The sequence below is a fragment of the Thiohalocapsa sp. genome (assembly GCF_022340605.1).
Taxonomy (GTDB): domain Bacteria; phylum Pseudomonadota; class Gammaproteobacteria; order Chromatiales; family Chromatiaceae; genus Thiohalocapsa.
On the sequence record NZ_JAJDNQ010000112.1, the window covers coordinates 1 to 47084 of the forward strand.

Sequence of the window (47084 nt, forward strand, 5' to 3'; positions counted from 1 at the left end):
TGCAGCAGCTCGGGCTTGCCCGTCTCCGGGTTGCGCCAGCGCGCTTGCAGCCGGCGCGCCTGAAAGTCCGCGAAGTTGGAGCAGGAGGAGATCTCGCGGTAGCGATCCTGGCCCGGCAGCCAGACCTCCAGGTCGTAAGTCTTGACCGCGCTGAAGCCCAGGTCGCCAGTGCACAGGGTGACGACCCGGTACGGCAGTTCCAGGCGCTTCAGGATGCGCTCGGCATGGCCGGTGAGCTGCTCCAGCGCGTCGAAGGACTCCGCCGGGCGCACCGCCTGTACCAGCTCGACCTTTTCGAACTGGTGCTGGCGGATCATGCCGCGGGTGTCCTTGCCATGAGAACCGGCCTCGCTGCGGAAGCAGGGCGTGTGGGCCACCCACTTGCGCGGCATGTCTTCGGCGTCGACGATGACGTCCCGCACCAGGTTGGTCACCGGCACCTCGGCGGTGGGGATGAGATAGAAGTCCCGGCCGCCGTCGCCTTCTTCCGTCTGGCCACTGGGCACCCGGAACAGGTCGGCGGCGAACTTGGGCAACTGCCCGGTGCCAGTGAGGCTGTCGGCGTTGACGAGATACGGCACATAGGTCTCGCTATAGCCGTGCTCGGTGGTGTGCACGTCCAGCATGAACTGGATCAACGCCCGGTGCAGCCGGGCGAGCGGGCCGCTCAAGACCACGAAGCGCGCCGCGGTGAGCTTGGCGGCGGCGTCGAAGTCCATCCAGCCGGCCGGCACGCCCAAGTCCACGTGATCCTTGGGCGCGAAGTCGAACACCGGCGGTTCGCCCCAGCGGCGCTCCTCGCGGTTGGCGCGCTCATCGGCCCCGTCCGGCACGCTCGCATCGGGGATGTTCGGCAGGCCGAGCGCAATCTGCCGCAGCTCGGCTTGCAGCGCATCCAGCTCCGCGTCCAGCGCCTTCAGCCGCTCGCCGAACTGCGCCACCTCCGCCTTCAGCGGCTCGATGTCCTCACCCGCCGCCTTGGCCTTGCCGATGGCCTTGGACCGGGTGTTGCGCAGGTTTTGGAGCTCCTGCACCTCCGTTTGCAGCCCCTTGCGACGGCCCTCCAGCGCCTCGATGCGGGCGATGTCCACCGTGAAGCCGCGACGGGCAAGTTGGGCTGCGACGTGCTCTAGGTCCGAGCGGAGCAGTTTCGGGTCCAGCATGATTCGATCTCGATGATCTTGTGGGAGCGCCGTCCCCGGCGCGATGAGGGGTCGCAGCACCGGCATGCCTAGTCCGCTGCCCGGGCGCCGTGCCCTTTGCACCGCCGGCCAGATCGCGGCGGGGACGCCGCGCCCACGGGATGGCGACTTATTTGGGCTTGCGCCGCCCGTTGCATTCCACGTTGACGCTCCAGGACACCACGTGCCCCGGCTCAACAAAGTCCTTGATGCGCTCGATGGCGGCACGCGCGCGGTCGGGCCGGTCGAAGAACTCCAGCACCAGCGGCAGGTCCGAGGACAGATCCACCAGCCCGGCGCTGTGGACGACGCCCGACGCGCCGAAGCCGGCGACGCCCCGGGTTACAGTGGCGCCGCAGACCTTGAGCTCGTCGTGCAGGCATTTGAGAAGCGGCTTCAGGCCGTGGTCGGACTCGCTCAAGTACACCCGCACCATGGTGGCCCAGAGCAGGGTCTGCTCGGTGGCCCCCACCTCCGCACCCGGCTCGGAGCTTGCCTCGGGGGCTGCGTTGCATTGCGTCTTGCTCATAAGCTCTCTGGGCTCAGATGGCCCTCGCGGCGATGATCCCGGCCCAGCAGGCGGCGATGCACACGACCACGCTGACGCCGACATTCAGCAGCGCCGGCAGCATGTCGCCCTGCTCCACCAGCGTCAAGGTCTCCAGCGAGAAGGTGGAGAAGGTCGTAAAGGAGCCGAGGAAGCCGATCAGGATCGCCGCCCGCAGCTCCGCCGACGCCAGGCTGCGCTCCAGCAGCAGCACGAACAAGAGCCCCATTGCGAAAGAGCCGAACAGATTGACGCTCAGCGTGCCCCAGGGAAAGTCCCGCCCCAGCAGGCGATAGACGCCGTTGGAGACGAAGAAGCGCGTCAGCGCGCCCAGCGCGCCGCCGCCGGCAATGGCGAGGAGTTGCAGCAAAGGGATCGGTCCTGGTGATCAACTAGGGAGACGCCGATGATCGGCCATCTTGGCCATGATCGGCCCGGCGCTCGAAAACGCGGCTCTCGAACGCCTCCATTTTCAATGGCTTGTGCCGCTGAAAATGGCCGGGCGTCCTGCCCCGCACGGGCAACGCCGAGAGATCGGCGCTGCCGCAGACGCGGATTGTAAACGACATGGCCGCAATCGGGCGCAGGCGAGATCCACGGGAACCCTTACGGCAACGGCTTCCAGCGCCCGCGCAACGCGGTCACCGCGCCGTGTACCTGGCAGCACCCCACGACACGTGCGCCCGATCTCGGCACAGCCCGTCGCGGCATAGCCGACGCCTGTCGGCACGACGGAACCTTCGGTGCTTGCGGTTGCTATTTCAGCTTTTTCTTATATACTGGACGGCGTCCGTTCGGCACGCCGCGCTGCGTCCCTAGCGGATCGCCTGCAGAACAAGACCGACCATTGCTGACCCGGAAACCCTCCAGCCCGGCGCGCACTGCCGAGCCGATAACGGCCGCCGCGCCGGCAGGACCCTACTGAAGGTGTGCATCCATGAAGAAGCTGGCACTCTCCGTCTCCGCCGTCGCCCTCGCCGCGGCCGCCGCAACCGCCACCGCCCAGTGGCTGGCACCGGGCTACGGCCCCTATGGTTTTTCCGGCCCGTATGCACCTTATGCAGGGTACGCACCTTGGGGTTCCGGCTATGGCCCTTGGGGCGCTGGTCCGATGAACCCCGGACAATTCGAGGCCATGGCGAATCAGCAGCGTGACTTCGCCGAGCAACAGGGCGAGGCCATCAAGAGCATGATGGACAACCAGCGCGACTGGATGGACCGCATGGCCCCGCCGACGCCGTTCGGCCCCGTCTCCAGCCTGCGTCCCGAGATGCCCGACATGCCGGCCTTCGGTAAGCCCCCCAAGATCGGCGAAGTTCCCGACATGCCGGAGATGCCCGACATGCCGGACCTGCCGGCCGGCGTGAGCATGCCCGACATGCCGGAGATGCCGTCCATGCCTGCCGCCTTCGGCGCCGACCGTGAGGCCCGCCAGGCGGAGATGGGTGCTTGGCGCGAGGCGATGCAGCAGCGCGCCGCGGCCCGCCGCGAGGCGATGCGCCAGATGTCGCAGCACCGCCGTGCCGCGCACCGCGGCTGGGGCTGGCCCGCGATGTACGGTCCGGCGCCAGCCGCCGCGCCGGCTGGGCAGCAGGCCCCCGCGGAGCAGCCGGCCGGTGACGCCTCGACCCAGCCAGCGGCGGAGGCACCGGCCAAGTCGTGACGCGACACCCGTAGCGACCCCGGGCGACGACGCGGTCAATTTGGGCCGCGTTGGCGTCCAGCCCCGCCCGGGCACGGGCGGCCCAAACCCCCGTCCAGCGTACGCTGGCGGGGGTTTGTCATGTCGGGCATCCAGCCGACGGGGCCAAATGGCATGGTCGATTCGCGGCCCGGCCCGTTCGCGGTACGATCGACGCCCGCGGGGGCATGCCAGCAAGCCCACGGCCCCTGCGGCCGACCGAAAGGGTCATATTGGGGGCTGCCATTATTCGCCCCGGCAATCATCAGTATTTGCCAATATTCCAGCCGTGGGTTAGCGTGCGCGCTTGCGCGGCATTGCCAGGTCCGCGTGCCGCATGCCCGGAACCTGTCCGGCACCGCGGCAACGGTCCGCAAGCAGCCGTTGCCGGCGCCGCCAGGCTTAAGCCCAAGCCGAAGCCCAGGCCACCCTGCCCAGCCACGGGTCCAGCCACAGGCCCAGCCCCCAGGATCACAGAATCACGCCCATGGCCAATAAGCCCGACATCGACCCGCAAGAGACTCAGGAGTGGCTCGACGCCCTCGACGCCGTGCTGGAGCAGGAGGGCATCGAGCGCGCCCACTACCTGCTCGAGCGCCTCATCGACAAGGCGCGCCGCTCCGGGGCCTACCTGCCCTTCAGCGCGAACACGGCTTACCTGAACTCCATCCCGGTGCAGCAGCAGGAGCGCTTCCCGGGCGACCGCGCCATGGAGCGGCGCATCCGCTCCTTCGTGCGCTGGAACGCCATGGCCATGGTGGTGCAGGCGAACCGGCTGTCCACGGAGCTCGGCGGGCACATCTCTTCGTTTGCCTCCGGCGCGACCCTGTACGACGTCGGCTTCAATCATTTCTTCCGCGCCGCCAACAAGGACTTCGGCGGCGACCTGGTGTTCATCCAGGGCCACTCGGCACCCGGCATCTATGCCCGCGCCTTCCTGGAAGGCCGGCTCAGCGAGGAGCAGCTCTACGGCTTCCGCCAGGAGGCGGACGGCCATGGCCTGTCGTCCTATCCGCACCCCTGGCTGATGCCGGGCTTCTGGCAGTTCCCGACCGTGTCCATGGGCTTGGGCCCCCTCATGGCCATCTATCAGGCGCGCTTCATGCGCTACCTCACCGACCGCGGCGTGCTGCACACGGAAGGGCGGAAGGTCTGGGCCTTCCTCGGCGATGGCGAGATGGACGAGCCCGAATCCTTGGGTGCCATCTCGCTTGCCGCGCGCGAGCGCCTCGACAACCTGGTCTTCGTCGTCAACTGCAACCTCCAGCGCCTGGACGGCCCGGTGCGCGGCAACGGCAAGATCATCCAGGAGCTGGAGGCCGTGTTCCGTGGCGCCGGCTGGAACGTCATCAAGGTCATCTGGGGCAGTTACTGGGACCCGCTCCTGGCTCGCGACAAGAACGGACTCCTGCTCCAGCGCATGGAGGAGTGCGTGGACGGCGACTACCAGGCCTACAAGGCCAAGGGTGGCGCATACACCCGCGAGCACTTCTTCGGCAAGTACCCGGAGCTCGCGGACATGGTCGCCAACATGACCGACGAGGACATCTGGCGCCTCAACCGCGGCGGCCATGACCCCATCAAGATCTATGCGGCGTATGCCGCCGCCATGCGCGCCCAAGGCCAGCCGACGGTGATCCTGGCCAAGACGGTCAAGGGCTACGGCATGGGCATCGCCGGCGAGGGCATGAACATCACCCACTCGCAGAAGAAGATGGGCGAGACGGCGCTCAAGGCGTTCCGCGACCGCTTCAACATCCCGATCTCCGACGACCAGATTGGCGCGGCGCCCTTCTACAAGCCGCCACCGGACAGCCCGGAAATGCAGTACCTTCAGGAGCGCCGCGAGGCCCTGGGTGGCCCGCTGCCGGCGCGCAAGGGCGACTTCGCGCCGCTGCCGATTCCGGGTCTGGACACCTTCAAGCAGTTGCTGGAGTCCAGCGCCGACCGCGAGATGTCCACCACCATGGCCATGGTGCGGATGCTCTCGATGATCATCCGCGACAAAGCGATCGGCAAGCTGGTGGTGCCCATCGTGCCGGACGAGGCGCGCACCTTCGGCATGGAAGGCATGTTCCGCCAGCTTGGCATCTACTCTCACGTGGGCCAGTTGTACGAGCCGGTGGACTCGGACCAGGTGATGTACTACCGCGAGGAAAAGAACGGCCAGATTCTTCAGGAGGGCATCAACGAGGCCGGCGCCATGTCGTCCTGGATCGCCGCCGCCACGGCCTACGCCAACCACGGCCAGGCGATGATCCCCTTCTACATCTATTACTCCATGTTCGGCTTCCAGCGCGTGGGCGACCTCGCCTGGGCCGCCGGCGACATGCAGGCACGCGGCTTCCTGCTCGGCGGCACCGCCGGGCGCACGACCCTTGCCGGCGAGGGCCTCCAGCACCAGGACGGCCACAGCCACGTGGTGGCGTCCACCATCCCGAACTGCGTCACCTACGACCCGACCTTCGCCTATGAGCTGGCGGTGATCGTGCAGGACGGCATGCGGCGGATGTACCAGGAGCGGGAGAACTGCTTCTACTACATCACCGTCATGAACGAGAACTATCCCCACCCGGCCATGCCCGAGGGCGCCGAGGATGGCATCCGCCGCGGCCTCTACCGCTTCAGCCAGGCCGAGGCCGGCAAGCACCGCGTGCAGCTCCTGGGCAGCGGCACCATCCTGCGGGAGGTCATCGCCGCGGCGGACCTGCTGGCGCGGGACTTCGACGTCGCCGCCGACGTCTGGAGCGTGACCAGCTTCAACGAGCTGCGGCGCGACGGCATCGACGCCGAGCGCTGGAACATGCTGCACCCGGACGAGAGCCCGCGGCTGCCCTTTGTGGCCGAGCAGCTCGGCGAGACCGAGGGCCCCATCGTCGCCGCCACCGACTACATCCGCACCTACGCAGACCAGATCCGCCCCTACCTGCACCGACGCTATGTCACGCTCGGCACCGACGGCTACGGGCGCAGCGACATGCGCAGCCAGTTGCGCAAGTTCTTCGAGGTGAACCGCTGGTACATCGCCATCGCGGTGCTCAAGGCGCTGGCCGACGAGGGCGAGATCAGCCCCGGACGCGTGCGCGAGGCCATCGAGAAGTACCGGATCGATCCGGACAAGCCGAACCCGGTCACTGTTTAACCACGGTGTTGTTTGCGACCGACGCAACCCGCCATTGCAAGAGCTGCACCGAGGAGAACGCACCGTGGCAAGCGTAGAGAACGTCCTGCTGCCGGACATCGGCGACTTCGCCGACGTGGAGATCATCGAGATCCTGGTCGCCCCCGGCGACACCATCGAGCCCGAACAGTCACTGCTGACCCTGGAGAGCGACAAGGCGACCATGGAGATCCCCTCCCCGGTCGCCGGCACCGTCAAGGAGATCAAGGTGGCCGTCGGCGAGAAGATCAGCAAGGAAGCGCTGCTGATGACCGTCGAGACCGACGGCGCGGCCGCTGCCGAGCAAGAGCGAGCCGCGACAGAACCGACTCCAGCACCAACGCCAGCACCGGCCGAGTCGCCACCGGCCGGCACCGCAGCGGCAGCGCCCACCGCACCCGCCGCAGCATCTGCGACGGCACCAGCCGCCGCGGTGGACGTGAGGCTGCCCGACATCGGCGACTTCGCCGACATCCCCGTCATCGAGGTGCTGGTGAACGTCGGCGACCAGGTGGCCGTGGATCAATCGATCCTGACCCTGGAGTCCGACAAGGCCACCATGGAGATCCCCTCGCCCGCCGCTGGCGAGGTGCAATCCGTCGCCGTCACGGTTGGCGATCAGATCAACCGGGGCGACCTGCTGATGACCCTGCTCGGCAGCGCCGCGCCGGTGCCGGGAGCGAGCGAGCCGGACAACTCCGCCGAGGAGGCCGAGTCCGCCCAGGCCCCGGCCGCCACACCAAAGCCCGAGGCCGCGACAGCACCCGGGGCAGCCGGCCCGCTGCCCGGCGAGTCCGAGCGCCGCAAGGCCCCGGTGCTGCCGCGCCCCGAGGACATGCAAGCCATCGCCAGCGGCCGCACCCCGCACGCGAGCCCGGCGGTGCGCCGCTTCGCCCGCGAGCTCGGCGTAGACCTCAACCGGGTCAAGGGCAGCGGCCGCAAGGGCCGCATCGTCAAGGACGACGTCCAGGGCTATGTGAAGCAGACCCTGAGCGCCGGCGCACCTGCCGCACCCGCCGCCGGCCTGCCCTTCCAGTTGCCGGCGGCACCGGAGGTGGACTTCGCCAAGTTCGGCCAGGTGGAGACCCAGCCCCTGCCGCGCATCAAGAAGATCAGCGGTGCGCATCTGCACCGCTGCTGGCTCTCGGTGCCGCACGTCACCCAGTTCGACGAGGCGGACATCACCGAGCTGGAGTCCTTCCGCAAGGATCAGAAGGCGGCCGCCGAAAAGGCCGGCGTGAGGCTCACCTTCATGCCCTTCCTGCTCAAGGCCGTCGCCGGCGCGCTGGCGCAGATGCCCATCCTCAAGGCATCCCTCGGCGCCGGCGGTGAGTCCCTGGTGATGAAGCACTACACCCACATCGGCGTCGCCGTGGACACGCCGAACGGCCTGGTGGTGCCGGTGCTGCGCGACGTGGACAAGAAGGGCCTGTTCGACCTCGCCCGCGAGCTCATGGACGTGAGCGCCAAGGCTCGCGACGGCAAGCTCCTGCCCGGCGACATGCAGGGCGGCGTGTTCAGCATCTCCAGCCTCGGCGGCATCGGCGGCACGGCCTTCACCCCCATCGTCAATGCCCCGGAGGTCGCCATCCTCGGCGTCTCCCGCTCCGAAATGAAGCCCGTCTGGAACGGCAAGGAGTTCACGCCGCGCCTGATGCTGCCGCTGTCGCTGTCGTACGACCATCGCGTCGTCGACGGCGCCGACGGCGTACGCTTCACCACCCTGCTCGCGAGTCTCCTGGGGGATATCCGGCGGCTGTTGCTGTAGCGGGCCATCGCGCGGCCCCGGGTCTGCGGGCAGAGCCGAGGCGGCGATGCTGTTTGCTCAGGCGGGTGCGTTCAATCTGCCACCGAGACTGACCCCAACTCTCCCCGCTCGGCGCGGCGGCTCGGCTCGCCGCGCCGCTCGCGGGCCTTTGCCCGGACCAGCAGCGCGATGTAGATCAGGTCGAAGACGCTGCACAACAGGCCGATGGCCAGGATGAACCTGTTCGGGCCGTCGAAACCCTTTGCGCCGACAACGCCGAACAGGATGGTCGGCGCCAGCGTCCCCACCCACTTATTCACGGCAATCGTCAGGCTTTGTCCCTCGCTGCCGGCGCGCTGAGCAAACATGCCAATGAAGAGCACCGACATGAGGAGATTCTGCAGGAAGGCGGCGTACGCACGGCCAGCCACGAGCCCGAGCTCCACGACGAATCCGTACTGAACGACCGCGGCGGTGGTGAGCCCAAGCAAGGTCCAAAGGATGAACGCGCCGGCGGGCAGGTCCTTCGGAAACCATTTTCGGCCATAGCGCAGATAGGTGTAGAGGATGCCCACGTCGAACAGCGCCCAGACACCGTTGATGACGGTCTGCAGCGCGAGGCCCGCGTGCTGATAACCCAAGGCCGCGTGCAAGAATTCCCAGGCGATGTTTAAGGCGAGCGCCCAAAACGGCATCGCATAGGTGTGCTGCTTGAAGCCCAGGCGAATGCCGTCGATGTAGACCAGGGTCCAGCAGACGCCGCTCAGGACCGTGAGGAAGGTCGGAAAAGAGACTGGCTGCACGAAAATCCCCTTAGGGCGCGACTCAGGAGACGCCCATTATTGGCCAATGCGTGCTCGAAATCAGGTCCAGCATCGACCTCTCCCCGACCTGGCTCGTGCACCGGTGCTCAAGTCCCGAGACCGTCTCAGGTCGTTGTCGTTGTCGTAATCGTGATCTCAACCGTCCAGATATTCGATTACGACCACGACCACGAGGGAGCCCGGTCTCGGAATTTCCGCAGCGAAGCACTCGTGCGACCTTCTGCGCAGACCGCGGCCGGGATCAAGGGCGGCCCGCCAACCCTGGTGCTGCAGATCGCGCCGCGCCGGATTCGAGGCGCCGCCGCGGTGGAGCGTCTGCGAACGCTGATCGAGCTGATCGAGGGCAAGCCCGGGCCGCCCAGCCCCAGTATCCGCGAACGGGTGCGGCACCGATCGCTGACCCAAGACATACCCCGGCGGCGGCACAAGATCGACAATATCGCCGGATACTGATGTTCCACCAACGCTGTACGAGGTGAGAGACGTGACCGCGCGGGCCGTACGAGAGTCCATCCAGGGGCAACCGTTCAACGATGTGCTGAACGAGCTGCATGCACACACCTTCTCCGGGTGCCCCGGGGAGTCAGACCCCTTCACCCTCGGGGAGTTGGAGCGCGAGTACATCGCCTACGCGCTGGCGTTGTACTACCAGTGCGACCACTGCCAGATGTACCACGGCCGGGTCATCGACCGGCTGCGGGGCAAGGCGGGTCTGCCGGACTGGCCCTGGCAGGCGGAGTTCGTCAAGGTGGTGCTGTTCCTGCGCACCGCCAGGGCGGGCGTCTCGGCGCAGGAGTGGACGGGCTGGCTGGAGTCCTGGCGGCGCTTCGCGGACCGCATCCACCACCGCCACCCGGGCCTCGCCTGCGCGACGGCCTACGCCGTGGGTATCGCCCGCGCCGACGAGCCGCTGATGGACATGGCGTTCGAGTCGCTGAAGGACCGCTATCCGGACCCGAGCTTCCTGCTCGGCGTCGTCCGCGACATCGACCGGGTGGTGGTGTTCATGAAGGCGGCGACCTCGAAGAACCGCACCGACCCGATCGTGCGCCGTCAGCTTGGCGCCTGTGGCGTCCGCGTCTAGTGCACGGCCTTGGAATTGTCGATGCCGTTCGCTATCCGGGGCGAGCGCGTGTCGCCCTGGAGGGCGACACGGATCAGCGCCGCGCGCAGCCTTGAGACTGACCTCGATACTTCCGCATGAGTGCACTCGGCAACCAGCCGACGCGCTCAGTCCGGTGCGCCGGTGAACGGATTCAGCAGCCGCACCGGCGTCTGCCGGAAATCGGCCGTGTTACGGCTGACCAGGGTGAGATCGTAGACCAGCGCCGTCGCGGCAATCTGTTTGTCGAGAATGTGCTCGGCATGAGGCACCCGCAGGCGTCCCCAAAGTTGGGCGACATCGGCATCGAGCGGCAGGATGCGGTCGCCGTAGTCGGTAACGATGGTGGTAAGCCAAGCCTCCAGCCGTTGCGCCTGTTGAAAATCGCGCCGATGGCGGATCAGTTCGACCCCACGCCGCAACTCGCCAATCGTCACCGCCGACAGGTAGAGCAGCCGACCATCGGACTCCGCCGCCGCGAAGAAGGAGCGCACACCGGCATCGGCGCGTTCCCCCTTTCGCGCCTCGCTGATGAGGTTGGTGTCAATCAAGTACACCGGCAGCAGGCTCCGCCGCATCGATGCGCTCGAAGTCGCCGTCCTGCCCCACGTCCGGCATCGCCGACAGCACTTCAGCGAACGAGCACTTGCGCGGACGGAGCAATGCCTGCTCGAGGATCAGGCGATGCTCAGCCTCGGCGCTGTGTCCGGACGCGGCGGCGCGTTGCTTGAGTGCTGCAACCACGTCCGGATCCAAATTTCTGACAACCAAGCTTGCCATTGAAGAATCTCCCCGGATCGCATTTGCCAGCAATGATAGCATCATCAGGCTTGCGCCATCGCTCACCCGTTGGGAGATGAGCGACCATGCAAGCCATACGCGCCGCAGACGCAAGCGACCGTGACCGACGCCAGCGCTAGCGCATATCCTAACGGCTCGTCCCGTCGCCTTTGACCAGACCCAACCCATTTGCACCCGGAGCGCCCCATGACCGATTCACCCCCCATCAAGGAGCTCAGCGCCCAGGTGGCCGTGCTCGGCGCCGGTCCCGGCGGCTACACGGCGGCCTTTCGCGCCGCGGATCTAGGGCTGCGGGTGGTGCTCATCGAGCGCTATCCGACCTTGGGTGGCGTCTGCCTCAACGTCGGCTGCATCCCGTCCAAGGCGCTGCTGCACACGGCCGCCATCATCGAGGAGGCGAAAGCCATGGGCGCGATGGGCGTGACCTTCGCGCCACCCACCATCGACCTCGACAAGATGCGCGCCGGCAAGGACAAGATCGTGACGAAGCTCACGTCCGGGCTGGCCGGCATGGCCAAACAGCGTGGCGTGGAGGTGGTCCAGGGCAGCGGGCGCTTCGAGGCACCAAACCGCATCGGCGTGGACGGCCGCGAGGGCAAGGTGTCCGTCTCCTTCGATCATTGCATCATTGCCGCCGGCTCCAGCCCGATCCGCATCCCGGGCTTTCCGCACGATGATCCGCGGGTCATGGACTCCACCGACGCGCTTGCCATCGACGGCATCCCGGCGCGCATGCTCGTGGTCGGCGGCGGCATCATCGGGCTCGAGATGGCCAGCGTCTACGCGGCCCTCGGCAGCCAGATCGATGTCGTGGAGCTTCAGAATCAGCTCATGCCCGGCGCCGACCTGGACCTGGTGCGTGCGCTGCAAAAGGTCGTCAAGAAGCGCTACAGCAAGATCATGCTGGAGACCAAGGTCTCGCGCATGGAGGCGGCCTCGGACGGCATCAAGGTCGAGTTCGAGGGCAAATCCCCGGGCGAGGCCACCTACGACAAGGTGCTGGTCGCCGTCGGCCGCCGCCCCAACGGCAAGCTCATCAATGCCGAGGCGGCCGGCGTCAACGTGGATCAGCACGGCTTCATCCACGTGGACCAGCACATGCGCACCAACGTGCCCAACATCTTCGCCATCGGCGACGTCGTCGGCGGCCCGATGCTGGCGCACAAGGCAACCCACGAGGCCAAGGTGGCCGCGGAGGTCATCGCTGGACAGCCCGCGCTGTTCGACCCGCTGACCATCCCGTCGGTGGCCTACACCGACCCGGAGGTGGCCTGGATGGGCCTCACCGAGCACGAGGCCAATGCGAAGGGCATCGAGGTCGAGAAAGGCGTCTTCCCCTGGGCCGCCAGCGGCCGGGCGCTCGGCATCCACCGCGACGAGGGGCTCACCAAGCTGTTATTCGACCCGCAGACCAAGCGCATCGTGGGCGCCGGCATCGTCGGCCCCAATGCCGGCGAGCTCATCGGCGAGGCGGTGCTCGCGCTGGAGATGGGCGCGGACATGGAGGACATCGGCATGAGCATCCACCCGCACCCGACGCTGAACGAGACCATCGGCCTCGCCGCCGAAATGGCGCACGGGTCCATTACGGATCTGTTGCCGCCAAGGAAGAAGAGCCCAGGGGCCTAGGTGCCGGGGCAACAGTGCGCCAGTCCGAAGACCGTCTCTGGTCGTTGTCGTTGTCGTAATCGTGGTCTCAACCGCGCGAATATTCGATTACGACTCCGATTACGCCAAAGACGACGAGGGAGCCCCGTCTCGGAATTTCCGCAGCGAAGCACTAGGGCCTAGAGCCGAGCGCGGGGAGCAAAGGGCTAGCCCCCCACCCTTGGCCCTTGGCCAAACAGCGATCTAGACTGAATTGCCCCGCGTGATTTCCTTCTGCGCAAACAAGAGGCGCCCGGAGCCTTTGCATGTCCGCCACCGCCGAAGACCTCTATCACCGCTACCGCTTCAGCGTCGAGGAGTACCTGCGCATGGGCGAAGCCGGCATCCTCACCGAGGACGACCGGGTGGAGCTCATCGACGGGGAGATCATCGATATGCCGCCGATCGGCATCCCGCATTCCGGCGCAGTGAACCGCGTCGCCAATCTATTCAGTCGTCTGCTCGGCGATCAAGTCATTCTGTCCGTCCAAAACCCGATCCGCATCGGCGACTTCTCGCTACCGCAGCCGGACATTGCGCTGCTGCGCCCGCGCGATGACTTCTACGCCAGCGCCTATCCGGTCCCCAACGACATCTTGCTGCTGGTGGAGGTGGCCGAATCGTCGGTGCGCTACGACCGGGAGAAGAAGCTGCCACTGTACGCCGCCGCCGGCGTGCAGGAGTCCTGGCTCGTGGACATCCCGGCAGGCAAGCTGAGCATGTACCGCGAGCCCTCTGCCGAGGGCTACCAAACCGTCGCGGAGGCGAACGACCTGAGCCAGGTGACAGTCGCGGCATTGCCCGGCTACCGCATCGACCTGGGCGGTCTGTTCCGCTGCTGAGCGCCGTATCGGGCTAAGCGACAGCGAAGCCCGACACCGCGCACCCGCCGCATCAGCCGGCTCGGCCTCGCCGGCACAACCTACCCTGGGGGCGCCGAGTTGCACTCGGCCCGCCGCCGGCGCGGCTCGATGCCCCACCGGCGGCGTCTGCGAGACCCGGGTGCGAGGCTCAATGCGAGCCAGCGCGAGCTCCCGGCCTCAGGTAAGCTACCGCGGCGCCGTTCGCTGCTGACCCGAGGTCGCCGCGCTTGCCGCCGCCAGCGTCTTGCGCAGGTCGGACTCCATCTGCGTCAGCTCTGCTGTCGCCGCCGCGCGGGCGCGCTTGCCCTCGTCGGCAATCGCCAAGCTCTCCTCGATGGTCTCGATCAGCGCCTGATTGGCCTGCTTGACGGTCTTGATGTCGAACACACCGCGCTCGATCTGCCGGCGCGCCTCCACGTTTGCCTGCTTCAGGTTCTCGGCGTTGGCGCGCAGCAGCTCGTTGGTGAGGTCCGTGGCGGCTTTGACCGTCTCGGCGGCACGCCCGGAGCGGTAGATGGTGATGGCCTGCGCCAATTGCTGTCGCCACAGCGGCACGGTGTTCACCAGCGTGGAATTGATCTTGTTGATCAGCCCCTTGTCATTCTCCTGCACCAAGCGAATGCTCGGCAGCGCCTGCATGGCCACCTGACGCGTGAGCCTCAGATCATGCACCCGTCGCTCCAGGTCATCGCGGGCGCCGCGCAGGTCGCGCAGGTTCTGCGCCGCCACCATGTCACTGGCACGTTCCACCTCGGTGGCGAGCTTGGGGATAGTCTCCTGGTCCAGCTCCGCGAGCTTCGCATCGCCGGCGGCGATGTAGTGCTCCAGCTCGCGAAAGTAGGCCAGGTTGGCGTCATAGAGCCGGTCCAGGCTCGTGACATCCGTCAAGAGCCGCGTCTTGTGCCGCTCCAGGTCGATGGTGATGCGCTCGATGTGGTCGCGCACCTCCTCGTACTCCTGAAGAAACCTGACGATGGGCTTGCCGGCATTGCCGAAGAGCCGCGCGAGAAAGCCCGGTTTCGCGTTCGGGTCCAACGCCTCGACGTCGAAGCCGCGCAGCGTGCCCACCATCTGACTCAGGGTCGCGCCCGCGGCGCCCGTGTCCTTGCTGCGCACGCCCTCCAGCATCTGGTCGGACACCGCCGTGAGCTGCTGCTGGGCGCTGGCGCCGAAATGCATGATGGAGCTGGCGTCGGTCATGTCCAGTTCCGCCAGCAGCGACTTGATCTGTTGCTGCTCGGCGGGCGGCGCATCCGCCAGCGCAACAATGTCGTTGCCCGACACCTCCGCGGCCGGTGCCACCGGCGCCGGCGCCTCCACCGGCTGACCATAACCCGAAGACGGCTCGCTCATACTCGACTCCCGATTCACGTCGCAGAACATCCGCCGATTGTCCCACAACCGCAGCGGCAGCCCGCGCCCTGGAGCGCGGGTGTGCCTGCGCCAGCAGTTGCGGGCGCCAGCTTCTAGCGCCAGTGTCCGGACACGGCCGCCGCATGCCGCGTCCCTGAGCACGGTCGGAGAGGCGTCCTTGCTAGGCGGGTCGTGCCGGCTCCGCTACCGCAGCGTCGTCCCCCTGCACCACGGACTCCACCGCCTCCTTGAGCAGGTGGTCGCTCTCGGCGGCGGCCACCGCCTTCTGCACCGCGTTCTCGACATAGAGCTCCTGGCTCAGGCCAACATAGAGCGAATAGACCCCCACCAGCAGCACCAAGGCGAACGGCAGGCCCGTGCTGACCGAAGCGGTCTGGAGCGTCGTCAGCCCGCCGCCGATGAGCAGCACGGCGGCCACCACGCCCTCCATCACGGCCCAGAACACACGCTGGGTGGTGGGTGAGTCCAGCTTGCCGCCGGAGGTGAGGTGGTCCACCACCAGGGAGCCCGAGTCCGAGGAGGTGACGAAGAAGATCACCACCAGGATGACGGCCATGCCGGACAGGACATGGTGCAGCGGGAAGTTGTCCAGCATTGCGAACATCGCCTTGGCGACGTCGTCATTGACGGCGGAGGCAATGTCGGCGATGCCATGGGCCTGGAGGTTCAGCGCCGTGCCACCGAATACGGACATCCAGACGAACGACAGCAGCGTCGGTATCACGATGACACCGAAAATGAACTCCCGGACCGTGCGGCCCTTGGAGATGCGCGCGATGAACATGCCCACGAAGGGCGACCAGGAGATCCACCAGGCCCAGTAGAACACCGTCCAGGAACCCTGCCAATTGGTGTTTCGGAAGGTCTCCGTCCAGAGGCTCATTTCGGGGAAGATGGTCAGGTAGTAGCCCAGGTTCTGCGTGAAGCCGCTCAGGATGTAGACCGTCGGCCCCACCAGCAGCAGGAACAGCATGAACACGCCGGCCATCACCATGTTGGCCTGGCTCAGGAGCTTGACGCCGGAATCCAGCCCGGCGAACACCGACATGGTCGCGAAGCTCGTGATGATGGCGATCAGGATTACCTGGGTCTTGGTGTCGATGCCGATGCCGAAGAGGTGGTTGAGCCCCGCGTTTACTTGCTGCACGCCGAGACCGAGCGACGTGGCGAGCCCCACCAGCGTCGCCAGCACCGACAGGACGTCGATCAGGTTGCCCCAGAAGCCGTAGATGCGCTCACCCAGCAGCGGGTAGAACACCGAGCGAATGGTGAGCGGCAGCCCGCGGTTGAAGGCAAAAAAGGCGAGCCCCAGGCCGACGATGGCATAAATGGCCCAGGGATGGATGCCCCAATGGAAGTAGGTCACGCCCATGGCCGCCTGCGCCGCCTCCGGCGTGTTCGGCGCGATGTTGCCGAACATCGGCGACGGCGACTGGTAGTGAAACATGGGCTCGCCGACGCTCCAGAACATGAGCCCGATGCCCATGCCGGCGCTGAGCAGCATCGCGTACCAGGCCAGCGTCGAGAACTCCGGCTTGGCGTCGGCGCCGCCGATGCGGATGCTGCCGAACTTGCCGAGCGCAAAGTACAGCGCCGCCAGGATGAAGATGTTCACCACCAGGATCAGGAACCAACCCATGGTGCCGGTGATGATGGACATGGCGTCGTCGAAGAAGGCGTCCGCCTGCTGATGGAACATCAGCGTCAGCACGATGAAGACGATGAGCACGAAGCTGGAAACGAAGGTCACGTGTGGATGCAGGTCGAAGCCGAAGCCGCTCCAGTTGTCGTCGCCGGGCTCCCGGCGCGGGGCGTCGTCTTCTACCGACGCCGTCGGTGTGACCTGCAGGCCGACCAGGCGGTCGCGCTCGCGGATCGCCTTGCGGCGCGCGTCGCGCTCTACCTTCTGAAGCTTCTTCGCCAGCACGTGCTTCTCTTTCGCCGTGCGCTCGTGGACGTAGTGGGTCATAGGCTCCTCTCGGGCTTTGTCCCGGTTCGCGGCAGATGCGGGCCCGGCACGCAGGCGCCGGACCGAGGTGTCAGGCCTATTACATTGCCACGTTCGATCCTTCGAACCCAAATCATTGTCACCATCCAGCGCTCGGCGATTTCCCTAGCCGCCCGCGAATTCCGTCCAGGCGTTGACGGCTGGCGCAGGCCCGATCAGCCGGATATGCGGCCCTCGCCCCCGCAGCCAACGCCTGACAAACGCATGTTTTTGGGAGTAGAGCGCTGTCCGCGGCGAGTCAGGCGGGAGCACCTCACGCCGACAGCAGGGCACCCCGACCCGGTGTCGGCAAGCCGACGGGAGCGGGATGTCTCCTGACTTTACGACGGACACGAATGAAACACCTAGCCGCGTAGGAGGGGCAAAGCGGAGCGTGCCCATCCTGCAGGCGGTCGGCGCCACACCCTGGTGGACACGCTATCGCTTTGCCCACTCTACAGCAGACGCTTGTCCAGTCTCGGACGAGCCGCGAACCACCTTCGGGGCGGTGTCGCGAGACGATTGGGCGCCATCGTTACAGCTCCCCTGTTGCCGTACGCAAGCTGCCGTCGATGCCGCCGCGCTCGTTACCGCGCTTTCTCTGCAGAAACGCTTGGCTTGACGAAGCTGATTCACCCTATAGCGTTAAGGAGAACAGCACCCCGCCCCCGGAGGACAGACATCATGCGCGCAATGGTAATCGACCGCATCGTCTCACTGGCCGACGACGAGGCGCCGCTGGCATCCGTCGAGCTCCCGGACCCCGAGCCGGGACCCGGCGAGGTCCGGATCAGGGTCTCCGCCTGCGGCGTCTGCCACACGGAGCTCGACGAGATCGAGGGACGCACGGCCCCGCCGCGACTCCCCGTCGTGCCCGGGCACGAGATCGTGGGCCGGGTCGACAAGATTGGGAAGAGCGCGACCCGCTTCGCCGTTGGCGACCGTGTCGGTGTCGGCTGGATCCACGCGTCCTCCGGCGAGCCCGACGAGAATCTCAGCCCGGACTTCGAGGCGACCGGCCGCGATGTCGACGGCGGCTACGCCGAGTACATGACCGTCCCCGAGACCTACGCCTATCCCATTCCAGAGGTGTTCTCGGACGCCGAAGCCGCCCCCCTGCTGTGTGCCGGCGGGGTTGGCTACCGGGCGCTGCGGCTCACCGGCCTCGAGGACGGCCAGCGGCTCGGCCTGACCGGCTTCGGCGGTTCGGCCCACATCGTCCTGCAGATCCTGCGGCAGACGCACCCCAATTCCGAGGTCTACGTATTCGCCCGTGACGCCGACGCGCGGGAATTCGCGCTGGAGCTGGGGGCGGTCTGGGCGGGCGACACGACGGACCGCTCACCGAAGCCTGTGCATGCCATCATCGACACGACGCCGGCGTGGAAGCCGGTGGTGGAGGCAATGGCCAATCTGGTGCCCGGCGGCCGCCTGGTGATCAATGCGATCCGCAAGGAGGCCGGCGACAAGGACTACCTGCAGCACCTGAGCTACCGCAAGCACCTGTGGCTGGAGAAGGAGATCAAGACGGTGGCCAACGTGACCCACCAGGACATCGCCGAGTTCCTACCCATCGCCGCGGAGGTTCCGCTGCGGCCACAGGTTGAGACCTATCGGCTGGAAGAGGCGAACCGCGCCCTCCTGGAGCTCAAGCGCGGCCCCGTCCGCGGTGCCAAGGTTCTGCTCATCGACTGACGTACCGCCTCGACGCCCTCTGGCCGAGGGGACAGAACCAAGTGCATGAGCACGGCTGTCGCCGCGCGGGTGCCGGCTGGAAGCCGACGCTCCACGGCTCGCTCGCGGCTACTCGAGCTCGATCCAGACGGGGCAGTGGTCGGAGGGCTTGTTGAGGCCGCGGATGTCGTAGTCGATGTCGGCGTCCTTGAGGCGCTCTCGCACAGGCTCGGTGATGAGGATCAGGTCGATGCGCAGCCCGCGCTTGGGGTCGCGCTCGAAGCCGCGGGAGCGGTAGTCGAACCAGCTGAAGCGGTCGGTGACGTCCGGATGGATGACGCGGTAGGCGTCGATGAGGCCCCAGTCCGTGATGGTCTCGAGCCAGTCGCGCTCCTCCGGCAGGAAGCTGCACTTGCCGCTGCGCAGCCAGCGCTTGGCGTTGTCCTCGCCGATACCGATGTCGGCATCCAGCGGCGCGACGTTCATGTCCCCCATAACAATCAACGGCTCGTCCGGGCGGTAGTGCTCGCGCAGATAGGTGTCGAGGTCGGCGTAGAACTTCTCCTTGCCCGGAAACTTGGTGGGATGGTCGCGGCTTTCGCCCTGCGGGAAATAGCCGTTGATGATGGTGATGGTTTCACCGTCCGCCAGCGTGAACTTGCCGGTGATGGCGCGGCGCTGGGCGTCCTCGGCGTCGGTGGGGAAGCCCTTGCAGACGCTGACGGGCGGGTGCTTGCACAACAGCGCGACGCCATAGTGGCCCTTTTGCCCGTGATAATGAGGCTCGAAGCCCAGGCCGCGGATCATGTCCTCGGGAAAGGCATCGTCGGCTACCTTGGACTCCTGAATGCCAATGACGTCCGGGTCGAGCTTGGCCTTGATGGCCTCCAGTTGGTGTGGGCGACTGCGGATGCCGTTGATGTTGAAGGAGACGAACTTGGGCATGGTGTTGCTCGTGGCTCGATGAAGCGGCGGCTGTGGCAGCGCCGTCCCCGGCGCGATCTCGGCGGGGCGGCACCGCGGGCGTCTGCCATTATGCAGGCGTGGCGGTCCGTGTTGGTGCTCGTTACGGTGGGGATGGCGCGCCGCGGGGTCACATGGCCTTATGGATCTGCCGCTTTCCGGGCGAGTCGCGGCACCGAGAGTGCCGCTCCCACGCCGGGAGTGCCGCTTCCACACACGGGCTCACATAACCTCGTGGGTCTCCCGCTCGCCCATCTCGCGGCCATGCTCGTAGGCCTTGCCCCAGGGCAGGTGGTCCTGGTCGCGGGCGCGGTCGTAGGGGTCGGGCTCGACGGTGCGGGCAACCGCCTCGCCATGGCCGAGCGCGGTCAGCGCGGCCGCCATGCCGTTGGCATAGCCGCGGTTGTACCAGCGCTGGAAGTCGTCCTCACGCTCCAGGTAGCCCTCGGAGTCTTCGGTGAGCTCGGCGAGCAGACGCAGCAATTGGTTCAGCAGTTGGAGATCGGACACGGGCATCGCAGGGTCGCGGAAAGCCCAAGAGGCTAGCACGCGGCGGCCGGCCGCCTCCAGGCAACGACGGGGATGCCCGGCAGCAGCGGTCGCCGGCGTGCGACCGGCTCAGTCCAAGAGCGGCAGGTAGAACAGCGACATCATCAGAAAGAAGATCATCACCGACAAGATGTCGTTGCCGGTGGTGATGAACACGCCCGTCGCCATGGCCGGGTCGATGCCGAGCCTGTCCAGCACGATGGGGACGGTGGCGCCGACGGTGACGGCAATGACGACCACCGTCATCAGCGACAGCCCCGCGCTCGCCGCCAGCACCGCGGGGGCATCGAAGTCCGTCATCTGCGCGACACCGATCACCAGCGCCACCAGCACCAGCGCGGCGATGACGCCGTTGGCGAGCGCGGCGAGCAGCTCCTTGGCGAGCCGCCAGCCCAGGTCGCCGAACTTGACCGTGCCGGTGGACAGCCCCTGTACCGCCACGGTGCTGGCCTGGATGCCGGCGTTGCCGGCCATGGACATGACGATGGGGATGAAGCTCGCCAGGATCGCGGCCCGGGCGAGTTGGTCCTCGAAGGAGCCCACCACGGCCGCCGACAGGCTGGCGCCGCCGAGACCGATCAGCAGCCACGGGATGCGCCCGCGCACGATGCGGGCAATGGACTCGTCCGGGCGGGTATCGGCGGGCAGGCCGGCCATGATGTTGCGATCCTCCTCGGCCTCCTCGCGCAGCACCCGGCGCAGTTGCTTGGGCGTGATGCGGCCGATGAGCCGGCCGTCCGCATCCACCACGGGCACGACCGAGAGCTCGTAGCGGTCGGCAATATTGGCCACCTCCTCCTGGTCCGTGTCCGGGCCGACGGCGATGAAGTCGGTGTTCATGACGTCGTAGACCCGCGCCTCCTTGGGCGACAGCAACAGGTCGCGCAGGCGCAGGTAGCCCAGCGGGTGGTGGCGGGCGTCCACCACGTAGACGGCGTAGAGCTTCTCGATGGCGCGGGCATTGGCGCGGATCTCGTGCGCGACCTGGCCCACGGTCCAGCCCGGTGGCACGGCGACGAACTTGCGGCTCATGATGCTGCCGGCGGAGTCGTCGTGGTAACCGCGCAGGGACTCGATGGCGGCGCGATGCTCCAGCCTGGGCAGCACCTCCAGCTGCACCTCCTCCGGCAGGTCTTCGAGCTGATCGGCGGCCTCCTCCGGCTCCAGGCCGTCCAGTACCTCCACCAGCCGCTGCACGGTGGCATCCTCCAGCAGCGCGGAGCGGAAGGCCGGGTTCAGCTCCGCGACGACCCGGGTCTGCAGCTTGTCCAACCACCCCAGCAGCTTGCGCGCCCGTTTGATGGGCAGATGGACGATGAGCGCCAGCAGGTGCTGGGGTGGCCAGCGCTTGATGGCATGCTTGACCGCGTCCTTCTCGCCGGCCTTGATCAGACGCGCGAGCTCGGCCACCACGGCGGCATTGTGCTCGTCCAGATCGTCGCTGATGCCCGAGCCTCCGACGGAGCGCCAGACCAGCGCCACTGCCGGCTTCGCCACCTGCTCGTGCTCGGTGTCATTCATCTGCGGCCTCCGGGCTCATACGGGTCGGGCGGGCGTCGGCGTCGCGCGGGTACCTCCGGCATGGGTACGGACGCCGTGGCCGGTATGCTACCGCGATGTGAATGCATCCCGATGACGGCGCGATGACCGCGGCCGGAGACAGACGCATCGGGTAGCATGGCGAGCACACAGCTTGAGGAGCTCGTGATACCCGGCTGCCGTAGGTCGGGCCGACGAAGGAGGCCCGACAAACAGGCGGTGACATAGCACGCCCGTCAGGCTTCGTTCCTCCGCCCGACCGACCCGCCGCGGCGTAGACGACGCTCGAGCGGGGCGGCGCTCACCCGCCGGCGGTACAGCCACTCCACTTGCGCGGGAACAGGCTCTCGAGATCGCCCGAGCGGTGCAGCACCGCCACGCCGAGCGGCCAGCCACGGTGGCGGACGATGACTTGCCCGGGGTGGCAGGCGGCGCGCTGGGCCGGGGTCGGGGTCAGCGTCTCGCGGCGCAGGTGGGCGTCCCGCTCGGCGGGAGCGTCCAGGTCCAGCACCTGGCGGGTGGCGGTGGCGCCCAGCAACTGCGCACCGGCGGTGGTGAGCTTGGGTGGGCGTACGTTGGTGCGGTGGAAGAAGACCCCGCTGCCCTGGGGTGCCGGTGCCGCCGGCGGGGCGTGGTCCGCCGCCGCCAGGTGCAGGCCGCGGCGGGACTGGCGCTGGATGCGGTAGGCGGCCTCGACGGGCTCGGGCAGGCCGTAGTGCTCCGCCACCCCGGTGCACCAGGCGGCGTCGTCCGGCTCCAACCGCAGCGCCAGCGCCTCGGGCTGCGGCAGGCCGCGCGCATCCGCCCCTTTCTCCAGCACGGCGATGAAGAAGCCGCCGGTGTCGTTGGCGTGCGGCCACACGCGCAGGCAGTGCGCCAGCTCCTCCGGCAGCGTGCGGCCCTGCCAGCGGGTCACGCCCGGGCCGCTCACCAGCCCCGGCAGACGGGAGGACACGGGCGCCGGCATCAGCCGCAAGCGGCCGTCCTGCTCGGCGAGGATGTCCGCCACCACCAGCTCGTTCTCCTCCGGCGCGAAGGTGCAGGTGGAGTAAACGATGCGCCCGCCCGGCCGGCAGAGCTGCACCGCCTTGCGCAGCAGCGCGCGCTGGCGGCTCGCCATGCGCTGGCTGCGCTCCGGGCCGATCTTGCGTACCAGGCTCAGGTTGCGCCGCAGCGTGCCCTCGCTGGAGCACGGGGCATCCACCAGGATGCGGTCGAAGGGGCCGGCCGCGGCCGGGTAGTTGCCGCCGTCGGCCCAAGTGGTGCTGACGTTGACGACACCGAGGCGGTCCAGGTTGCCCTGCAGCGCCGCGATGCGCTCCGGTGCGAAGTCGTTGGCGAGCACGGTGCCGCGGTTGCCGAGCGCGAGCGCGATCTGCGCCGTCTTGCCGCCGGGCGCCGCGCACAGGTCCAGCACCCGCTGGCCGGGCGCAAGGTCCATCAGCAGCGGCGGCAGTTGCGAGACGGCCTCCTGCGCATGGGCGAGCCCGGCGCAGTACCACCAGTGCTGGCCGGGCTTGAACGCCGGCGGCAGCAGCAGCGCCGTGCCGGGTGTGCTGGCGAGCCAGGGCACCGGCGCCGCGGGCACGCCCTGCTCCTCCAGCAAGCCGGCAAGACGTGCCCCGTCGATGCGGCCTGGATGGCTCCAGATACAAGTGGCCAGCGGCCGCGCCAGGGCATCGATGAAGCCGTCCCAGTCGTCCACGACGTCGCCGAACAGCGGCCGGTAGCGGGCCAGCGCGGCCGCCAGCTCCGCAGGCGACGCCGCCGGCTCCCGCCGTTGCCGGTCGTCCGCGCTCATGCGCCGCGCCCTCCCCGCCCGGCCTGCGGCTCCGGGCTGCGCTGGCGCTCCAACCGCGCCACCATCTCCGCGAGGACGGCCCGGTAGAGCCCCTCGCCCAGCACCTTGTCCTCGATGCCGGCGTCCAGGTTGGGGTTGTCGTTCACTTCGATCACCAGTGCGCCGCGCGCGGTGGCCTTCACGTCCACGCCGTAGAGACCGTCGCCGATCAGGTTCGCGGCGCGCAGTGCAACGCCGACGACGTCCGCCGGCACGGCATCCACGGCAACGGTCTCGAAGCCGCCCTCGTCGTGGCCGCCGTCGGCGTCGTGGCGGACGATCTGCCAATGGTCGCGGCTCATGAAGTACTTGCAGGCATAGAGCGGGCGGCGGCCGAGGATGCCGATGCGCCAGTCGTATTCCGTGTAGAGATACTCCTGCGCCAGGATCAGGTCCGACTCGCGGAACAGTCGCCCGGCGATGTCCAGGAGCTGCGCCCGGTCGGCGGCCTTGAACACGCCGCGCGAGAAGGAGCCTTCCGGGATCTTCAGCACCACCGGGTACGGGATCACCGCCTCCACGTCCAGCAGCGTCTCGCGGCGCAGGATCAGCGTGCGCGGGCGCGGCACGCCGCGGGCCTCCAGCAGCTCGGCGAGGTACACCTTGTTGGTGCAGCGCAGGATGGACACCGGGTCGTCGATAACCACCATGCCCTCGCTCGCCGCCTTCTTGGCGAAGCGGAAGGTGTGGTGGTGGATGCGCGTGGTCTCGCGGATCAGCAGCGCATCGTACTCGGCGAGGCGGCCGTAGTCCTTGCGCGTGACGAGCTCCACGTTCACGCCGAGCGCGCGGCCGGCCTGCTGGAAGCGCTTCAGCGCGCGCGGGTTGGACGGCGCCAGCGCCTCGGCCGGGTCGTGCAGCAGCGCGAGGTCGTAGCGATAGGTCTGCCGGGCGCGCCGCCGCCGCCAAGGCTGAGACAGATAGCCCTCCAGCGCGGCGACGAAGGCCGGCTCCTCCGCCGCCGGCAGCCGGTCCAGCGTCAGCGCGCGGATGCCCGTGACCCGCCAGCCGCCGGCGTGCTTCAGCTCCAGGCGCAGCAGCGGGCAGCGGAAGGTCTCGAACGCGCGCCGCGCCAGCTGCTGGAACGCGGGCGGCAGATCCGGCTCGGTGCACTGGCCGAACAGCACCGTCAGGCTGAGCCCTTCCGACGCGGGCGAGGTGCGCCGCGGCAGGCGCCGCAACGGCACTTCGAAGGCATCCAGCGCGAGCCCGTAGAGCCCGCGGCTGGACAGGTCCTGGATGGTCTCGACGCCGGGCAGCACGCGGTGCCCGCGCGCCTCCGCCAGCAGCGAGCAGTAGTAGCCGACACTGAGATAACGATAGCCGCGGCACAGGTTCACCAGGTGCAGCCGCCGCCGTGCGGACCACTCCTCTCCGCCGGCCAGATACTCGCGGGCGGTGACCACCTTCAGCCGCGGGAAGCTCGCCCGCCAGTCCGCCGGCTGCTCCACGAGCAGCACATGCTCAGCCATCGGCGTGCGCTCCGGGCTTGCTCCCGGCCTTGCTCGCGGCCTTGTGCCCGGACCTGCTGCCGGACTTGCTCCCGGCTTGGGACACCAGCACCACGGCCTGCAGCCCCGCCCGGCCGTAGCGGGCCATGCGCCGGAACTCCGCCTGCTGGATGGGCATGTTCATGGAATCCAGCGGCGACTCGCCCTGCTCGTAGTCCACGAACGGGTCGTGCACGTAGACGAAGCTGCGGTCGAAGCCGGTCACCACCACCCAGTGCGGGAACTTCTCCGCATAGATGCGGTAGCTGCTGATGAGCACCAGCGGCACGGCGCCGGCGGCGAAGCGCGCCTCCAGCGCGTCCAGCCCCAGCGTGCCGTAGGTGATGGGGATGCCGGCGCGGGCGGTCTCGGCGAGCATATCCTCGTGCACCAGGCGCATGACCTCTTTCTTTTCCGGGCTGCGCACCGAGTCGATGAGCGGCACGCCGCGGTCGTTGACGAAGACCTCCGCCCGAAAGCCGCGGGCGTGCGCCGCCAGCGCCAGACCGAAAGGGCCGCAGCCGCCGTGGCCGGAGGTCATGAAAATGGTGGTGGCCTCGCGCCAGATGCGCAGCTCCAGGGTGCGGTCCAGAGTCACGGACGGGTCCAGCGCGTGCATGGCCATCATCAGCGACGAGGCACCGCAGGTGAAGTCCAGCGTCTGCTCGTAGAAGGGTACACGCGCCGGCGCCTGCGCCGGGTCGGGCGAGAGCTGCTTCTCGTAGCGCAGCGCTTCCATGTGGTCGTTGTAGTAGTCGGACAGCACACCGAAGCGCCGATAGCCGAGCCCCTCGAACAGCCGCTGGGAGGGCAGATTGTCGCGGCGGATCTCCAGGCGCAGATAGGCACGATCCGCATCCCAGGTGGCACGCTCGGCGGCCGCCACCAGCGCCTGACCGATACCGCGGCCACGGGCGCGCGCGTCCACCGCGATGGAGTAGAGCCGCGCCACCGACGTGGCACGATTGAACAGCACCAGCACATAGCCGAGCAACGGCGGCACCGAGGTGTCGGCAGGCGCGCCGGCGGCCTCCGCCGCGGACCGCGGCTCCACCGCACCCGCCGCCCGTGTCTCGGTGGCCACCAGCAGCACCGCCTGCGCCCGGGCCAGCATATAGCGGAACTGCCGGCGGGTGATGCGGTCGCTGTCGAAGCTCGCGCTCTCCAGCGCCACCAACGCATCGAGATCCTCGGGCACGGCGGGTCGGATCTGCGCCGGCGCGACGGCCGGCCGTACTTGGGCGTCCGGCCGTGCCGGGGTGGAGGTCATCAAGCGTGGCGTCCCTGTTGGAAGTGGCCAAACCGACAGAATCTAGCCGAAAGGTGGGCGCTCGGCGAGCCTTTCTCCGCCGCGCGCGTCGTTGCAGGGCGGACGAGCGAAGCGTCCGCAGTGAACCGGAGCCCCCAATGCCCGTCATCCCGTCCCGAGAGCCCCCCGATCTGATGCACATGCTGCGCGGCCTGATCGCCGCGCCCACCGTCAGCAGCCTGGATCCGAGCCGCGACCAGAGCAACCGCCCGCTGCTGGAGCAACTGGCGGGCTGGCTCGCGGACGCCGGCTTCCGCGTAGAGCTGCTGGACATCCCCGGGGCGCCCGGCAAGGCGAACCTGCTCGGCACCCTCGGCAGCGGCCCGGGCGGGCTGGTGCTCTCGGGGCACTCCGACACCGTGCCCTACGATGCCGAGCTCTGGCGGCACGACCCGTTCCGGCTCACCGAGGACGGTGGACGGCTATACGGGCTCGGCACCTCAGACATGAAGTCCTTCCTCGGCCTGGCGCTGGAGGCCGCGCGCGGATTGGACGCCTCGCTGCTCAAGCGCCCACTGATGATCCTGGCCACCGCGGACGAGGAGTCGTCCATGGCCGGTGCGCGCGCGCTGGTGGAGGCCGGCCGGCCGCTGGGGCGCTACGCCGTCATCGGCGAGCCCACCGGGCTCAGGCCAGTACGCGCGCACAAGGGCGTCATGGGCGAGGTGGTGCGGCTGCGCGGCCACAGCGGCCACGCCAGCGACCCGAGCCTCGGCAACAATGCCCTGGAGGGGATGCACGAGGTGCTCACCGACATCCTTGCCTGGCGGGATACGCTGAAGGAGACGCACCGCGATGACGCCTTCCGCATCGCCTGGCCAACGCTCAGCCTCGGCCACATCCACGGCGGCGACGCGGTGAATCGCATCTGCGGCCAGTGCGAGCTGCACGTGGACATCCGCGCGCTGCCCGGACAGGACCCGCTGGCGCTGCGTGCCGAGCTTTCCGGCCACGTCGCCGCGGTGGCGGAACAGCGCGGGCTTGGCTGGGAGGTGGCGCCGCTATTCGAGAGCATCCCGCCGGCGTCCACACCCGCCGGCGCTGCCCTCGTGCGCGCCGCGGAAGACCTCACCGGCCACGCTGCCGAGACCGTCAGCTTCGGCACCGAGGCGCCCTTCCTGACCGCGCTGGGCATGGAGACCATCGTGCTCGGCCCCGGCGACATCGCCCAGGCGCACCAGCCCGACGAGTTCCTGGCGCTGGAGCGCATCCCGGCCATGCTGGCGGTGCTGCGGGCGCTGATCCGGCGGTTCTGCATCGTCACACGACCGGGTTAAACTCGCGGCCATCGCGCGCCTGGCCGATTCCAGCGCCGGCGCAGTTGGCATCGATTGCTAGGTGAGAAGACATGAATGACCTGAACATCCCCGAGGCCCTGGCCCAATCTACGCTCGGCATCGAGCTGAGCGGCGACGAATGCGCGGCGCTCGCCGCCACCGTCGGCATGGAACAGGTCGCTGCCGGCGAAACCCTGGTGCACGAGGGCGAGGACCGGCGTACCCTCTTCGTGCTGGCGCAGGGCAAGCTCAACGTCTGCATGCACGTCAACGATCAGGAGGAGGTGGTCTACCAGATGCGCGCCGGCGAGTGTGCCGGCACCCGCGCCTTCGTCGACGGCTCTCCGCGCAAGGCGGCGCTGCGCGCCGAGGCCGACAGCCTGGTGCTGACCCTGGAGCCCGACGCCTTCGAGGCCCTCGTCGAGACCCAGCCGCGCCTGGTGTACAAGGTCATGCGCGCCATCTTCCGCAACACCCACTCCCACCTCATGCGCGTGAATCTGGAGAGCACGGAGATGCGCAATTACGTCATGAAAACGGGCGGGCGGTATTGATCGAAGTGCGGAGTGCGAAGTGCGATGAGACGTCGCTCCGGCTGAGGTACGGCGGCAGAGCGGCCGCAGCCGAGTGCAACTCGGCGCCCCCAGGCGCCGCCCCCCTGGGGCCGCCGAGTTGCACTCGGCCCGCCGCCGGCGCGGCTCGATGCCGCGGCGGCGGCGTAGCAGCCCCTCGCCTAGCCGGCTGGCCTCCAACCACCCGCGCAACGCATCCAAGCACGCAACGCACGTGCGGTTCGCACTTCCAGCCAGAGCCAGCAAGGGCCTGCACCCGCGGCGGAGCCCTCAGGGCCGCCCCGGGAGCGCCAGGGCGCCGGTAAGTTGATTTTCGGGTTAGGCTGCGCTAACCCGACGTCTGATAACGGCTGCTCCCAGCGCGACGGCACCGTGGGAGCGCCACTGCCTTTTGTGGCGCGATCGCGGCCGCGCGGCTGCCTCCCGCTCGGCAGTTACTCCGGGCGTGGTGTGCTGCATTGCCGCCGGTCGCGGCACCAAGAGTGCCGCTCCCACAAGCGGTGCTAGGATCCGCTCGGAGTCGGCGTTGCGAGCAATGTTGGCCGCATCTCACGGAGAAGCGCATCCATCAACCCGCGGGGCCGTAGAGCGAATCATCGACGCCCCGTTGCCAGTCCCCATCTAACGCGGCACCGGCACGCCGCCCGAAGCATCACCGCCAAACAGGCCCGAGGCATCCAGCCATGCGCCCTGCCCCGCTCCCACAGGATCTGCACATCCATAGCACCTGGTCGGACAAGGACGGCGCCGTTGTGCCGGAGCAGACCATCGGACTGATCGCCGCCACGGGTCATGCCCGCATCCGTGGCATCAGCGATCACTTCGAGATGGTCGTGGACCGCTGGGACGACTACCGCGCGGAAGTCATGGCTGCCGGGCTGCGCGTGGGCACGGAGATCAACGGCCACGAGTGGGCGCCGGCGGCGCTGGACGCCGACTGCGACTACCGCATCTTCCACTGCTGGGACCGCGCCGCCGACTACCGCGCGCTGGAAGCCCTGCTGGCCGATGGCAAGCCCGTCATCGTCGCCCACCCCAACGCGCTCGGCACCGACCTCGACCGGGTGCCGCCCGAGTGCCTGGTGGAGCTCAACAACCGCTACATTTGGCGCTGCGATTGGCGCGCCGAGTACGGCCCCTGGGCGGAGCGCTTCCGCTTCGTCATCTCCTCCGACGCCCACCAGCCGAACTGGCTCGGCCAGAGCATCGCGCGACATGTGGCGGCAGAGCTGGGCATTGCCGAGACGCTGGTATTCCAGACTTGAATCGCTCACCTGCTAGTGGACCAGCCGCTGCCGCCCTTCGACCAGCCCATCGGCGGTGACGTCAGGCACTTCGGCGGCGGCCAGACCCAGACCGAGCTGACGCTACCGCCCGGCACCCACACCCTGCAATTGATCCTGGGCGACATGAACCACGTGCCCCATGACCCGCCTGTCTACTCCGAGCGGATCACCGTCACCGTCGCGTAACGGTACCGATCTCCTGAACGCCCCCCAGGGCCGGCGCCGTCAGCTAGCGCCGATCCATTACGACAGGTCCCACGACGACTCCCGCCAACAGCGAAGCGCGCCAGCACGCCGGCGCCGCCGTCGATGATGTGCCCGCACAGCGCCAGGGTGTCGGCGCACGCAATCCTGCGGGCCAGGATGCCCTTTAGGATGGCGTGGTCGATGCTCGGGAAGTACTCCCGCACGTCGCATTGCAGCACGTACCGATAGCGCCGCGCGAAGTGCTGCGCGCGGTCCAACGCGGCGTGGGTGCCCTTGCCGACGCGGTTGGCGTAGCTGTCCCCGATGAAGCCCGTGTTGAACGGCGGCTCGATGATGCGGCACAGGGCATGGTGCACGACGCGATCCCGAAACGGTGCCGCCGAGATCAGCCGCCGCTTCGGGTCCCGGATGTAGAACGAGTGGTAGGTGCCGGGCCGATAGGTGCGCGCCGCCAAGTCGCGCTCCAGCTCCAGCAGCCGCTCCTCCACGTGGAACCCGAAGCGCGCCACCTCGGGCTTGGCGCGCTTGCCGCGGGCGGCGTCGCGGTAGGCGTACCAGAGGTTGGTGAAGGCGCTGATCCGCGGGTAGAAGTTGTCGCGGCGTTTCGGCATGGTGGGCAGAGTAATGGTGCCAAGTGATGGCGGATGGCCGCGGTGGCGGGAGCGGGGCGGCGGTCGCCGACGGCCGGCGAGACGCCGGTGGTCCCAGGGGCCGGCAAGATGCCGGCGCTCCCAGGGGCCGGCAAGATGCCGGCGGTCCTAGTCGGCGGCGTTTGGGGGCGCGGCTCGCGACGGAAGCCAAGGCTACCCAATGGACGCGTGCGATCCATCCCCCCGGCGGCCCCAAGCCGCCGCGGGGCGGTACACGGAAACCAGAAAACAGAAGACCAGAAACACAGAACTAAGCCAGGGAGACTCGCACCACCCGAAAACCCAGGTAGCTGCCCCAGTTGAGCGGATCGCCCCCGTAGCGGTACGCGCCGCGGCAGACACGGGGCGTGGACCACCAAGAGCCGCCCTTGACGACGCGAAGATCCGTTCCGTTCGGATCATCGCGGTCGTCGTCCGGATCGAAGGGCCAACCGAACGCCGGCTCGCCAATCTCAGGGCCCCAACGGGTCTCGGTCCACTCCCAGACGTTGCCGGCGGCGTCCCTGAGCTCGCTTGCGAAGACCGTGGGGAACAGTCCGGCTGCGCTGACGGTGGCAAGACCGGCCTCCTCGGTGTTGGCGGCGCCGGGCTGCCAATGCTCGCCCCAGGGCCAGCGGCGGCGCTCGGCACCGCGGGCGGCACGCTCCCACTCGATCTCGCTTGGCAGCCGGTACCGCCAGGGTTCGCCCGCCGCCGCGGCCTGCGCGGTCAGCCAGCCGCAGAAGGCCATGGCTTCGAACCAGCTAACGCCGATGACGGCATGGTTCGGCAGCACCCAGTCGGCATAGCGCGGGTCGCCGAGGAACCACGGGCGACGGCGGTCCGATGCCGCCCGCTGCTCGACCCATCGGCGATAGGGCTCTTTCTGATCTTCCGGGAACGCGGGGTCGGCGAGGTACTGCTCCAGGCCCGGATTGCCGCCGTGCCACCAGGCTTCCGCCGCGTCCGAGTAGCGCCACCATTCGGGCGGGCGCTTGGCCCCTGGAGCACCATAGCCGCCGGCCCGGGTGAAGGCAGCGAATTGTGCCTGGGTCACCGGGTAGCGCGCGATCTCGAAGGCCGACAGCCACGCGGGCTCCGGGTCGGGATTCAGCTCATCGGGGTACGCCTTGGCCGGATCATCGTCCGGCCGGTCCAGGTCGGCCTGGTCGCTGCCGGGACGGAACGGGACTGCCGGGATGCGCACCCAGTCGAAGTCCCGTTCCGGATCGAGGCTGAAGGGCTCCGCGGCGTCGGCGGTCCAGGCCGCGGGCACGATGCCGCGCCGCGAGTCGCCGAGTCGCCCAGCGATGCGGCCCAGGTCCAGGCGCGTTGCCGGTGCAGGTGCGGCGTCGTCCACCCCGCGCAGGAGCCAAGCATCGAAGCGGCGCTTAGCGCCGGCCAGGTTGTCGCGCTGGTGCGGCGTCAACGCGGTGTCCGCCAAGGCCGCCTTCAGATCCACCAGGGCTTGCCCGACGGCCGCCACGGCCTGGTAGTCGCGATCGGTGGAGGCGGAATGCGCGTCCGCATCGCCCAGCAGCGCAATGACAAGATCGATGGCCTGCCCCGGACCGTGCTCCGCCGCCAGGTGCACCGGCACGAAGCGCGCCACCTCGCGCCACGCGCCGGGGCTCGCCCGCAATGGCTCGCCGAGGGCACGCTCCAGGTCCGCGTGGTGACGCGCTACCAACTCGCAGGCCGCCAGGTACTCCTGAAACAGGCGATGCACATAGCCGTAGCGGCCATCATCACCAGCGCCGCCGCGGTCGAACAGGATGCCGGCGCGCTCCAGGATCAGGCGGCGGAACTCCACGGCGCGGGCGTGCAACGGCTGCGGCAGCGCCGTGAGCACGGCACCCAAGAACTGGATCTCGCTGACCTCGACTTGGACGTCGGCACCGCCCGTGGTCTCCGGGCGCACCCGCTGGACTTCCAAAGACAGGTGCTGCAGTGCCTCGCGCAGGCCTTCCCGCGACAACTCCTCGGCAATCTGGACAGGAATCTGCTTCGGCGCATCACGCTCGATGCGCTCCAGCCATCGCCGCAGAAAGAGCCGTGTCGCCTCGTCGAGCAGCGCGGCACGATCCGCCGGCAGGGGGAACTCAGCGTCGTCATGGCCGGCCCGCTCCAGGCCCAGTGCGACCAGCAGCGTCAGCAACAGGGGCCGGCTGGCCAGCTCGGCGCGGGCGGTATTGGCCGTGGCTCAAAAGCTCCAGGTCGTGTGCGAGGCGGATGAGGAAGCGGAGCCGCTCCAGGGTGAGGTCGGCGCGGCGCAGTTGCGGCAGGCATCGCTGACTTCGATGCGGGACGTTGCGACAGCGAGTGGCAGTGGCGCCAGGGTCACGTGGCCCCAGCGTCTTGCCATCGCACAGTTTGTTGCATTGCAAGACCTGAACAACCCCATCGGCACGGTTGCATTTGTGCGCGGGTCGTCATACGGTTTGACAGACATCCTGAAGCCGAGGTCATCCCCATGCGCATCAACGCCAGACTCGATGACGAACAGTCGCGCAAGCTCGAGTACCTGCGCACGGTGACGGGCAGGACGGTCTCCGACCTGATCAAGGAGGCGTTGGAGCACTACTATGCCGAGGTCACGGCGAAGCCGGTGCGAGCGGTGGAGGTGCTGCGTCGCACCGGGTTGATCGGCTGCGCCGAGGGCGACCCGGACCTGTCGTCTGACTACAAGCGGCATCTGGCCGACTCTCTCGCGGCCAAACACGGTCGGGGATGATCATCGCCGACACGGGGTTTTGGGTTGCGCTCGCCAATCGCCGCGATCGACATCATGCCCGCGCGGTCGACCGGCTGACCCGTGCCGATGAGGGCCTGATCAGCACCTGGCCCGTGGCCGCCGAGTGCTGTCATCTGCTGCTGACGCGCCTTGGTGTCCATGCCCAGAACACCTTCGTTGCGAGTCTGCGCCAAGGGGCCTGCGAGCTGTTTGCCATCGACATCGGCCACCTGACTCAGGTCGAGTCGCTGATGACCCGATACGCGAACCTGCCGATGGACCTGGCCGATGCATCGCTGGTGATCCTCGCCGAACACTTGGGCCACGGACGCATCCTGTCCACCGACGAGCGCGACTTTCAGACCTATCGCTGGAAGCGGCATCAGCCGTTCGAGAACCTGCTGACGTGATGCGGGCGCGACGGTCCATATGCGCGGCTTCGGCGGCGGCGAAGAACCGGATCGACGCGCGCGGGTAATCGACGACCAGGTTCTTGAAGTTCTGGTCGTGGCTCATGGAAATCCTTGCGTATCGGCGCGAGTTCGGGGGCGAGGAGAGTCCCGTTCGGCCGGCGGGACGCCGGCCTTCCCAGTGGCCGGCGAGACGCCGGCGCTCCCAGTGGCCGGCGAGACGCCGGCGCTCCCAGTGGCCGGCGTGACGCCGGCGCTCCCAGTGGCCGGCGAGACGCCGGCGCTCCCAGTGGCCGGCGTGACGCCGGCGCTCCCTCCCGGACGCGGGCGCCCACGGGCGGCTAGTCGGCGGGGTGGGCGGCGGTGTGCTTGGGCTTGCCGCCGAGCCAGGCGTTGACCTTCTCGCGGACGCCCTGGACGACGTAATAGGTGACGGGGATGAGCACGATGCCGACGACGGTGGCGGCGAGCATGCCGCCGAAGACGGCGGTGCCGAGGGCGACGCGGGAGCCGGCGCCGGCGCCGCTGGCCACCACCAGCGGGAAGATGCCGAGCAGGAAGGAGAGCGCGGTCATCATGACGGCGCGAAAGCGCAGCCGCGCGGCCTTGACGGCGGCGTCGTAGATGCTGAGGCCCTCGGTCTCGCGTTGCTCTTTGGCGAACTCGACGATGAGGATGGCGTTCTTGGCGGCGAGGCCGATGAGCATGACCAGGCCGATCTGGGTGTAGAGGTTGACGTCGAGCCCCACCCCGCCGGTGGCGGCGAGCGCGCCGGCCACGGCCACCGGCACCGCCAGCAGCACCGCGAACGGAATCGACCAGCTCTCGTACTGGGCCACCAGGAACAGGTACACGAACAAAAGCGCCAGAGCGAAGATGATGGGCGCCTGCCCCGCCGCCTGGATCTCCTGGAAGCTCATGCCCGTCCACTCGTAGCCGAAGCCGGACGGCAGGCTCTGCTTGGCGGTGTCTTGCATGGCGGCGATGGCCTGCCCGGAGCTGTAGCCGGGCGCGGCGCCGCCGGAGATGTCCGCGGAGCGAAACAGGTTGTAGCGGGAGATGATCTGCGGGCCGGTCTTGGTCTCCACCTTCGCCAGCGTGGACAGCGGCACCATGTCGCCGTTCTTGCTGCGCACATAGAGCCGGGTGATGTCGCTCGGCTGGTTGCGGAAGTCCCCCTCGGCCTGGGCCAGGACCCGCCAGGTGCGGCCGAACTTGTTGAAGTCGTTGATGTAGACCGAGCCGAGCTGCGCCTGGAGGGTCTGGAACAGCTCGCTCATGGGCACCTGCAGGGCCTGCACCTTGTCGCGGTTGATGTCCAGATACAGCATGGGCACGTCGGCGCGGAAGGTGCTGTAGGCGGAGCCGATGGCCGGGTGCTCGTTGGCGGCGACGATGAAGCCGCGCATCACCGAGGCCAGCTCCTCGATGGAGCCGCCGGTGTAGTCCTGCAGCACGAACGAGAACCCGCCCGAGTTGCCGAGCCCGGGGATGGCCGGCGGCACGAAGGGGATGATATTGGCGTCCGGCGTCTCGGCGGCGATGCGCCGCGCCTGGCCGACGATGGCGCCGAGGCTGGTCTGCGGCGTCTCGCGCTCGCTCCAGGGCGCCAGTATCGGGATCACGAAGGCGCTGTTGGAGCCGAAGGCGCCGTTCAGCATGGAATAGCCGGCCACCGAGATGACATTGGTGACGCCCGGGATCTCCAGCAGTTGCTGCTCCAGCCGGCCCAGCGCGGTCTCGGTGCGGGTCAGCGACGCGGCGTCCGGGAGCTGAAGCTCGACGAAGAAGAAGCCCTGGTCCTCCTCCGGCAGGAAGCCGGACGGCAGGCTCGTGAACATCCAGACCGTCACGCCGATGAGCCCTAAGTACATGACGGCGATGAGCACGGCGCGGCGCAGCGTGGTCTTCACCGCCGTGGTGTAGCCGCCGGTGAGCCGGCCGAAGAAGACGTTGAACCAGTTGAGCCACTTGAGCGGCTTCTGCCCCGGCTTCAGCAGCACCGAGCACAGCGCCGGACTCAGCGTCAGGGCGTTGACGGAGCTGATGGCGACGGCGACGGAGATGGTCACCGCGAACTGCTGGTAGAGCTGGCCGGTGATGCCGGGCATGAAGCCCACGGGCACGAACACCGCCAGCAGCACCAGCGTGGTGGCGATGATGGCGCCGCCCACCTGGTCCATCGCCTTGGCGGTGGCGGCCTTGGGGTCGAGCCCCTCCTCGCTCATCAGCCGCTGCACGTTCTCCACGACGATGATGGCGTCGTCGACGACGATGCCGATGGCCAGGATCAGCGCGAACAGCACGATAGTGTTCAGCGTGAAGCCGAAGGCCGCCAGCAGCGCGAAGGTGCCGATCAGCGACACCGGGATGGCAATGCCGGGGATCAGGGTCGAGCGCCAGTCGCCCAGGAACACGAACACCACCAGCACCACCAGCAGCACCGCCACGTACAGGGTGACGACCACCTCGTCGATGGACGCCTGAATGAAGTTGGTGGTGTCGTAGAGCACGGCGTAGTCCATGCCCTGCGGAAAGCGCTCGGAGAGCTCCGCGAGCCTGGCCTTGACGGCGTTCGCGGTGGCCAGCGCGTTGGCGTCCGGTGTTTGGTAGATCGCCAACACCACCGAAGGCCGCCCGTCCAGCCGGCCGGCGGCGGAGTAAGCCTGGGCGCCGAGCTCCACCCGGGCGACGTCCTTGACGCGGATCGCCGAGCCGTCCGGCTCCATGCGGATGACGATGTTGCCGAACTCCTCGGGGTCCTTGAGCCGGCCCTTGGTGGTGACCGTGTACTGAAACTGCTGGTCGGTGGGTGCCGGCGGCGCGCCGATCTGCCCCGCCGGCACCTGCACGTTCTGATCCGCCACCGCGCGCTGGATGTCGCCGACGCTGACGCCGAGGGCGGTCATGCGGTCGGGCTTCAGCCAGAAGCGCATGCCGTAGTCCATGACGCCGATGATCTCCGCCTTGCCGACGCCGTCCACGCGCCCGAGCGGGTCCTTGACGTTGATGGTGGCGTAGTTGTTCAGATAGAGCGCGTCGTAACTCTCGTCCGGCGAGTAGAGGTTGGCGATCAGCAGCATGTTGGACGAGCGCTTCTCGGTCTTCACGCCCTGGCGGCGGACCTCCTCCGGCAGCTTCGGCTCCGCCTGCGCGACCCGGTTCTGCACCTTCACCTGGGCCATGTCGGCATCGGTGCCGATGTCGAAGGTGACGGTGAGGCTGTAGCGGCCGTCGTTGTCGGACTTGCTCGACATGTAGAGCATGCCCTCGACGCCGTTGATCTCCTGCTCGATGGGCGCGGCGACCGTCTGCTCGACGACGTCCGCGCTGGCGCCCGGATACTGGGCGCTGACGCTCACCGTTGGCGGCGTGATGTCCGGGAACTGCGCCACCGGCAGCCCCACGAGCGCCAAGAGCCCGGCCAGCGTGATGACGATGGAGATGACGAAGGCGAACTTCGGGCGGGTGATGAAGAACTTGGAGATCGGCATCGGGTGGCTCTCCGGGCGGATGGGCGGGGCACGGGCGTTGTCTGTAAACGCCGTCTAGTCGGCCGCGTCCTCACGCGCCTGCCCGCCACCCGATAGGTCTTTGGCGGGTCCTTCGGTTATCGCTTCCGCAACCGGCGCATCGGCTCCGGCCGTATCGGATGCCACCGGTCCCGCCTCGGCTCCAGCCTGAGCGGAGCCGCCGGCCGGGCCGGACGCCTCGGCGCTGTTCTGCATCGGGTTCGCCGGCGGTGCGGTCAGCTCCGGCTTCACGGTGATGCCGGGGCGCACCTTTTGGATGCCGTACAAAATGATCCGCTCGCCGGGCGCGAGCCCCTCCTTCACCACGAGGTCCGGCCCGAAGCGCTGGCCCGTGACGATGCGGCGCGACTCGACCTTGTCCTGGTCGTTCACCAGCAGCACGTAGGCGCCGCCCTGGTCCGTCAGAATCGCCGCCTGCGGGATCACCACGGCGTCGATGGCATCCTCGCGCTCGATCACCACGGTGACGAACTGGCCGGGCAGCAGCAGCCGGTCCGGGTTCGGGAACTCGGCGCGCACCAGCACGGTGCCGGTCTTCTGATCCACCTTGTTATCGATGTAGTCGAAGCTGCCCTTGTGATCGTAGAGGCTACCGTCGGAGAGCCGCAGCAGCGGCACGAAGGTCGCCTGCTCCGCGTCGCCGGTGCGGCGCTGGTGCTCGCGCGCATCCTTCATGATGTCCAGGTACATGGTCTCCGCGACGGAAAAGGTCACCTGGATGGGGTCCATGCGGTTGATGGTGGCGAGCACGCCGGAGTCCGGCCCGATCAGGTTGCCGACGTCCAGCGCCGCCGCGTCGATGCGCCCGGCGATCGGGGCCTTGATCTCGGTGTAGTCGACGTTGAGCTTCGCCTTCTCGATGTCCGCCTTGGCGGTGTCCACCGAGGCCTCCTGCACCAGGACCTCCGCCTGGGCCTCATCCACCTTCTGCTGGCTCACGTTGCGGGACTTGGCCAGCTCGCGGTAGCGATCCAGGTCCACCCGGGCACGGTTCAGCGATGCCTCGGCGGCACCCAGGACCGCCTCCTTCTGTGCCAGCGTGGCGCGGTACTCGTCCGGCTCGATCCTGAACAGCACCTGGCCCTGCTGAACCGTTCCGCCCTCCGCGAACCCGAGCCCCTCCAGGAAGCCCGTCACCCGCGCCCGCAGCGCCACCGACTCCGCCGCACGGGTCTTGCCGACGAACTCGATGAAGGGATTGACCTTCTCCTCGCCCACCGCGATCACGCCCACGGCCGGTGGCTCGGGTGCCGGCCCGGCGCCCTGCTCGCCTTCGCAGCCGGCCAGGGCCGACGCCAGCAAGCAAGTCGCCGTGAGCATGGCCAAGCCGCCGCTGGACAGGCCCACACACGGCCAATAAGCCCGCACGCGGGCTGCCGCAGACTGCCGGGACGGGCGAGCTGACATCTGTTGACTCCTACGCATGGACTTCGCTGCTTGGCCAAACGGACACGACGGGGCTGCGCGGGATACGAACAGGCAGACGCCTGGTAGCACCATGGCACGCCCCAGCGGCACCCGCCAGCCAAAACAAGCGCGATGGTAGCATCAAGCGTTGTCTGATCGCCCGGTGCGCACACGGACACGAGCTTGACCATTGCTCAAACCCGCGCCTGGCCCTAATCATTATTGCGCCCAGTGCCTTGCCCCGTGGGAGCGGCGTCCCCGCCGCGACTGGACGCCCGTAGCGCAAAGGACGGCGCTCCCACGCGCGTCCCCCCGGGCAAGTACTCGGTGTAGCAGCTCTTGTGGGAGCGGCACTCTTGGTGCCGCGACCGGCGCCAAGGCAACATGCAACGCCCCCGGTAACCACCAAGCAGCAGCCAGTCGCGCGGCCGTCGTCGCGCCACAAAAGACAGTGGCGCTCCCACGCCCGCGCGCCTAGAGCAGCGCGGCAATTCTTGACCGCGGCACGTCGCTTGCGGCGGCGTCAATCAACGGGGGCCGCGGCCGCGCGAGCGGATATAGAGCACCACCAGCACGATAATCAACAGCGGGGTCAGAATCCCGGCAAAGAGCGCCAGGTGATGCCAGATGAACGGCAGCGCGTCGGTGCTCAGGCCGAATTTATACGCCAGCGTCGCCCAGAGCCCGACCCAGAGCGCGGCCCCGATCGCATTGGCGATCGCGAACACCAGCCAGTGCATGCCGGTGGTACCGGCGACGAGGCCGTTCAGTTGGCGCAGCACCACGACGAACCGGGCGAACACCACCATCAGCGGGCCCCACTTCTCGGCCGCCGCCTCCACGCGCTGAAGGTTTTCCTCGGTGGCGCCCCAGCGCGCACCGTAGCGCAGAATCACGGGGCGGCCGAAGGTACGGCCAATGAGATAGCCGAGGTTGTCCCCCAGCACCGCTGCGAAAAAGGCTGTCACCACCACGGCATAGATGTTGAGCTTGCCGGCCGCAGCGGCGGCGGACGCCGCCAGGATCGCGGTCTCCCCGGGCAGCGGCGCACCCACGGACTCCAGGAACACCGATACGAACAGCGCCGGTATGCCGTATTGCGTGACCAATACGGCGAGATGGTGCAGGAATTCCGGCAATTGCATGTCCTCTTTGAAACAATGGGGATCTTCCGCGCCACCCGCAGGGTGAAGCGAGACCCCGCCTCAGACCGACAACGGCACGAGGCGGCGCATGCCGCGTCGATCGTCTCCCGGCATGCAACAAGGGCCGAGGGCCAAGAGCCGAGGGGCCGAGGCTCAAGACGCGACCCCACAGCTCCGATCGACTGCCGCTCACGCCCTTGGCACTTTCTGATCGGTGCGGCGCCGCACACAAACTTTGACGCATGTGCAAAAATCTCGGCCCTCCACGCAATCTAGTGGGCGGCAGCCGAAATTCCACGCCACCGGTCGGCGAGCGCTGACCGGCCGATGACCGCGCTGCGATTCCCGGGATCACCCCAGCGAGTTGGGCAAACGCCGAACGCTTCGATACCCTCTCGGCACGCATCAATCCGCGGCCGCGGCTTGTCGGCTGCGGCCGGCCCGCTGCCCACGCACATGGATCGTCACCAGCACCGCAATCAGCATCAGCGTCAGAATCGCTGCAATGATCGCGAGATGATGCCAAATGAACGGCAACGCCTCGGTGGTCAGGCCGAAGCGGTAGGCCAGCGTCGACCACAGCCCGACCCACAGCGTGGCCCCGAGCACATCGGCAGCGAAGAAGACCGGCCAGCTCATGCCGCTGGTGCCGGCGACGATGCCGTTCAGTTGGCGCAACACGATGACAAAGCGGGCGCCCATCACCATCAACGGACCCCGCTCGTGCGCGATGTCCTCCGCGCGCGCCAGGTGTTCCTCCGTGATGCCGAAGCGCGCGCCGTGGCGCAGCACCGCCGCCCTGCCGAGCTTGCGCCCGATCCAGTAGCCCGTGTTGTCACCGACGATTGCCCCGACGACCGCCGCCAGTACGACCGCGTGGATCTTGAGCTCGCCCGCCGCGGCGGCGGCGCCGCCGAGCAGGAGCGCCGTTTCCCCCGGCAGCGGGGCGCCCAGCGCCTCCATGGCAATGGAGAGGAACAAGGCAGGAACGCCGAAATATTCAACCAGTCCGGCGAGGTGGTGCATGAACTCGGGCATTGGCGTGTCCTCGGTGCAGTTGGGTTGCAGGTTTGGCGATTCTCCGGTCAATCCTTGGCCGGAGTCGTGCCCGCATCGCCGCGCAGATAGACCGTCCGGCTCGGAAAAGCGATGCTCAGACCGTTGCCCTCGACGATATCACAGCAGCGGAAAATGACGTCCTGCTTCACCTTCAGCCACTCTTCCCAATCGACGCTCTTGGAGAAGCAGTAGACCATGATATTGATGGAGCTCTCCCCCAGCGTGTCCAGATATACCAGCAGTGTTCGCATCACACCGGCACTGTCCATGGCATTGGCGATTCTGGTCAACTGCTTCTTGGTAAATTGCGAGGCATCGGTGGTGCGATCGGCAATGGCCGGGTGCTCGGCCAGCATGGCGCGAATGTCATCGACCGTCTTGCGGACCATCTTCATATCGCTGCCGTACTCCACCCCGACGGTAAACAGGATGCGCCGCCCGAGTTTGCGACGGCTCCAGTTGCGCACGGCCACCTCGGCGAGCTGGCCATTGGGTATGAAGACAACAGCATTGTCGAAGGTACGGATCTTGGTGCTGCGCAGGCCCACATCGATGACCGTACCATCGGCGTCGGCAGTGACGATCCAGTCACCCTGGCGGAACATGTCATCGACGATGATGGAGATGCAACCGAATACGTTCGCAATGGTCTCCTTGGCCGCGAAGGCAATGGCCAAGCCACCGATACCGAGTGATGCCAGCAGTGTCGTGATGTCATAGCCCAGGTCGTGCAACATGTACAACGCCGTGACGATGATCACGGCGAAGCGCGCCAGATTGGATAAGAAGTTGACCAACTCACCGCGCAGATTTGGGTAGTGCTCGTGCAATTTTTCCGAATACACCATCACCGCATTGTCGATGAGCCGCAGCACGGCCCAGACGACCACGAGCACCACCAGGATGCCCAGCACCGTGAGCAGCCCGATGTACGGCTCCCGAAACATCAGGACGCGACCGGCCATGCCCAGCGCAACCAAGAACAAGAACACCCGCACTGGCGTATCGAAGGCCTTCCGCAGCAGGCGGGTCAGGCGCTGAGCCGCAGCGGGGCTCTTTTTCAAATGGGTCAGCAAGCGGCCGACGCCCTTCACCAGCAGTGGCCAGACCAGCAGTCCAACGGCCAGAATGGCGAAAAACACCAGCCCAGCACCGACGACCTGGCCGAGGCTCAGGCGGCGTGACGGAAATAGCGCCGCGTTGAGGTCTGCGATGGCCGGCAGTGCATTCACCGCATGCACGAGCGCGCCGACGCCGAGCCAACGCAGCAACGGGTCGCCGCTTGCGGCCCTGATGACGAAGTCCTCCAGCGCCCCAATCATCGTGTTATAGGCGTCCGCGCGTTGCTTGTACGTCGCATAAGCGACGGCCAGTTCAGCATCGGCGGGGCTGCGCTTGGATGCCGGCAGGGTCTCGATGCGGGCGACTGCCTGCTCGAACGGGGCGCGGTCGAAGGCGGTGCGCCGGCGAAATTCCGCGAACGACCGCTCGAACGCGGAGGCGGGAGCGAACGCTGACCACTGCCGCCACAGCGTATCGAGCAAGTGGGCAAAGGCCGCGTCCAGCACCGCGGTGTTGAGCTTCAGGACCGCTAGCGCTTCCGTATCGCCGCTGGGATCGCGCCGGGCAAGCTGCGCTTCTCGGCGCAAGGCACTCAAGGTCGCGGCCGATGCGTCCGGAACCAGGTCCGTCGTGTCGCCGGCGAAGACGCGCCCAGTCAATTGCTCCAGCAACAGGTGGCGCTGGAGCTCCAGGCGCTGGCGTTGCTTGGAGTCCTGGTTCGCCGCGATGCGGCCGTCGAGTTGCGTCAGAGCGATGAGCTCCGGCGCCCCGCCCCCCCTGTTGCCGCTGAGGTTCTCGGCGCAGATCTGGCTCTCCGCCGCCGCTTGTGTCGACGCGAGCAGACACAGCGCGAGGCCCAACGCCCGACCCACTGCTGGTCCCAGTGCTGGTCCCACCGCTGGCCCCAGTGCTGGTCCCAGCGATCGTCCCCACGCGCTTGCCAGCGCTCGTCCCAGCGTCGGCAGCGATGCACAGCGGTAACTCATTCCGGCACGTCGTAATAGCTCAGGTCCAGATACCCGGCCTCGCTCTGCCGGTGCTGGAAATTCCAGTCGTTGATCCAGTCATAGAACGGCCAGAGCCGCGCGCTGTTGCGCAGGATGCCATAGCGCGCCTTGAACTGCTCCCAGTCGGCGGCACTGCCGACCTTGCGCAAGGCGTCCAGGAAAGGCGCTGCTTGCGCCATGTCCAAGTGCACAAAGAGATTGGGAAAGCCGTTAATGATGGTCGGATAGACACTCAAGGAATACAGGTCCGGCAGCGCTTGGCCATCCTGGAAGATCAGCGTGTATTGGGACTTGTAGACACGGTTGACGACAAACGAATAGACCCGGGATGCGTTTGCATCATCCAGCCTGAGCACGATCACGCTCGGCAGGAAGCGGGTGAATGGCTGGCCCTGGGTGACAGTGAGGGTCGACACAGCGCGCTCCCAATCCGCGAAGGTGCTGATCGGCGCGGCCAGGTCGACCGCCGGCTTGATGTCAGGGTTGAGGCGATCCGGCGGCCCCGCGATCTTCCCGCTGAACTGCCCTTCCACGGCTTTGATCAGCCCGTTCAGGGCCTCCTCCGGGTTGACGGCAGCGTCGGGCTGCGGCGATTCGCCCGCGTCGAAAGGCACCAGCAGCAACCCCAGCCTCCCGACGCCTTGGGTCCAGGTCTTGCGAATCGGCTCGCGATCGGCGGCCGGCAGAAGCGTCAGAAAGTTGTCTTGGAATTCCTGGCGCAGGAAGTTGAAGAACAGCAGCGTTTGCAGCTTGGATAGATCGCCGCCCCAATACTCGAAGCTGGCGACGGTGTCGTAGTACATCCGTTCGAACCCGCTGTAGGTCATCAGCCAGAGCGTGCGGGGCGTACCCCCTTGGCGCCCCAGCACAACCGAGACATTGGTGTTGTGCCGCATGACCGTGAGCCAGGCATTCGGGTTATTCCCGTCGCCGTCCCAAATCGCGTCGACGGACCAGCCGCGCGGACGCAGCTTGGCCAGCGCCTTGTCGTACGCATCCACGTAGGCGGCGTCAGCGAACACCGAGCGGTCCATCATGGTGTTCCAGGTGGCGAGCCCCAGCGCCGGGTTCTGCACCGAGACATCGTCCTCCGGGCGGACGAAGAAGACCCAGAAATGATCCTTGACGGCATAGGTCGCGGTCTGGCCGTTGCAGACCGGGCCATAGATGATGCCGGAAGCGACCGCCTCGGCGTTCTCCAGCAGGAAGCGATACCGCGCCTCCGCCGGAATCGCGCGGAAGATGCTGAACGGGTTGCCGATGCCCCAAGGCGGGTCGAGCGGCGCCGACGCGGACCAGTGCGCGCCGGGTCCGTCTGGCCCGAAGAAGAGCTGCTCTAGATGATCCGCGTCCGAGTGCTCGAGCCGCCACAGGAAGAGATTTTTCTGCATCGGCGCCTGCGTCAGCTTGCTCAACCGATACCAGAAGCGATTGACCCCGGCATAGGCGTAGGGATCTTCGTAAGGCAGGCCGGTGCCGATGATGTCCACCGGCTCGCCCGGTGGCGTGGTCGACCGCACCAGGCGGAAGCGCTCGCCCGGGCTCTCTTCGAGCACGATGGTGGCCAGATAGAAATGGTCGAAGATGTAGCGCGACACCAGTTGATGGCGCGGGTCCGGGTCGTTGAAAAACGCCTCCCAGTGCGCGACCTCCTCCGGCCGGGCGAGCTCGGCGGCCGCGCGGAGTTCCTCGTCCGTGGGCCCCGGAGCACCAGCCGCGATCCAGCGCTTCAGGACATTGAAATCCCCGGCGGCGATGGCGGGCAGCCCAAAGGGCATCCCCATTGCTGGATTCGCCGCAAGCTGCGCCGCGGCGGCGTATGGCGTGGCAGGGCAACCATAGGCGAACCGCTTCGCGTAGACCGGCACCAGCGCATCGCGCGAGAAGCCCGGACGGTTGTAGGCGCTGCCGGCCTCTAAAAACCGGTACATCAGCGATCCGTCGAGAAGATCCTCGGACGCCACGGCGGAAGTCTCCCGCCGAGAAGCATGGCCGGAACCCTCCTCCGACAACACCGAAAAGAATCCGATCTCGCGCCATTGCTCCAGCGTCTTAGCCGCATCCATGTCGGTGCGCGGATAGGGACCGAAGTGGTTGGCGTAGGGGTTCATGCCGAAGGCGCCGCGCTCGGCGCCCCGATAGGAGTCGAGCTTGACATTGCACGGCGAGCCCAGGCATCCGTGACAGGCGATGCAACGGCGATTGAAGATCGGCTGGACGTCCCGCTGATAGCCGACTTCGGCCTCGTCCGTCGCCGGACTGGCGTGCGGGGTGCCGGCTCCGGACGACGGGCAAAGGTTGCACAGGACCAACGCCGAAAGGATCGCCAGCATGCGAGGGAAACCGCCGAGTCGCATAGGAATCTCCGTGACGGATACAAAGGACCGGGCTCGGTGGGGCGAAGACGCCTGGTGAGATGGGGTGCGGATTATCCTGCGACGAGGGTCACCCATGCCCACCCGAGCGCGAGTGTGATCAACGCCACCGGAACGCCAGAGCGCGTGAACTCACGCAACGAGATGTTCAGCCCGCGCTGGCTCGCCGCGTCCACGACGATAATGTTGGCAAACTGGGTCCGGAGTGGATCCGCAATGAGCCCGAACGATCCCCGCGGCCAACCGGGGCGACTCGGGATGGACGGTCCGACGGCGGGACGACCCAGTTCAGGACTTCTTCTTGTCCTTATGCTTCTTCGCCTTCTTGCCGTGCTGCGACTCGGCTTCCCGCTCTGCCGACGATGCATCCGCCCCATCGGCAGCCGCCCCGCCCTCCTCGAGGGCCTCGGCGGCATGATACTTCGCACGCATAGCCGCAATATCGACCCGCGCGGGCGGCATTTTCATCCCCAGGGAATCCAGCGTCTCCACGAGTATCTGAGACACCGCGAGATTCCGGAACCACTTGTGGTTGGCAGGTATCACGTACCAGGGGGCGTGCTCCGTGCTGCACTTCTCGAGGACGTCTTCGAACGCGGCCTGGTACTGGTCCCAATAGGCACGCTCGCTGTAATCGGACTCGCTGATCTTCCAATGGCGCCCGGGATCATCCAGGCGCTGCTTGAATCGCGCAAGCTGCTCTTCCGCATCGATGTGCAAGAAGAACTTGACGACGTGTGTGCCGTTCTCGGTCAGGAACTGCTCGAAATCGTTGATCTCGTCGTAGCGTTTGGACCATACCTTTTTCGGGACCAGATCATGGACCCGCACCACCAGCACGTCTTCATAGTGGGAGCGGTTGAAGATGGTCACCTGCCCCTTCGCCGGCGTGACACGATGGATACGCCAAAGATAATCGTGCGCGAGCTCCTCGGCGGAAGGCGCCTTGAAGGCGTGTACCGCGCAGCCCTGCGGGTTCATCGCGCTGATCACGTGATTCACCACGCCATCCTTGCCGCCGGCATCCATGGCCTGTAGCACGATCAGCAGTGAACGCTGGTCCTCCGCATACATCAGGTACTGGAGCTCCGCCAGCCGCCGGCTGTTTTGCTCCAGCTCCGATTGGGCCGACTCGCGATCCTCGTGACGGTCCTTGAAGCCCGCATCGATGTCGGCGAGCTTCACCTTGCTGCCGGGCTCCACGCGAAATCTCTTGCTATATTTCATGGCGTTGGCACTCGTACTGGCCGGCAACGGGTCGCTCTGGCCAGGCATCCGGTGGATTAACAATGCATCAGAACATGAACGTGGCCCGCAGCGACAGCGCCCAGGCGTCGTCGCGGCCGGGAGCCAGCGCCGGGTCCCGAATATACTGCACATCCGGCGTCAGCAGCAGACCGTTGAAGAAGGTCCAGTTCCAGTACAGCTCCGCGATCTTCTCGCTGCGCGCGCCCGGCGGGTTCGTGGGTGCGTCGGCCGCGCCGCTGTAACCGAGGGCGAGCCCGATCTGGTCCGTCTTGCTCCGCCCGAGCGGATTGTTCATCACTGCGCCGAGGGCATAGGACGCGCGTATCGGCGTCGTGAAGCCCCAGGCGCCGTTGGCCCTGCCGAAAACCGCCCAAGTATCGTTCAAATTCTGCACCGCGTTGACCGACCAGCCTGTGCTGGCGGGCTGTAGCGGCACGGTAGGCACATCGTAGTAGGTGAACGAGTATTGTGCGGTACCAAGCCCGCGAAGCTTCGGCGTCCACTGCATGTACCCGAACCAGGCGAGATTCCGCTCATCGAAACCCTTGCTGGAAAGATTCGCGCCGGTGATATCCGTGGCATTCTGAAAGCCGGTGGCGAGCTGGACCCTGCTGGTGACGTTGATCTGCGCATAGGCGCCGAGGCCGGCGATGGGATAGGTGGACGTCCCGTTCTGTGCAAACACGTAGTTGCTGAAGTTCTGCTGCTGGTCGGCCAGATACTGGTTGCCGTCGAAGTTGTAGAAGGGATACTGACCAACCGACAACAGCAGCTTGTTGCCCGGGAAGGCATGGGTATACGTGAGCTGATTGAACGAATCTTCGCCGCTACCGGGAAAATCGTTGATCGGAGTGA

The 47084-nt window shown here is 67.6% G+C and carries 37 protein-coding genes and 1 pseudogene; 14 read left to right on the plus strand and 24 right to left on the minus strand.

Annotated elements, in window-relative coordinates:
• From serS to crcB, 3 genes are all read right to left on the minus strand, one after another.
• Positions 1 to 1163 (minus strand): serine--tRNA ligase (gene serS, locus LJE69_RS14440; protein WP_296926280.1); only part of this gene is annotated, 1163 nt, incomplete at its 3' end.
• Between the two features lie 148 nt (positions 1164 to 1311).
• The gene (locus tag LJE69_RS14445; protein WP_296926282.1) at positions 1312 to 1710 is read right to left on the minus strand and encodes a DUF190 domain-containing protein; all 399 of its coding nucleotides are present in this window, start codon (positions 1708 to 1710) and stop codon (positions 1312 to 1314) included.
• Between the two features lie 13 nt (positions 1711 to 1723).
• On the minus strand, positions 1724 to 2098 hold the full coding sequence (crcB, locus tag LJE69_RS14450; protein WP_296926284.1) for a fluoride efflux transporter CrcB: 375 nt from the start codon (positions 2096 to 2098) through the stop codon (positions 1724 to 1726).
• Positions 2099 to 2665: 567 nt separating this feature from the next.
• On the opposite strand from crcB, the gene LJE69_RS14455 reads away from it, so the two are divergent.
• The 3 genes from LJE69_RS14455 to aceF all read left to right on the plus strand — a co-directional run bounded on the left by LJE69_RS14455 (position 2666) and on the right by aceF (position 8337).
• On the plus strand, positions 2666 to 3391 hold the full coding sequence (locus LJE69_RS14455) for a hypothetical protein (protein WP_296926286.1): 726 nt from the start codon (positions 2666 to 2668) through the stop codon (positions 3389 to 3391).
• Between the two features lie 505 nt (positions 3392 to 3896).
• Complete coding sequence (gene aceE / locus LJE69_RS14460; RefSeq protein WP_296926288.1) at positions 3897 to 6551, plus strand: pyruvate dehydrogenase (acetyl-transferring), homodimeric type; 2655 nt, start codon at positions 3897 to 3899, stop codon at positions 6549 to 6551.
• Between the two features lie 64 nt (positions 6552 to 6615).
• Positions 6616 to 8337, plus strand: coding sequence for a dihydrolipoyllysine-residue acetyltransferase (aceF, locus tag LJE69_RS14465; RefSeq protein ID WP_296926289.1), 1722 nt, complete (start codon positions 6616 to 6618; stop codon positions 8335 to 8337).
• A 71-nt stretch (positions 8338 to 8408) separates the two neighbouring features.
• Here aceF and LJE69_RS14470 read toward each other — a convergent pair whose 3' ends face one another.
• On the minus strand, positions 8409 to 9119 hold the full coding sequence (locus tag LJE69_RS14470) for a hypothetical protein (protein ID WP_296926292.1): 711 nt from the start codon (positions 9117 to 9119) through the stop codon (positions 8409 to 8411).
• A 150-nt stretch (positions 9120 to 9269) separates the two neighbouring features.
• Here LJE69_RS14470 and LJE69_RS14475 point away from each other — a divergent pair, with 150 nt between their 5' ends.
• Both LJE69_RS14475 and LJE69_RS14480 read left to right on the plus strand, forming a co-directional pair.
• Complete coding sequence (locus LJE69_RS14475) at positions 9270 to 9593, plus strand: hypothetical protein (RefSeq protein ID WP_296926293.1); 324 nt, start codon at positions 9270 to 9272, stop codon at positions 9591 to 9593.
• 31 nt (positions 9594 to 9624) lie between these two features.
• Entirely contained in the window at positions 9625 to 10224 is a 600-nt protein-coding gene (locus LJE69_RS14480; RefSeq protein WP_296926295.1) for a hypothetical protein, read from the plus strand.
• A 146-nt stretch (positions 10225 to 10370) separates the two neighbouring features.
• On the opposite strand, the gene LJE69_RS14485 is transcribed toward LJE69_RS14480, so the two are convergent.
• Positions 10371 to 10799 (minus strand): type II toxin-antitoxin system VapC family toxin, encoded by a 429-nt coding sequence (locus LJE69_RS14485; protein WP_296926349.1) that lies wholly within the window; start codon positions 10797 to 10799, stop codon positions 10371 to 10373.
• On the minus strand, positions 10786 to 11022 hold the full coding sequence (locus LJE69_RS14490) for a DNA-binding protein (protein ID WP_296926297.1): 237 nt from the start codon (positions 11020 to 11022) through the stop codon (positions 10786 to 10788). Before LJE69_RS14490 ends, LJE69_RS14485 begins: the two co-directional genes overlap by 14 nt.
• 207 nt (positions 11023 to 11229) lie before the next feature.
• Here LJE69_RS14490 and lpdA point away from each other — a divergent pair, with 207 nt between their 5' ends.
• Together lpdA and LJE69_RS14500 are read left to right on the plus strand one after the other, a co-directional pair.
• Complete coding sequence (gene lpdA / locus LJE69_RS14495) at positions 11230 to 12672, plus strand: dihydrolipoyl dehydrogenase (protein ID WP_296926299.1); 1443 nt, start codon at positions 11230 to 11232, stop codon at positions 12670 to 12672.
• 284 nt (positions 12673 to 12956) lie between these two features.
• Positions 12957 to 13532 (plus strand): Uma2 family endonuclease, encoded by a 576-nt coding sequence (locus LJE69_RS14500; protein ID WP_296926302.1) that lies wholly within the window; start codon positions 12957 to 12959, stop codon positions 13530 to 13532.
• A gap of 207 nt (positions 13533 to 13739) precedes the next feature.
• Here LJE69_RS14500 and LJE69_RS14505 read toward each other — a convergent pair whose 3' ends face one another.
• Entirely contained in the window at positions 13740 to 14906 is a 1167-nt protein-coding gene (locus tag LJE69_RS14505) for a toxic anion resistance protein (RefSeq protein WP_296926304.1), read from the minus strand.
• A gap of 181 nt (positions 14907 to 15087) precedes the next feature.
• The gene (locus LJE69_RS14510) at positions 15088 to 16896 is read right to left on the minus strand and encodes a BCCT family transporter (protein ID WP_296926306.1); all 1809 of its coding nucleotides are present in this window, start codon (positions 16894 to 16896) and stop codon (positions 15088 to 15090) included.
• A gap of 702 nt (positions 16897 to 17598) precedes the next feature.
• Here LJE69_RS14510 and LJE69_RS14515 point away from each other — a divergent pair.
• On the plus strand, positions 17599 to 18609 hold the full coding sequence (locus LJE69_RS14515) for a zinc-dependent alcohol dehydrogenase family protein (RefSeq protein WP_296926307.1): 1011 nt from the start codon (positions 17599 to 17601) through the stop codon (positions 18607 to 18609).
• A gap of 108 nt (positions 18610 to 18717) precedes the next feature.
• Here LJE69_RS14515 and xthA read toward each other — a convergent pair whose 3' ends face one another.
• From xthA to LJE69_RS14545, 6 genes are all read right to left on the minus strand, one after another.
• On the minus strand, positions 18718 to 19533 hold the full coding sequence (xthA, locus tag LJE69_RS14520; protein WP_296926309.1) for an exodeoxyribonuclease III: 816 nt from the start codon (positions 19531 to 19533) through the stop codon (positions 18718 to 18720).
• Positions 19534 to 19773: 240 nt separating this feature from the next.
• Positions 19774 to 20061: a hypothetical protein gene (locus tag LJE69_RS14525; RefSeq protein ID WP_296926311.1), complete on the minus strand. Its 288-nt coding sequence runs from the start codon at positions 20059 to 20061 to the stop codon at positions 19774 to 19776.
• A gap of 108 nt (positions 20062 to 20169) precedes the next feature.
• Positions 20170 to 21621 carry a magnesium transporter gene (mgtE, locus tag LJE69_RS14530; protein ID WP_296926313.1) on the minus strand — a complete coding sequence of 484 codons (1452 nt, stop codon included), beginning with the start codon at positions 21619 to 21621 and terminating at the stop codon, positions 20170 to 20172.
• A gap of 319 nt (positions 21622 to 21940) precedes the next feature.
• A complete protein-coding gene (locus tag LJE69_RS14535; RefSeq protein ID WP_296926315.1) occupies positions 21941 to 23440 on the minus strand; it encodes an RsmB/NOP family class I SAM-dependent RNA methyltransferase in 1500 nt (499 codons plus the stop codon).
• Positions 23437 to 24951, minus strand: coding sequence for a RimK family protein (locus tag LJE69_RS14540; RefSeq protein ID WP_296926317.1), 1515 nt, complete (start codon positions 24949 to 24951; stop codon positions 23437 to 23439). The genes LJE69_RS14535 and LJE69_RS14540 overlap by 4 nt, the downstream gene beginning before the upstream one ends.
• Entirely contained in the window at positions 24944 to 26239 is a 1296-nt protein-coding gene (locus LJE69_RS14545; RefSeq protein ID WP_296926351.1) for a GNAT family N-acetyltransferase/peptidase C39 family protein, read from the minus strand. Before LJE69_RS14545 ends, LJE69_RS14540 begins: the two co-directional genes overlap by 8 nt.
• Before the next feature lie 137 nt (positions 26240 to 26376).
• Between LJE69_RS14545 and argE the strand changes: the two genes are divergently transcribed.
• From argE to LJE69_RS14565, 4 genes and pseudogenes are all read left to right on the plus strand, one after another.
• Positions 26377 to 27555: an acetylornithine deacetylase gene (gene argE / locus LJE69_RS14550; RefSeq protein ID WP_296926319.1), complete on the plus strand. Its 1179-nt coding sequence runs from the start codon at positions 26377 to 26379 to the stop codon at positions 27553 to 27555.
• Positions 27556 to 27626: 71 nt separating this feature from the next.
• Positions 27627 to 28109: a Crp/Fnr family transcriptional regulator gene (locus tag LJE69_RS14555; protein WP_296926321.1), complete on the plus strand. Its 483-nt coding sequence runs from the start codon at positions 27627 to 27629 to the stop codon at positions 28107 to 28109.
• Between the two features lie 701 nt (positions 28110 to 28810).
• Positions 28811 to 29392 carry a hypothetical protein gene (locus tag LJE69_RS14560; protein ID WP_296926323.1) on the plus strand — a complete coding sequence of 194 codons (582 nt, stop codon included), beginning with the start codon at positions 28811 to 28813 and terminating at the stop codon, positions 29390 to 29392.
• Between the two features lie 63 nt (positions 29393 to 29455).
• A pseudogene (locus LJE69_RS14565) lies at positions 29456 to 29599 on the plus strand (DUF4399 domain-containing protein); the annotation flags it as partial.
• Here the strand turns inward: LJE69_RS14565 and LJE69_RS14570 are convergent.
• Together LJE69_RS14570 and LJE69_RS14575 are read right to left on the minus strand one after the other, a co-directional pair.
• A complete protein-coding gene (locus tag LJE69_RS14570) occupies positions 29566 to 30231 on the minus strand; it encodes a hypothetical protein (RefSeq protein ID WP_296926325.1) in 666 nt (221 codons plus the stop codon). The pseudogene LJE69_RS14565 and the gene LJE69_RS14570 sit on opposite strands and share 34 nt — an antisense overlap.
• Before the next feature lie 289 nt (positions 30232 to 30520).
• Positions 30521 to 32407 carry an SUMF1/EgtB/PvdO family nonheme iron enzyme gene (locus LJE69_RS14575; protein ID WP_296926327.1) on the minus strand — a complete coding sequence of 629 codons (1887 nt, stop codon included), beginning with the start codon at positions 32405 to 32407 and terminating at the stop codon, positions 30521 to 30523.
• 315 nt (positions 32408 to 32722) lie between these two features.
• Between LJE69_RS14575 and LJE69_RS14580 the strand changes: the two genes are divergently transcribed.
• Positions 32723 to 32983 carry a ribbon-helix-helix protein, CopG family gene (locus LJE69_RS14580; RefSeq protein ID WP_296926329.1) on the plus strand — a complete coding sequence of 87 codons (261 nt, stop codon included), beginning with the start codon at positions 32723 to 32725 and terminating at the stop codon, positions 32981 to 32983.
• Complete coding sequence (locus LJE69_RS14585) at positions 32980 to 33393, plus strand: PIN domain-containing protein (protein WP_296926331.1); 414 nt, start codon at positions 32980 to 32982, stop codon at positions 33391 to 33393. Before LJE69_RS14580 ends, LJE69_RS14585 begins: the two co-directional genes overlap by 4 nt.
• Before the next feature lie 341 nt (positions 33394 to 33734).
• On the opposite strand, the gene LJE69_RS14590 is transcribed toward LJE69_RS14585, so the two are convergent.
• The 8 genes from LJE69_RS14590 to LJE69_RS14625 form a co-directional block, all read right to left on the minus strand.
• A complete protein-coding gene (locus tag LJE69_RS14590) occupies positions 33735 to 36887 on the minus strand; it encodes an efflux RND transporter permease subunit (RefSeq protein WP_296926333.1) in 3153 nt (1050 codons plus the stop codon).
• A gap of 54 nt (positions 36888 to 36941) precedes the next feature.
• Positions 36942 to 38246, minus strand: a complete 1305-nt coding sequence (locus LJE69_RS14595) for an efflux RND transporter periplasmic adaptor subunit (protein ID WP_296926336.1) — start codon at positions 38244 to 38246, stop codon at positions 36942 to 36944.
• Between the two features lie 614 nt (positions 38247 to 38860).
• Positions 38861 to 39472 carry a DedA family protein gene (locus LJE69_RS14600; protein WP_296926338.1) on the minus strand — a complete coding sequence of 204 codons (612 nt, stop codon included), beginning with the start codon at positions 39470 to 39472 and terminating at the stop codon, positions 38861 to 38863.
• Positions 39473 to 39883: 411 nt separating this feature from the next.
• Positions 39884 to 40516: a DedA family protein gene (locus LJE69_RS14605; RefSeq protein ID WP_296926340.1), complete on the minus strand. Its 633-nt coding sequence runs from the start codon at positions 40514 to 40516 to the stop codon at positions 39884 to 39886.
• A 47-nt stretch (positions 40517 to 40563) separates the two neighbouring features.
• Entirely contained in the window at positions 40564 to 42459 is a 1896-nt protein-coding gene (locus LJE69_RS14610; RefSeq protein ID WP_296926342.1) for a mechanosensitive ion channel family protein, read from the minus strand.
• A gap of 122 nt (positions 42460 to 42581) precedes the next feature.
• On the minus strand, positions 42582 to 45059 hold the full coding sequence (locus LJE69_RS14615; RefSeq protein WP_296926354.1) for a fatty acid cis/trans isomerase: 2478 nt from the start codon (positions 45057 to 45059) through the stop codon (positions 42582 to 42584).
• A gap of 210 nt (positions 45060 to 45269) precedes the next feature.
• Positions 45270 to 46256: a polyphosphate kinase 2 family protein gene (locus LJE69_RS14620; protein ID WP_367114686.1), complete on the minus strand. Its 987-nt coding sequence runs from the start codon at positions 46254 to 46256 to the stop codon at positions 45270 to 45272.
• A 19-nt stretch (positions 46257 to 46275) separates the two neighbouring features.
• On the minus strand, positions 46276 to 47084 hold an 809-nt coding region (locus LJE69_RS14625), incomplete at its 5' end, for a carbohydrate porin (RefSeq protein ID WP_296926346.1).

Coding starts and splice junctions, on each gene's coding strand:
- LJE69_RS14445 (WP_296926282.1), bottom strand. CDS start 1,710: ATGAGCAAGACGCAATGCAACGCAGCCCCCGAGGCAAGCTCCGAGCCG.
- LJE69_RS14455 (WP_296926286.1), top strand. CDS start 2,666: ATGAAGAAGCTGGCACTCTCCGTCTCCGCCGTCGCCCTCGCCGCGGCC.
- aceE (WP_296926288.1), top strand. CDS start 3,897: ATGGCCAATAAGCCCGACATCGACCCGCAAGAGACTCAGGAGTGGCTC.
- LJE69_RS14490 (WP_296926297.1), bottom strand. CDS start 11,022: ATGGCAAGCTTGGTTGTCAGAAATTTGGATCCGGACGTGGTTGCAGCA.
- lpdA (WP_296926299.1), top strand. CDS start 11,230: ATGACCGATTCACCCCCCATCAAGGAGCTCAGCGCCCAGGTGGCCGTG.
- LJE69_RS14500 (WP_296926302.1), top strand. CDS start 12,957: ATGTCCGCCACCGCCGAAGACCTCTATCACCGCTACCGCTTCAGCGTC.
- LJE69_RS14505 (WP_296926304.1), bottom strand. CDS start 14,906: ATGAGCGAGCCGTCTTCGGGTTATGGTCAGCCGGTGGAGGCGCCGGCG.
- LJE69_RS14510 (WP_296926306.1), bottom strand. CDS start 16,896: ATGACCCACTACGTCCACGAGCGCACGGCGAAAGAGAAGCACGTGCTG.
- LJE69_RS14515 (WP_296926307.1), top strand. CDS start 17,599: ATGCGCGCAATGGTAATCGACCGCATCGTCTCACTGGCCGACGACGAG.
- xthA (WP_296926309.1), bottom strand. CDS start 19,533: ATGCCCAAGTTCGTCTCCTTCAACATCAACGGCATCCGCAGTCGCCCA.
- mgtE (WP_296926313.1), bottom strand. CDS start 21,621: ATGAATGACACCGAGCACGAGCAGGTGGCGAAGCCGGCAGTGGCGCTG.
- LJE69_RS14535 (WP_296926315.1), bottom strand. CDS start 23,440: ATGAGCGCGGACGACCGGCAACGGCGGGAGCCGGCGGCGTCGCCTGCG.
- LJE69_RS14540 (WP_296926317.1), bottom strand. CDS start 24,951: ATGGCTGAGCATGTGCTGCTCGTGGAGCAGCCGGCGGACTGGCGGGCG.
- LJE69_RS14545 (WP_296926351.1), bottom strand. CDS start 26,239: ATGACCTCCACCCCGGCACGGCCGGACGCCCAAGTACGGCCGGCCGTC.
- argE (WP_296926319.1), top strand. CDS start 26,377: ATGCCCGTCATCCCGTCCCGAGAGCCCCCCGATCTGATGCACATGCTG.
- LJE69_RS14555 (WP_296926321.1), top strand. CDS start 27,627: ATGAATGACCTGAACATCCCCGAGGCCCTGGCCCAATCTACGCTCGGC.
- LJE69_RS14560 (WP_296926323.1), top strand. CDS start 28,811: ATGCGCCCTGCCCCGCTCCCACAGGATCTGCACATCCATAGCACCTGG.
- LJE69_RS14570 (WP_296926325.1), bottom strand. CDS start 30,231: ATGCCGAAACGCCGCGACAACTTCTACCCGCGGATCAGCGCCTTCACC.
- LJE69_RS14580 (WP_296926329.1), top strand. CDS start 32,723: ATGCGCATCAACGCCAGACTCGATGACGAACAGTCGCGCAAGCTCGAG.
- LJE69_RS14585 (WP_296926331.1), top strand. CDS start 32,980: ATGATCATCGCCGACACGGGGTTTTGGGTTGCGCTCGCCAATCGCCGC.
- LJE69_RS14590 (WP_296926333.1), bottom strand. CDS start 36,887: ATGCCGATCTCCAAGTTCTTCATCACCCGCCCGAAGTTCGCCTTCGTC.
- LJE69_RS14595 (WP_296926336.1), bottom strand. CDS start 38,246: ATGCTCACGGCGACTTGCTTGCTGGCGTCGGCCCTGGCCGGCTGCGAA.
- LJE69_RS14605 (WP_296926340.1), bottom strand. CDS start 40,516: ATGCCCGAGTTCATGCACCACCTCGCCGGACTGGTTGAATATTTCGGC.
- LJE69_RS14615 (WP_296926354.1), bottom strand. CDS start 45,059: ATGGGTGACCCTCGTCGCAGGATAATCCGCACCCCATCTCACCAGGCG.
- LJE69_RS14620 (WP_367114686.1), bottom strand. CDS start 46,256: ATGCCTGGCCAGAGCGACCCGTTGCCGGCCAGTACGAGTGCCAACGCC.